General features: G+C 33.1%; 65 protein-coding genes, 2 pseudogenes, 2 riboswitches and 1 other annotated feature (2 of these 70 cut by a window edge). Of the genes and pseudogenes, 49 read left to right on the top strand and 18 right to left on the bottom strand.

The window, feature by feature from the left end; genetic code table 11:
• The 3 genes and pseudogenes from WR164_RS01155 to WR164_RS01165 form a co-directional block, all read left to right on the top strand.
• A protein-coding gene (locus WR164_RS01155) for a S1C family serine protease (RefSeq protein WP_286135712.1) crosses the window boundary here: on the top strand, positions 1 to 502 show its end. Its footprint begins 734 nt before the window's first position; only the last 502 of its 1,236 coding nucleotides appear in the window; its start codon lies off the left edge, out of view; the stop codon is at positions 500 to 502.
• A 165-nt stretch (positions 503 to 667) separates the two neighbouring features.
• Entirely contained in the window at positions 668 to 931 is a 264-nt protein-coding gene (locus tag WR164_RS01160) for a hypothetical protein (RefSeq protein WP_286135713.1), read from the top strand.
• A 142-nt stretch (positions 932 to 1,073) separates the two neighbouring features.
• Positions 1,074 to 2,456 (top strand): annotated as a pseudogene (locus WR164_RS01165) (aldehyde dehydrogenase family protein); the annotation flags it as partial.
• A 73-nt stretch (positions 2,457 to 2,529) separates the two neighbouring features.
• Here WR164_RS01165 and WR164_RS01170 read toward each other — a convergent pair.
• The 5 genes from WR164_RS01170 to WR164_RS01190 all read right to left on the bottom strand — a co-directional run bounded on the left by WR164_RS01170 (position 2,530) and on the right by WR164_RS01190 (position 6,913).
• On the bottom strand, positions 2,530 to 3,873 hold the full coding sequence (locus tag WR164_RS01170; protein ID WP_286135714.1) for a PFL family protein: 1,344 nt from the start codon (positions 3,871 to 3,873) through the stop codon (positions 2,530 to 2,532).
• Between the two features lie 12 nt (positions 3,874 to 3,885).
• Positions 3,886 to 4,155, bottom strand: coding sequence for an ACT domain-containing protein (locus tag WR164_RS01175; protein WP_286135715.1), 270 nt, complete (start codon positions 4,153 to 4,155; stop codon positions 3,886 to 3,888).
• 92 nt (positions 4,156 to 4,247) lie between these two features.
• The gene (locus WR164_RS01180) at positions 4,248 to 4,514 is read right to left on the bottom strand and encodes a hypothetical protein (RefSeq protein ID WP_286135716.1); all 267 of its coding nucleotides are present in this window, start codon (positions 4,512 to 4,514) and stop codon (positions 4,248 to 4,250) included.
• Between the two features lie 168 nt (positions 4,515 to 4,682).
• Positions 4,683 to 6,419, bottom strand: coding sequence for a hypothetical protein (locus tag WR164_RS01185; protein ID WP_286135717.1), 1,737 nt, complete (start codon positions 6,417 to 6,419; stop codon positions 4,683 to 4,685).
• Positions 6,420 to 6,562: 143 nt separating this feature from the next.
• Complete coding sequence (locus WR164_RS01190; RefSeq protein ID WP_286135718.1) at positions 6,563 to 6,913, bottom strand: hypothetical protein; 351 nt, start codon at positions 6,911 to 6,913, stop codon at positions 6,563 to 6,565.
• A 203-nt stretch (positions 6,914 to 7,116) separates the two neighbouring features.
• On the opposite strand from WR164_RS01190, the gene WR164_RS01195 reads away from it, so the two are divergent.
• The 8 genes from WR164_RS01195 (at position 7,117) to rlmH (ending at position 10,958) form a co-directional block, all read left to right on the top strand.
• On the top strand, positions 7,117 to 7,536 hold the full coding sequence (locus tag WR164_RS01195) for a DUF805 domain-containing protein (protein WP_286135719.1): 420 nt from the start codon (positions 7,117 to 7,119) through the stop codon (positions 7,534 to 7,536).
• A gap of 116 nt (positions 7,537 to 7,652) precedes the next feature.
• Entirely contained in the window at positions 7,653 to 7,844 is a 192-nt protein-coding gene (locus tag WR164_RS01200) for a helix-turn-helix transcriptional regulator (RefSeq protein WP_286135721.1), read from the top strand.
• Positions 7,844 to 8,371 carry a DUF3278 domain-containing protein gene (locus tag WR164_RS01205; protein WP_286135722.1) on the top strand — a complete coding sequence of 176 codons (528 nt, stop codon included), beginning with the start codon at positions 7,844 to 7,846 and terminating at the stop codon, positions 8,369 to 8,371. Before WR164_RS01200 ends, WR164_RS01205 begins: the two co-directional genes overlap by 1 nt.
• 28 nt (positions 8,372 to 8,399) lie before the next feature.
• A complete protein-coding gene (locus tag WR164_RS01210; RefSeq protein ID WP_286135723.1) occupies positions 8,400 to 8,750 on the top strand; it encodes a DUF6483 family protein in 351 nt (116 codons plus the stop codon).
• A 23-nt stretch (positions 8,751 to 8,773) separates the two neighbouring features.
• The gene (locus WR164_RS01215; RefSeq protein ID WP_286135724.1) at positions 8,774 to 9,301 is read left to right on the top strand and encodes a DUF3278 domain-containing protein; all 528 of its coding nucleotides are present in this window, start codon (positions 8,774 to 8,776) and stop codon (positions 9,299 to 9,301) included.
• A 12-nt stretch (positions 9,302 to 9,313) separates the two neighbouring features.
• Positions 9,314 to 9,853 carry a DUF3278 domain-containing protein gene (locus tag WR164_RS01220; protein WP_286136872.1) on the top strand — a complete coding sequence of 180 codons (540 nt, stop codon included), beginning with the start codon at positions 9,314 to 9,316 and terminating at the stop codon, positions 9,851 to 9,853.
• 82 nt (positions 9,854 to 9,935) lie between these two features.
• Positions 9,936 to 10,436, top strand: coding sequence for a DUF805 domain-containing protein (locus tag WR164_RS01225; RefSeq protein ID WP_286135725.1), 501 nt, complete (start codon positions 9,936 to 9,938; stop codon positions 10,434 to 10,436).
• A gap of 42 nt (positions 10,437 to 10,478) precedes the next feature.
• Positions 10,479 to 10,958: a 23S rRNA (pseudouridine(1915)-N(3))-methyltransferase RlmH gene (gene rlmH, locus WR164_RS01230; RefSeq protein ID WP_286135726.1), complete on the top strand. Its 480-nt coding sequence runs from the start codon at positions 10,479 to 10,481 to the stop codon at positions 10,956 to 10,958.
• Positions 10,959 to 11,026: 68 nt separating this feature from the next.
• On the opposite strand, the gene WR164_RS01235 is transcribed toward rlmH, so the two are convergent.
• Together WR164_RS01235 and WR164_RS01240 are read right to left on the bottom strand one after the other, a co-directional pair.
• Complete coding sequence (locus WR164_RS01235; protein ID WP_286135727.1) at positions 11,027 to 12,727, bottom strand: alpha-glucosidase; 1,701 nt, start codon at positions 12,725 to 12,727, stop codon at positions 11,027 to 11,029.
• Between the two features lie 167 nt (positions 12,728 to 12,894).
• A complete protein-coding gene (locus WR164_RS01240; RefSeq protein WP_286135728.1) occupies positions 12,895 to 13,056 on the bottom strand; it encodes a hypothetical protein in 162 nt (53 codons plus the stop codon).
• A gap of 307 nt (positions 13,057 to 13,363) precedes the next feature.
• Here WR164_RS01240 and WR164_RS01245 point away from each other — a divergent pair, with 307 nt between their 5' ends.
• The gene (locus WR164_RS01245) at positions 13,364 to 13,927 is read left to right on the top strand and encodes a hypothetical protein (RefSeq protein WP_286135729.1); all 564 of its coding nucleotides are present in this window, start codon (positions 13,364 to 13,366) and stop codon (positions 13,925 to 13,927) included.
• Positions 13,928 to 13,968: 41 nt separating this feature from the next.
• Positions 13,969 to 16,986, top strand: coding sequence for a hypothetical protein (locus tag WR164_RS01250; RefSeq protein WP_373876916.1), 3,018 nt, complete (start codon positions 13,969 to 13,971; stop codon positions 16,984 to 16,986).
• A 67-nt stretch (positions 16,987 to 17,053) separates the two neighbouring features.
• Here the strand turns inward: WR164_RS01250 and WR164_RS01255 are convergent, their stop codons facing one another.
• Entirely contained in the window at positions 17,054 to 17,611 is a 558-nt protein-coding gene (locus WR164_RS01255) for an ECF transporter S component (RefSeq protein ID WP_286135731.1), read from the bottom strand.
• A gap of 57 nt (positions 17,612 to 17,668) precedes the next feature.
• Positions 17,669 to 17,760, bottom strand: a riboswitch (TPP riboswitch).
• A gap of 145 nt (positions 17,761 to 17,905) precedes the next feature.
• On the opposite strand from WR164_RS01255, the gene WR164_RS01260 reads away from it, so the two are divergent.
• The 5 genes and pseudogenes from WR164_RS01260 (at position 17,906) to WR164_RS01275 (ending at position 21,721) form a co-directional block, all read left to right on the top strand.
• On the top strand, positions 17,906 to 19,255 hold the full coding sequence (locus tag WR164_RS01260) for a glutamate--cysteine ligase (RefSeq protein ID WP_286135732.1): 1,350 nt from the start codon (positions 17,906 to 17,908) through the stop codon (positions 19,253 to 19,255).
• Between the two features lie 50 nt (positions 19,256 to 19,305).
• Positions 19,306 to 19,635: a hypothetical protein gene (locus WR164_RS01265; RefSeq protein ID WP_286135733.1), complete on the top strand. Its 330-nt coding sequence runs from the start codon at positions 19,306 to 19,308 to the stop codon at positions 19,633 to 19,635.
• Between the two features lie 176 nt (positions 19,636 to 19,811).
• Positions 19,812 to 20,069, top strand: a pseudogene (locus tag WR164_RS08410) (GNAT family N-acetyltransferase); the annotation flags it as partial.
• A gap of 275 nt (positions 20,070 to 20,344) precedes the next feature.
• A complete protein-coding gene (locus WR164_RS01270) occupies positions 20,345 to 21,247 on the top strand; it encodes an EamA family transporter (protein WP_286135734.1) in 903 nt (300 codons plus the stop codon).
• A gap of 99 nt (positions 21,248 to 21,346) precedes the next feature.
• Positions 21,347 to 21,721 (top strand): DUF3139 domain-containing protein, encoded by a 375-nt coding sequence (locus WR164_RS01275; protein WP_286135735.1) that lies wholly within the window; start codon positions 21,347 to 21,349, stop codon positions 21,719 to 21,721.
• 189 nt (positions 21,722 to 21,910) lie between these two features.
• Here the strand turns inward: WR164_RS01275 and WR164_RS01280 are convergent, their stop codons facing one another.
• A complete protein-coding gene (locus WR164_RS01280; RefSeq protein ID WP_286136874.1) occupies positions 21,911 to 21,994 on the bottom strand; it encodes a putative holin-like toxin in 84 nt (27 codons plus the stop codon).
• A gap of 261 nt (positions 21,995 to 22,255) precedes the next feature.
• On the bottom strand, positions 22,256 to 22,678 hold the full coding sequence (locus WR164_RS01285; RefSeq protein ID WP_286135736.1) for a cytidine deaminase family protein: 423 nt from the start codon (positions 22,676 to 22,678) through the stop codon (positions 22,256 to 22,258).
• Positions 22,679 to 22,888: 210 nt separating this feature from the next.
• Between WR164_RS01285 and WR164_RS01290 the strand changes: the two genes are divergently transcribed.
• A complete protein-coding gene (locus WR164_RS01290; protein ID WP_286135738.1) occupies positions 22,889 to 25,417 on the top strand; it encodes a M1 family metallopeptidase in 2,529 nt (842 codons plus the stop codon).
• Positions 25,418 to 25,483: 66 nt separating this feature from the next.
• Here the strand turns inward: WR164_RS01290 and WR164_RS01295 are convergent, their stop codons facing one another.
• Entirely contained in the window at positions 25,484 to 26,716 is a 1,233-nt protein-coding gene (locus WR164_RS01295) for an MFS transporter (RefSeq protein ID WP_286135739.1), read from the bottom strand.
• 126 nt (positions 26,717 to 26,842) lie between these two features.
• Here WR164_RS01295 and WR164_RS01300 point away from each other — a divergent pair, with 126 nt between their 5' ends.
• On the top strand, positions 26,843 to 27,679 hold the full coding sequence (locus WR164_RS01300; RefSeq protein WP_286135740.1) for a helix-turn-helix domain-containing protein: 837 nt from the start codon (positions 26,843 to 26,845) through the stop codon (positions 27,677 to 27,679).
• Between the two features lie 62 nt (positions 27,680 to 27,741).
• Here WR164_RS01300 and WR164_RS01305 read toward each other — a convergent pair whose 3' ends face one another.
• On the bottom strand, positions 27,742 to 28,680 hold the full coding sequence (locus WR164_RS01305) for an ROK family protein (RefSeq protein WP_286135741.1): 939 nt from the start codon (positions 28,678 to 28,680) through the stop codon (positions 27,742 to 27,744).
• A gap of 192 nt (positions 28,681 to 28,872) precedes the next feature.
• Here WR164_RS01305 and WR164_RS01310 point away from each other — a divergent pair, with 192 nt between their 5' ends.
• A complete protein-coding gene (locus WR164_RS01310) occupies positions 28,873 to 29,766 on the top strand; it encodes an ROK family protein (protein ID WP_286135743.1) in 894 nt (297 codons plus the stop codon).
• Between the two features lie 128 nt (positions 29,767 to 29,894).
• Positions 29,895 to 30,377, top strand: a complete 483-nt coding sequence (locus tag WR164_RS01315; protein WP_286135744.1) for a DUF805 domain-containing protein — start codon at positions 29,895 to 29,897, stop codon at positions 30,375 to 30,377.
• A 45-nt stretch (positions 30,378 to 30,422) separates the two neighbouring features.
• Here WR164_RS01315 and WR164_RS01320 read toward each other — a convergent pair whose 3' ends face one another.
• Positions 30,423 to 31,172 carry a nitroreductase family protein gene (locus WR164_RS01320; RefSeq protein WP_286135745.1) on the bottom strand — a complete coding sequence of 250 codons (750 nt, stop codon included), beginning with the start codon at positions 31,170 to 31,172 and terminating at the stop codon, positions 30,423 to 30,425.
• Between the two features lie 152 nt (positions 31,173 to 31,324).
• Positions 31,325 to 31,568 (top strand) — a binding site (T-box leader).
• Between the two features lie 116 nt (positions 31,569 to 31,684).
• Between WR164_RS01320 and WR164_RS01325 the strand changes: the two genes are divergently transcribed.
• From WR164_RS01325 to WR164_RS01335, 3 genes are read left to right on the top strand one after another with little or no spacing between them, the layout of a single operon-like run.
• The gene (locus WR164_RS01325) at positions 31,685 to 32,503 is read left to right on the top strand and encodes a MetQ/NlpA family ABC transporter substrate-binding protein (RefSeq protein WP_286135746.1); all 819 of its coding nucleotides are present in this window, start codon (positions 31,685 to 31,687) and stop codon (positions 32,501 to 32,503) included.
• Between the two features lie 19 nt (positions 32,504 to 32,522).
• Entirely contained in the window at positions 32,523 to 33,557 is a 1,035-nt protein-coding gene (locus WR164_RS01330) for a methionine ABC transporter ATP-binding protein (RefSeq protein ID WP_286135747.1), read from the top strand.
• Entirely contained in the window at positions 33,558 to 34,235 is a 678-nt protein-coding gene (locus WR164_RS01335; protein WP_286135748.1) for a methionine ABC transporter permease, read from the top strand.
• 47 nt (positions 34,236 to 34,282) lie between these two features.
• Here WR164_RS01335 and WR164_RS01340 read toward each other — a convergent pair whose 3' ends face one another.
• Both WR164_RS01340 and WR164_RS01345 read right to left on the bottom strand, forming a co-directional pair.
• On the bottom strand, positions 34,283 to 34,855 hold the full coding sequence (locus tag WR164_RS01340) for a TetR/AcrR family transcriptional regulator (RefSeq protein WP_286135749.1): 573 nt from the start codon (positions 34,853 to 34,855) through the stop codon (positions 34,283 to 34,285).
• Between the two features lie 24 nt (positions 34,856 to 34,879).
• Entirely contained in the window at positions 34,880 to 36,205 is a 1,326-nt protein-coding gene (locus WR164_RS01345; protein WP_286135750.1) for a YhgE/Pip domain-containing protein, read from the bottom strand.
• Positions 36,206 to 36,344: 139 nt separating this feature from the next.
• Positions 36,345 to 36,406, top strand: a riboswitch (Fluoride riboswitch).
• Between the two features lie 47 nt (positions 36,407 to 36,453).
• Between WR164_RS01345 and WR164_RS01350 the strand changes: the two genes are divergently transcribed.
• The 6 genes from WR164_RS01350 to WR164_RS01375 all read left to right on the top strand — a co-directional run bounded on the left by WR164_RS01350 (position 36,454) and on the right by WR164_RS01375 (position 39,860).
• On the top strand, positions 36,454 to 36,840 hold the full coding sequence (locus WR164_RS01350; protein ID WP_286135751.1) for a fluoride efflux transporter FluC: 387 nt from the start codon (positions 36,454 to 36,456) through the stop codon (positions 36,838 to 36,840).
• Positions 36,837 to 37,175: a fluoride efflux transporter FluC gene (locus WR164_RS01355; protein ID WP_286135752.1), complete on the top strand. Its 339-nt coding sequence runs from the start codon at positions 36,837 to 36,839 to the stop codon at positions 37,173 to 37,175. The genes WR164_RS01350 and WR164_RS01355 overlap by 4 nt, the downstream gene beginning before the upstream one ends.
• Positions 37,154 to 38,107: a phosphotransferase family protein gene (locus tag WR164_RS01360; protein WP_286135753.1), complete on the top strand. Its 954-nt coding sequence runs from the start codon at positions 37,154 to 37,156 to the stop codon at positions 38,105 to 38,107. The genes WR164_RS01355 and WR164_RS01360 overlap by 22 nt, the downstream gene beginning before the upstream one ends.
• On the top strand, positions 38,052 to 38,606 hold the full coding sequence (locus tag WR164_RS01365; protein WP_286135754.1) for a hypothetical protein: 555 nt from the start codon (positions 38,052 to 38,054) through the stop codon (positions 38,604 to 38,606). Before WR164_RS01360 ends, WR164_RS01365 begins: the two co-directional genes overlap by 56 nt.
• Positions 38,607 to 38,740: 134 nt before the next feature.
• Entirely contained in the window at positions 38,741 to 38,932 is a 192-nt protein-coding gene (locus tag WR164_RS01370) for a hypothetical protein (protein WP_286135755.1), read from the top strand.
• Between the two features lie 211 nt (positions 38,933 to 39,143).
• Positions 39,144 to 39,860, top strand: coding sequence for a helix-turn-helix transcriptional regulator (locus WR164_RS01375; RefSeq protein ID WP_286135756.1), 717 nt, complete (start codon positions 39,144 to 39,146; stop codon positions 39,858 to 39,860).
• A 205-nt stretch (positions 39,861 to 40,065) separates the two neighbouring features.
• On the opposite strand, the gene WR164_RS01380 is transcribed toward WR164_RS01375, so the two are convergent.
• Entirely contained in the window at positions 40,066 to 41,058 is a 993-nt protein-coding gene (locus WR164_RS01380) for a ketopantoate reductase family protein (RefSeq protein WP_286135757.1), read from the bottom strand.
• A 194-nt stretch (positions 41,059 to 41,252) separates the two neighbouring features.
• Here WR164_RS01380 and WR164_RS01385 point away from each other — a divergent pair, with 194 nt between their 5' ends.
• The 4 genes from WR164_RS01385 to WR164_RS01400 all read left to right on the top strand — a co-directional run bounded on the left by WR164_RS01385 (position 41,253) and on the right by WR164_RS01400 (position 43,628).
• The gene (locus tag WR164_RS01385) at positions 41,253 to 41,696 is read left to right on the top strand and encodes a LytTR family DNA-binding domain-containing protein (protein ID WP_286135758.1); all 444 of its coding nucleotides are present in this window, start codon (positions 41,253 to 41,255) and stop codon (positions 41,694 to 41,696) included.
• Positions 41,693 to 42,133 carry a DUF3021 domain-containing protein gene (locus WR164_RS01390; protein ID WP_286135759.1) on the top strand — a complete coding sequence of 147 codons (441 nt, stop codon included), beginning with the start codon at positions 41,693 to 41,695 and terminating at the stop codon, positions 42,131 to 42,133. The genes WR164_RS01385 and WR164_RS01390 overlap by 4 nt, the downstream gene beginning before the upstream one ends.
• An 89-nt stretch (positions 42,134 to 42,222) precedes the next feature.
• The gene (locus tag WR164_RS01395) at positions 42,223 to 42,942 is read left to right on the top strand and encodes a hypothetical protein (protein ID WP_286135760.1); all 720 of its coding nucleotides are present in this window, start codon (positions 42,223 to 42,225) and stop codon (positions 42,940 to 42,942) included.
• An 8-nt stretch (positions 42,943 to 42,950) separates the two neighbouring features.
• Entirely contained in the window at positions 42,951 to 43,628 is a 678-nt protein-coding gene (locus WR164_RS01400) for an AAA family ATPase (protein ID WP_286135761.1), read from the top strand.
• Positions 43,629 to 43,673: 45 nt separating this feature from the next.
• Here the strand turns inward: WR164_RS01400 and WR164_RS01405 are convergent, their stop codons facing one another.
• A complete protein-coding gene (locus WR164_RS01405; RefSeq protein WP_286135762.1) occupies positions 43,674 to 44,315 on the bottom strand; it encodes a helix-turn-helix domain-containing protein in 642 nt (213 codons plus the stop codon).
• 421 nt (positions 44,316 to 44,736) lie between these two features.
• On the opposite strand from WR164_RS01405, the gene WR164_RS01410 reads away from it, so the two are divergent.
• From WR164_RS01410 to WR164_RS01435, 6 genes are all read left to right on the top strand, one after another.
• Complete coding sequence (locus tag WR164_RS01410) at positions 44,737 to 45,765, top strand: uroporphyrinogen decarboxylase family protein (RefSeq protein WP_286135764.1); 1,029 nt, start codon at positions 44,737 to 44,739, stop codon at positions 45,763 to 45,765.
• Positions 45,765 to 46,511, top strand: a complete 747-nt coding sequence (locus tag WR164_RS01415) for an amino acid ABC transporter ATP-binding protein (protein WP_286135766.1) — start codon at positions 45,765 to 45,767, stop codon at positions 46,509 to 46,511. Before WR164_RS01410 ends, WR164_RS01415 begins: the two co-directional genes overlap by 1 nt.
• A 14-nt stretch (positions 46,512 to 46,525) precedes the next feature.
• Positions 46,526 to 47,191, top strand: coding sequence for an amino acid ABC transporter permease (locus tag WR164_RS01420; RefSeq protein ID WP_286135767.1), 666 nt, complete (start codon positions 46,526 to 46,528; stop codon positions 47,189 to 47,191).
• Positions 47,192 to 47,209: 18 nt separating this feature from the next.
• Positions 47,210 to 47,902 carry an amino acid ABC transporter permease gene (locus WR164_RS01425; protein ID WP_286135768.1) on the top strand — a complete coding sequence of 231 codons (693 nt, stop codon included), beginning with the start codon at positions 47,210 to 47,212 and terminating at the stop codon, positions 47,900 to 47,902.
• Positions 47,903 to 47,917: 15 nt separating this feature from the next.
• Positions 47,918 to 48,781: a transporter substrate-binding domain-containing protein gene (locus WR164_RS01430; protein ID WP_286135769.1), complete on the top strand. Its 864-nt coding sequence runs from the start codon at positions 47,918 to 47,920 to the stop codon at positions 48,779 to 48,781.
• Between the two features lie 116 nt (positions 48,782 to 48,897).
• Positions 48,898 to 49,875 carry a DMT family transporter gene (locus WR164_RS01435; RefSeq protein ID WP_286135770.1) on the top strand — a complete coding sequence of 326 codons (978 nt, stop codon included), beginning with the start codon at positions 48,898 to 48,900 and terminating at the stop codon, positions 49,873 to 49,875.
• 47 nt (positions 49,876 to 49,922) lie between these two features.
• Here the strand turns inward: WR164_RS01435 and WR164_RS01440 are convergent, their stop codons facing one another.
• A complete protein-coding gene (locus WR164_RS01440) occupies positions 49,923 to 50,084 on the bottom strand; it encodes a hypothetical protein (RefSeq protein ID WP_286135771.1) in 162 nt (53 codons plus the stop codon).
• 79 nt (positions 50,085 to 50,163) lie between these two features.
• On the opposite strand from WR164_RS01440, the gene WR164_RS01445 reads away from it, so the two are divergent.
• The 8 genes from WR164_RS01445 to WR164_RS01480 all read left to right on the top strand — a co-directional run.
• Entirely contained in the window at positions 50,164 to 50,607 is a 444-nt protein-coding gene (locus WR164_RS01445) for a hypothetical protein (protein WP_286135772.1), read from the top strand.
• Positions 50,608 to 50,822: 215 nt separating this feature from the next.
• The gene (locus WR164_RS01450; protein WP_286135773.1) at positions 50,823 to 52,139 is read left to right on the top strand and encodes a glucose-6-phosphate isomerase; all 1,317 of its coding nucleotides are present in this window, start codon (positions 50,823 to 50,825) and stop codon (positions 52,137 to 52,139) included.
• A gap of 334 nt (positions 52,140 to 52,473) precedes the next feature.
• The gene (locus tag WR164_RS01455) at positions 52,474 to 53,166 is read left to right on the top strand and encodes an amino acid ABC transporter permease (RefSeq protein WP_286135774.1); all 693 of its coding nucleotides are present in this window, start codon (positions 52,474 to 52,476) and stop codon (positions 53,164 to 53,166) included.
• An 11-nt stretch (positions 53,167 to 53,177) separates the two neighbouring features.
• The gene (locus tag WR164_RS01460; RefSeq protein WP_286135776.1) at positions 53,178 to 53,927 is read left to right on the top strand and encodes an amino acid ABC transporter ATP-binding protein; all 750 of its coding nucleotides are present in this window, start codon (positions 53,178 to 53,180) and stop codon (positions 53,925 to 53,927) included.
• A 23-nt stretch (positions 53,928 to 53,950) separates the two neighbouring features.
• Positions 53,951 to 54,754 (top strand): transporter substrate-binding domain-containing protein, encoded by an 804-nt coding sequence (locus tag WR164_RS01465; RefSeq protein WP_286135777.1) that lies wholly within the window; start codon positions 53,951 to 53,953, stop codon positions 54,752 to 54,754.
• A 115-nt stretch (positions 54,755 to 54,869) separates the two neighbouring features.
• A complete protein-coding gene (locus WR164_RS01470) occupies positions 54,870 to 55,280 on the top strand; it encodes a hypothetical protein (protein ID WP_286135778.1) in 411 nt (136 codons plus the stop codon).
• Between the two features lie 75 nt (positions 55,281 to 55,355).
• Positions 55,356 to 56,771: a C69 family dipeptidase gene (locus WR164_RS01475; RefSeq protein WP_286135779.1), complete on the top strand. Its 1,416-nt coding sequence runs from the start codon at positions 55,356 to 55,358 to the stop codon at positions 56,769 to 56,771.
• 138 nt (positions 56,772 to 56,909) lie between these two features.
• On the top strand, positions 56,910 to 57,671 hold the start of the coding sequence (locus WR164_RS01480) for a glycosyltransferase (RefSeq protein WP_286135780.1). Its footprint extends 867 nt past the window's final position; only the first 762 of its 1,629 coding nucleotides appear in the window; it begins with the start codon at positions 56,910 to 56,912; its stop codon lies off the right edge, out of view.

The following is a 57,671-nucleotide window of genomic DNA, read 5'->3' on the forward strand; positions in this document are numbered from 1 at the left end:
CGGTAATTCTGGTGGTCCATTAATTAATCTTGCCGGTCAAGTGGTTGGGATTAATTCAATGAAATTAGCTTCTGATAGTGAAGGAACTAGTGTTGAAGGAATGGGATTTGCCATTCCAAGTAATGAAGTTACCAAGATTATTAATCAACTGGTTAAAAACGGGAAAGTCGTTAGACCGGTATTAGGAATTGAATACGTTGATTTAACTAATATTCCTTCTAAGGACCAATCTAAAGTTTTGAAACTACCTAGTAGCGTTCATACGGGTGCCGTTGTCATGAAAGTGGTTCAAGGTTCAGCAGCCGCTAATGCAGGATTAAAACAATACGATGTCATCACCAGCTTGGCTGGCAAGAAAATTACGAGCCAGGCTCAAATTAGGGATGTCTTATTGGCCCAGAAGATTGGTTCAACGATTCCAGTTACCTACTATGAAAATGGACACGTTAAGACCGCTCAAATTAAATTAACTAAGCAATCAAGCAACGTTAATTTTAAATAAGCTTAAATGAAAAAATAAAAAGCAGCATAATTATTAAGATCTAATCATAATTATGCTGCTTTTTTGTGATTAAATTTGATAATCATTTTGTGAATGAATTGTTATATATTATAATTAATAGTGAGATTTGAATATCAAAGATAAAACGAAAGGGATAATTAAATTATGAACGAAGAAAATGCAACTAAAGAAATCAGAACACTATTAGGTAATAATCAATATATTGCCATTGATGAACAAAGCGGCATCGTTGTAACTGGTAAACCGGGCGACAAATTTAATGCCATCAACCCGGTTAAATCAACTGACGATGAAGTTCAAAAGAACGTTGAACGAGCTAATCGTCAAGGATACAAAGCATTTGCTTCTGATCAATTATCAGACCAAGATGTTTCAGATTACCAAAAGATTTTTAACGAAGATAAGTAAATTTGTTTAGGTTCCAAGCGTTCAATTAGTTGCGAATGGTGAAATCTATGTTAGAATTTCAACGGATATTTAATTATATCTATAATATATTAATTTATATTAGTAAAATTGTAAGCATTTCCGATTAATTAAAAATGGAGTGATGATTTTGTCCGACGTTAATACAATGATTAATTCAATGGTTGAAAAGGGTCACACTGCCCTTAGTAATATGTCTGATTTTAGTCAAGAAAAAGTTGACCATATTGTTCATCAAATGGTCCTAGCTGGTTTAGCTTCAAGTAAAGAACTCGGTCAAATGGCTTATGATGAAACCGGGCGTGGGGTTGCCCACGATAAGGCACTCAAAAATATTTTTTCGACCGGTGAAATTTGGCATTCAATTCAACATCATAAGACGGTCGGCGTTGTTAGTGAAGATAAGGGTAAAAAATTAATTAAAATTGCCCGTCCACTAGGTGTCATTGCTGGAATTACACCGGTTACGAATCCAACTTCGACCACAATGTTCAATGCCATTATTGCGATGAAGACCCGCAATCCAATTATCTTTAGTTTTCATCCCCAAGCAATGAAATCATCAACTAAGGCTGGTGAAATCATGCGGGATGCTGCAATTAAAGCGGGTGCTCCTGCCAATAGTATTCAGTGGATTACCCAACCCAGCATTGAAGCAACCAACGAACTAATTAATAATTCTGGGATTGCAACGACCCTAGCAACCGGTGGTCCCGCAATGGTAAAGGCTGCTTATTCAACTGGTAAACCAGCATTAGGTGTTGGCCCGGCTAATGGTCCTTTATATGTTGAACGCACTGCTGATTTAGACCAAGCAGCTTCCGACTTAGCAACTTCTAAAACCTTTGATAATGGCATGATTTGTGCAACTGAAAATAGTGTCATCATTGATCAAGGCATTTACGATGATTTTAAGAAGAAATTACAACAACATGGTTTTTATTTCATTAAACCGGAAGATCAAACTAAACTAGCTAAAACCATGTATAATCCAAAGACCAAGAGTGTGAACGGTCCGATTGCAGGTCAATCTGCTATTAAAATTGCTAAAGATGCTGGAATTAAAGTTCCTGATGATACTAAGGTTTTGGCGGCTGAATTAGATGGAGTCGGTCCCGACTATGTTTTATCAGGTGAAAAGTTATCACCAGTCATTTCAGTTTATAAATCTAAAGATCACCATGAAGCATTTCGCATTGCTGATGAATTGCTTAACTATGGTGGCTTAGGTCATACTGCAGCTATCTGTACTACTAATTCAGACATTGCAAAACAGTTCGGTATTCACATGAAAGCATGCCGTGTCCTTGTTAACATGCCAGCTTCACTTGGTGGTGTTGGTGGTTTGTTCAACGACTTAACGCCTTCATTAACATTAGGAACCGGTTCATGGGGCAAGAATTCAATTGACCATAACGTTACCGATTATGATTTATTGAACTATAGCTATGTCACTGGCAGAGAAGAAAGTACTGCTTGGAAACAATTAGTTCAAAAGTACGCAGAATAAAAATAAGAATAAATAAAAATAAGACTTTGTCATTTTAAATGGCAAAGTCCTTTTTAGTTTTAAATTAAATTTAATTCTTAAATGAATGAATTGGTGCCGGAATATGACCACCACGTTGAATAAAGCGGCTCGGGCTCTTGGTGTTGATGGGCATGACTGGAGCAGATCCAAAGATACCACCAAATTCAATTGTATCGCCAACTTTTTTACCCTTTGCAGGGATGACACGAACGGCAGTGGTCTTATTATTGATCATGCCAATGCCGGCTTCATCGGCAATCATGCCACTGATGCTGTCAGCACTAGTATCACCGGGAACCGCAATCATATCTAAACCAACGGAGCAGACGGCGGTCATGGCTTCTAATTTTTCAATCCGTAAATTACCATTATTGGCTGCTCTAATCATTCCCTCATCCTCAGAAACGGGAATGAAAGCACCTGATAATCCACCGACGTGTTCACACGCCATGATGCCACCCTTTTTAACGGCATCATTTAATAGTGCCAAAGCAGCGGTAGTGCCAGGTGCACCAACACTATCCAAACCAATTTCTTCTAGGATTTCGGCAACGGAATCACCAGGATATGGGGTGGGTGCTAATGATAAATCAACGATGCCGAATGGAACACCAAGCCGCTTTGATGTAATGTTACCAACAAATTGGCCCATCCGGGTAACTTTAAATGCGGTTTTCTTAATCGTTTCTGAAACGACGTCGATTGACTGACCCTTGACCTTTTCCAGTGCGCGTTTTACAACCCCAGGGCCACTAATTCCAACGTTAATGATTTTATCAGCTTCACTGACACCGTGGAATGCACCGGCCATGAATGGGTTATCTTCAACGGCATTACAGAAGACGACTAAGTTCATGCAACTGACGGGGTCAATGTTTTCAATTTTTTTAATGGTACTGCCCATCGTTTTAACGGCATCCAAATTAATACCGGCCTTAGTTGAGCCAATGTTAACGGAACCACAGACTCGGCTGGTTTCAGTTAAAGCCTCCGGAAGTGATTTAATTAAGGTATGGTCGCCCTTTTGAAATCCCTTTTGAACGAGGGATGTGAAACCACCGATTAGGTCGACCCCAACGGCTTTGGCAGCTTGATCCATTGTCTTAGCGTATGCAACATAATCTTTATCATCAGATGCGGCCGCAATCATGGAAATCGGGGTGACTGAAATTCGTTTGTTAACGATCGGAATTCCATATTCACGTTCAATTTGGTTCGCAACTTTGACTAGGTCTTTCGCGCTACTAGTTAACTTATCGTAAATCTTTTGACGGGCTTTTTTGCCATCACTGTCAATACAATCAAAAAGCGAGATTCCCATCGTAATGGTTCTAATATCTAATTTTTGTTCTGAAACCATCTTAATGGTATCCATAATTTCCTTCGATTTCATAAATTCATGCTCCTATAGTTTTTGAATCGCGTCAAAAACTTCTTGACGCTGAACTCTAATGTTAACGTTAATCTCTTTGCCTAATTTTGATAAGCTGTCTTGAACGGTCTTAAAATCGTTCTTCTTGGTATCTAAATGACCTAATAACATCATTGTAAAATCATTTCGCATTAGTGTCTGTGAAATGTCAACGATGTTAACGTTTAATTCTGCTAGTTTTGATGATACTTTAGCAACGATTCCTAATTGATCCTTGCCGACCACCGTAATAATAATTTTCATTTTACAATTCCTTTCCAAAAATAATTAATTCTATTATATCAAAAAAAGGCTCCGAAATAATCGGAACCTTTGATTTTATATCATAAATATTTTTAGGCGTCTTCAGTTGCGTCTAGATAAAATATTTTTTGATAAGTTTTAATATCATCAGCGTTTAAGTGATTACTATCGATAATTTTCATTCCACGATTTTTAATTGATCTTAATTTTTGATCAATTTCAGCGGAAGTAGTTGAAACATGGTTTAAAGTTTTAAATTTAGAATTTTTAGGATCACCGATCATCGCAATTCCACTGGGTTCGCTAACGGAAACGTATCTGCTTTGATCCATAAAGGTTCTGACAATTCCACGGTTCATATTAAAGTCCTTTCATTAAATATCGATATCACAATAATTATATCATATCATGATCATTTTAATGAAACCAAGGTTTCATCATGCCCGTTAAAATTAAAAAATTATATAATATTAAACCGACAAATAAAACAAAAAAACATGCTTTTAAAATATTCATAATGATTTTCTTCATTGACGATGCCACTTTCCTTTTTTAAAGATTAAATCGAGTATGAATCCAATCCATGAAAGGGTAAAGATGATCATTAGTGCCTTCCAAATTAAGCTTGGTTGATAAGACAATTGAACGTGATTTTGGCCCGGTTTTGCTTTAACGACTAACGTTCCAATTGCAGATGTTTTGGCATTAGAAACATACTTTCCATTTAATTTTACACTAGAATGTGCATATTTGGTAATCGGAATCATCTGCCACTTGGATTGATTGAAATTATTATTCCATGTGACATTTAGATTGGTGCCATTAACTGTCTTTTTAGTTTGAATTGATGGTTTAATAATCTGATAGTAGTAATTTCTTCTGAAATGATAATTATAATAATTAGCTGGTGTGATCTTCTCTCTTGCTGGCAAATAATCAGGAATAGTTTTTTGAACTAGTGGGGCTGATTTTTGGAAATTATCTTTCAACAATGCATGCCTTAACTTGTCTGGATTCTTTTCCTGAATGGTTAACGATTGAACGGTCTGATCAGAGCTGACAACCTGTTTAGATGACCAATCAGTTAAGAAAGAATTGATATTATGATGGGTGTCAATGGCAAAATCACCAAAAATGAATAAAACAATTGCAATTTTAATGATTTGCGCCCACTGTGGAATCTTAACTGTTGAAAGGTCCATGCCAATTGCTAACAGTAATAAAATACATGAAATGACCATCAATCTTTTGGGTAGCTGAACCGTTGTATCTAGAATTGGTAGAAAACGGCTAAGTTGATTCCATGGAAATAACCATGATGACATCCATAGAAATATAATCCCGGTGAATACAGTGACGCGATTAACTAAACTAATCTTTCGCCAACGAATGATGGTGAAGATTAGTAGGGCAGCAAACATGAGGGTAACGAGTGGCCCTAATAAATCTAATGACCAATTTGACCACATGATGGTGTCAGTATTGAAATCAGTTTGTGGAAAAATTGGAATGATGTGATTAGTACCGGAAACTTCAAATAGGTTGGCCCACAAATTAAGCGTTAGTAGAATTGTTAATAATGCAGCTTCAACGGTATGTTTGAATAACAGCATTTTTTTGTGCTTATTTGGGGCAGAAATCAAACCAACGATAAAGAATGGCAAAATTGCAACGGCACCAACGGCACTGCTCATAAAATGCGTTTGAAGAAGTAATACCATGCTAATTGCTAATAGAATTAAATTAACATCGTGCTTTTTAATCATTTGGGTTGCTGGAATAAATAAGAGTGGCAAGATTGCTGCTCCCATTCCAGTAAATTGTTGCCCTGTGATCCATGCTAAAACGGGATGGGTGCCCATGTAGATCATTGAAATGAAGAGGGCGTTGAATTTTGAAACATGATTTTTAACTGCCAGGAAGTAAATTAATATCCCAGCGGTAATTAGGACAATCAAGTTACTAACAATCTGATAATTAAAAATGGTTTTACAGATTAAAAGTAATAATCCATTGATGTAAGCAATAACAGGTCCATAGACAGCATTAACAATCCGACCTGATTGATCGAACCCAAAATTAGTTTGAAATGGACTAATGTTTGCGGACTTGATCTGCATTGCCGTGTCATAAAAACGATTCATGTGGAAGGCATAGTCAACGCCAACAATCATCGCATGGTGAGTTATTTCTGGAAAAATAATAAAAATCGCGAATAAACAAATGATTAAAGGTGAGATTAATTTGGTTAAATGATTGCGCAAAAATAGGAGCTCCTTCGGTAATCTTATTAATTCATATTATCACAATCATGATAATAGCGAAAAATTAGGTAAAAAAAATACCTCTAAAAGTATATATGAAATGATACTTTTAGAGGCACTAGAAAATAATGTAGTTGTAATGATTAACCATTAAAATCCTTCTCATTAATTAATTTGATGCATTGATTTTGAAATTTTTCTAAGCATTTTTCGTATTTAAGTTGTTGACGATTAAATTGAGCGCAACCAACGTTACCCTTCAATTTAAACAACTTGTATAGGTGCTTAACGATTCTTCTGGCGGATTTATCCAGATTCTCTGGAAATTCCATGTTGTCAATTTCAACATCAATCGGGTCAAATGAATCCTTCTCAGTCCGATTAACAATGTTTCTGTAGATAATGTTGCAATCACCTACTAATTGGTCAGCATTATTATGCAACTGAGTCCTAATATTATCAGGTACTTGATAACTCTTCATTCTAAATAACATTAGATCACTTCCTAACGAATAATTCATCCTCAATCTCATGTGATAAAGCTATCCTCACGCAAATTGACTTAATTGTCAATAATAAAATCTGATGTAAGCGATTTTATATATTATATTTCATTAAATTTTAATCTTTTGAGAATATGTTAAAATATGATATATAAAATTATCGCTTAGTAAATAGCTATCAAAAGGGGATTTATATGGATAATATTGATTTTAGAAATGCTTATTCGTATTATATACGAAATTTTTCAAATTTTGAAGGGCGAATTAATCGGCGCGTTTTTTGGTTAGTAACTATTTGGAACGTGCTGTTGCTCTTCGTATTTATAATGATTGGTTTTTTAATGAATGATATGAAAGGGGATACAATGCCAATTGTGATGGGATGTTTTTTTGAGCTTTTAACATTTGTCCCTAATTTCAGCCTGGTCACCCGTCGTTATCATGATATTGGACTTTCGGGTGGCTGGTTCTTGCTAACTAACTTCTTACCATTCATATTATTGAACTTACATATGATCATCTTTCGAATCATCGGTTTCGCCTTAGTTATAACCGCTATTTACTTAGCATGCAAGAAAAGTAAAATTAAAAATAATAAATATCGGATTGAATAGTAAAAAGGCCAGAAATGGCTTTTTTATTTAATAAAATTGGTCATATATAGTTGACACATAAATTAATCTTAGTTATGATTTAATTGTCGTATATATATGACATGGAGGAAAACATCTTGAATCGTGTAAAAGAGTATCGTAATCGACAGCATTTAACACAGTTTCAATTATCTAAACGGGTCGGTGTCGCTCGCCAGACCATCAATTTAATTGAAAACAATAAGTATAATCCATCGCTAGATTTATGTATCAAATTGGCCAAGACGCTAGGGACAGATTTGAACAGTTTATTTTGGGAGGATGAATGATGAAAAGGAAAAATTCAATTTATGAAAAAATTGTTAAACACTTTTTTGGCATCAAACAATTAGATGAATATAAATTACATAAAGTTGAACGTATTGGAAATTTAATGTTCATGGCTGATTTCTTTTTATTACTACTTAGTGTGTGTATAGCTGGTATTTTTGCAACTATGAATTCTAATTTTGAGATTATACTGCTTTGCTTAATGGGATTTGATTTTGCATTAGTAATGATTGAGGCTTTGATTACGATTGTCTGTAATATTCGTTATAAACTGGATCAAATTGATGTTGATGTAAATTCAACTAAGCAGACTTATAAAAAATTGATTTTTAAAGGAATTGGAATGGCACTTCGTTTTGGCTTTTTTATGTATATTTGGATGGGCTTTATGAATCATCTTGAGGGAGCAAGTTGGCAATCATCATTTACATCAATATCACTCATTAAATCATCAGTTAAAAGTGGAATTATTTTTGGTTTAATAATGTCAATCTATCAAATTTTTAGAATTAAAAAAATGAAATAATTGAAATTAATAAAAGAAGGTTAATATCATGCAATATGAAGATGATGATTGGCTTATTAGGCAATTGAAACAAAGTGCGAAGGGAATTGCTGAAATTTTTTCAGGTAAAAATGATGGTGATAGCAAAATTATTTTTCATCAAGAAAATAAAATGAAATTGCCACATCAACGGGAAATTAATGATTTAATTAAAAAGCATCAATATTCTAAGGCAGCAAATCGATTATTAGATTTAAAATATGCGATGAGTGAGAATGACTTTCAAAAATTAGGCATTTGGTTCTATTCGAAATTAAACCACAAGGATTTTAATGTGAAAGATTATTCAAGATCGTCTTTGTTAGCGGGACTAGAACAAATTAAAAGAGCAAAACTATGACTATATAAATGAGGTGATTTTTCGTGCATAAATCCCTATATAATTGGTTAATCAAGTTGATCTTCGGTGTTCACCAATTGGATGAGTACCGAAAGCGAAAAATTGAACATCTTGGAACTTACTTGTTTATGATTGATTTCATTTTGCTCATTGTTATGTTTTTAAGCATTATGCTTCTTTCAATTTTAAACATCAATCAGAACCAGATCCTATTTCCATGCTATTTAATTTTAGGTGTAGTTCTTTTAATTAATTGGCTAGTAATTGATTTTTACGTCCAAAAGTTTAAGTTATCATTGGTAGAAATTGATCAGAAAAATATTGATGAAATTAGAAATAAACTGATCAAAAGAAGTATTTATTATTTTGTTTTTGGCTTTACAGTAATGGGATTTGTTTCTAGTCATAAGATTGATGGTTCATTATTTAATGGAATCAAACATTCGTTTACTAATGTGAATGTAATTGCATCTAATTTACTTTTGGCATTTTTCTATTCATTAATGTATTTCGGTCGATTATGGAAAAATGTACGAAAATTTAAGAATTGAGAGGGATTTAATATTAATAACAAAAAATTATCTTTATACGATCTTTTAACTAAAAGAATTTATGGCATTAAGCAGTTAGACGAATACAAAAGGAGTAAAGCTGAACATGCTAGTAATCTGTTTTTAATTTTCTTTTGGTTCATTTTCCCAGAAGAATTATTGATTGCGTTTATATGTGGGCTGATTTGGCCAACAGTCACACTGTATGTTTTTATCAGCGTTAATTTTATATTGTTTTACATCTGGAATCTCTATGTGATCCATTACTTGCATAAATATAAGCTGGATGAAAACGATATTGATGTAAAGGACAGTAAGAAAATTAAGAGGAGGGTCGTGAGAAAAAGTATTTTAGCCGGCGTTTGGTTCTTTATTATTGAATTTGTTGTTTTAAATTTTGTCAATTCATTAATGGACCATATTAGTTTTGTGAATGAAGTTAAACAAAACTTTAACTGGTTTAGTTTAATTTCTTTGATAGTTATTTCAGCTCTGCTTTCAATTACATTTATGTTAATTTCATTTTCAAAAACCAAGAAATTTAAATCATAGCGTAATTTGCACAATGAGTTAAAGTTTGTTACTCTAATTTCTATCATCACTTTTTAATATACATATGAAAGAAGGATTTTTAATGCAAAGACCAAATCATGGTTATGTTGGATTTTTGAAAGCTTATGGGATGTACTGGAAGAACTACTTTAATTTTAGTGGTAATAGCAGTCGTTCTGAATACTGGTGGACATTTTTGTGGAATACAATTATTGGAATTGTAATCTCAATTCCAATGCTAATTTCGTTAATTTCTATGTTTGCACAGTTTGAACATAATAATTATTCTTTGAGTGGTGTTTCAATTTTTAGTTTGATTATGATCCTTATTTACTTTATTTGGGGTCTTGCTAATTTAATTCCGCAAATTTCATTGACAGTCAGACGTTATCATGATGTTAATTTTTCTGGTTGGTGGTATATTTTGACACCATTATTAGCTAGTCGTTTAGCTATTATTAGTACTCATAATTGGACTGCAGTTGTAATTAGGACAATTGGATTTATCCTGCTAGCATTCTTTTTCTACCTGTTAATTAAGAATCCGGTTCGAACCAATAATAAATACATTAAAAATAATTAAACGAGCGATTAGCTGTCTTTTTCTAATGATGGAGTGATTTAAATGAATATTAAATTTGTCGTTGTTGGAAAATTGAAGGAAAAGTATTTTAAAGCGGGCATTGCTGAATATGCCAAACGAATGTCTCGGTTCTGTAAGTTTAAAATTGAAGAAGTTAAGGATGAACCCACTCCGGAAGGTGCTAGTCAAGCTCAAATGGATAAAATTATGGACATTGAGGGGACGAGAATCCTTGATCACATTAAGAATAACGAATATGTGTATGCACTGGCAATCTGGGGTAAAGAATTAACTTCTGAAAAATTTGCCAAGGAAATTAAGGATTTAATGACTTATGGTCATTCGAAGATTACCTTTGTGATTGGCGGTTCATTAGGTTTAGCTCCTAAAGTTTTGAAACGGGCTGATGAACAGATTTCGTTTGGTCGGTTTACAATGCCACACCAGTTAATGCGTTTAGTTTTGAGCGAACAGGTCTACCGGGCATTTATGATTAATGAGGGTAGCCCATATCATAAATAGAATGCACATAAAAAGCAGTAATCTTATCACAGACTACTGCTTCTATTTGTATATTCATATTTAATATTCTATTCCACAACCACTGCCTGGAATGGCATTAGTTGACTTAAATCTTCATTCTTCGGATTAGAATTTAATTCGATTTTACCTTTAATTGGCTGATCCAATTTAATCGTGTGGTTTGAAAAGTTGACGATGACTTTAATGGTTTTACCGTCTAATGTTCTTGTGTAGGCAATGATATCCTTTGATAAGCCTTTGATTTGTTCGATCGAGCCATCAATGAATAACTTTCTTACGCGGTCGTTTTGTCTGTATCTTACTAAACGACGGTAGAAGTTCAAAACGGAATTCGGATCTTTTTCTTCATCCTTAACGTTGATGCCTTCTCGATCATTACCCATTTCTAACCATGGTTTGTGATCTGAGAAACCACCGTATTTAGAACCATCCCATTGCATTGGAACTCTACCGTTATCTCTTGAACGTTCATTTACAAATTGAAGTGCTTGTTCCTTTGTATAACCATTCTTGATTGCCATGTGATAGTTATTGATGGAAGAAAGATCATTAAATTCACTGATACTATGGCGTTTGAAGTTCTTCATCCCAAGTTCCTGACCTTCAAAAATTAATGGAACGCCAGGTAACAAGAAGTAAACGGCAGCTAATGCTTTAGCAGATTCAGGAGTGCGGTCCTTTGGATTCTGAATAAATTTAGAAACGGCCCTCGGTTGATCATGATTTTCAATGATGTTCGTGAAGTAAGCGTGAGCCTTTTGAACGGCATGCTGACTATCAAAAATAGTTTTTGCCCAGTCGGCAGTACTCCATTTATTTTTAATGTACCAGCGGTTAACGTCTGGTATATCAGGATTCATAATGTCAAAATTAAAGATCATTGAGAAGTAACCATCCGGTCCGATGTATCTTGGCATGTCTTTAGCTGGGACTCCGTATGCTTCACCGATGGTTAAAGCATTGTATTTAGCAAATGTTGATTGCTTCAATTCGGATAGGAATTTTTCAATTCCTGGGCGGTTCAAATCTTTCTTTTCACCGTTGACTAAACCATCAACATCATCAGCAGGGAGGCTTGCAAAGTCCTGATCCTTTTTAAGCTGCATGATGGCATCTAAACGAAAACCGGCAATCCCTTTATCCAACCACCAGTTGATGATCTTATAGATGGCTTGACGGAGTTCAGGATTTTCCCAGTTTAAATCGGGTTGCTTTGGTGCAAAATTATGGAAGTAGTAAGTTCCTGGTTCATTGGGAACTTTAGACCATGTCGAACCACCAAATGCGGAACGCCAATTGTTAGGAGCTTTACCATTATCGGTATGTTTAAAAATGTAATAGTTACGGTACTTAGATTTTGGATCTTTCAAAGCTTCTTGGAACCATGGACACTGGTCAGAAGTATGGTTAACGACTAAATCCATGAGAATCTTCATGCCATGCTGCTTGGCTTTAACGATTAAATTATCAAGATCCTTCATTGTCCCAAAGATGGGGTCAATCTTTTGATAATCCGCAATATCGTATCCCATATCAAACATGGGTGACTTGTAGACGGGTGAAAGCCAGATGGTAGTGATACCGAGGCTTTGTAAGTAATCTAGACGGGATGTAATTCCGTTGATATCACCAATGCCATCACCATTTGAATCTTGAAATGATCTTGGATAAACTTGGTAAATGACTTCATTTTTCCACCAGCGCTTATTGGTGTGATGAAGTGGTTTTAAAATGTTTTCATTGCTCATCATGATTCCTCCTTTGATATTGATTGCTGATTGATTAATTTTTAATTTAAATGTAATCGCTTACAATAGTAATTATAACATTGGCATAATCGTTTGAAAATAAAAAAGCAACTCAACGGATGATGAATATCACCAGTTAAGTTGCTTGATTTATTGTTATAGATGCTTTAATCGTCGCAATCAGTTTGCTTCGGCATGATGTCAAACTCGTTTTGAAATTCATCATAGGATTTAACACCGTAATTTTCTGCAATTTTCTGGCCTAATTTTTGGTAGGCCAATTTTTGTGCGTCATTTTGTTGATTCTTTGTTTCATCGTTTTTAGCCATATTTAAAACCTCCTTTAATTTCCTGGGCATTATTATACAACAAAATGATTTTAATGTGTGATTAGATAATTTTAATTTAATATTGCAATAAAAAAAGACGGTGGATCATATCCATCGTCTTTTAGGGAGATACCATTTTTAGTAAATGATTTTTTATAAAAATGATAATTAAAATTAGGAGGTATTTTAATTTTACTGGAAGATTGGTAAACTAACTATACAATTTAATTTATTATAATTCGTTAAAATAATAATGTATTTAAATACTATAATAAATAATATCATATTTATAAAAAGGAGAAATGTAATGGACCGATTTAATCAAATTGAAGAAGGAATACGTATAATGGAAGGAGGACGCTTTCAAAAACTTTGTGATAGATATTTGCACCAGAAATATGGTTGGGAATTAAATACACCAGGATCGATGGATGGATCCAATAAAACTACTGCTGGTACACCAGATTCTTATTTACATGATATATCCGATTCTTACATTTTAATGATGTATGGAACGCGTCAAGATTCTGAGAAAAAATTAATGTCGGATATTGATGATGCAAAAACAAAGGCTAAATTACCTAAAAATAAAATAAAAGGAATAGTTTGTTGTTATGCTGGATCAAATATTTCAGCAGAAGAGAATAATAAACTTGTTGAATACGCTAAACCATATAGATTAAAATTAATTAGTTCAACGACAATAGCAAATGATTTATTAGATGAATATCATTCTTTAGCTTTAGATTTTTTTGATTTACCTAAATGGACTGATCAAATAAATTCATTTGATAAATTTATTAATAAACATGACAAAAGTAAACTAATGCTCCATTATCAACATCCTATATTGATCAAAATGATAGATTAAATGAAATTAAAAATTATATTCAAAACAATAAAATTATTGTTATTGAAGGAAATCCAGGTGTTGGAAAAACTAAACTTGCAATTGAAGCATTAAGAATTTTTGATAAAAATCATAAAGATAATCAATGTTTATTTGTTAAAAATAATCAACAGCCTCTTTATAGTGATTTAAAAAATTTTTTATCAAAAAATAGAATGAATTATGTTTTAATTGATGATGCAAATGAATTTAAAATTGACTATTTATATAGCGCTATTTCTTTATTAGATGAATATGATAATCTTCATTTTATTGTTACGATAAGAAATTATGCAGTGGACAATTTTAGACATAATATAAAAGACTATGAGTATAAATTATTTAATTTGGAAGCTGCTAAAAGAAAAACCGTTGAATCTATAATTAATGAAGATGATTTTATTTCTAAAAATCCTCTAATTAAAGATAAAATTCTTAATCTTTCTCACTCTAACCCTAGACAGGCTATCATTGCAGTTAAATTAGTAAAACTAAAAGGTGAAAATATTTTAAATAATTCTAATGGAATTATGATTAATTATTATAGTCAAATAATTAAAGATGCTAATATTTCCGATTCTTATTTAAAAACATTATTCATTATTGCTGTATTCAACAAAATAAAGTATCGCGATGAATCTAAAATAGATGGATTGATTAAAATGATGGGATTAAATCATAATCAATTTGTTAAAAATATAATTCAGCTGAGTGATAAAGAGATTTGTAATATTTATCAAAAAGAGGTTGCAAGTATATCTGATCAATCTTTAAAAGATTATGTCTTGTATTTATTCTTGTTTGGTTCAAAAAAATTTACATTGAATGATTTATTATCAATTTTATTTAATTGTGGATTTAGTTATTTGCTTAATGCTTTAGAACATGCTAAATCTGTTAAGTTTAGTAATGATGAACGTTATTTATTAAAAAATGCTGTTTACAATTTTTATAGACACTCTGGTGAAAAATTAAGTAAACAACAAAAAATTGAATTTTTGAAAGAATTTGGTAATTTTTTAGAGTCAGATGTTCTTAGATTGGGCATTTATTTAGCTGATAATGTTGAAATTAAGAATCGTAATATTAATTTTAATTTAAATCAATTAAATCAAAAATATAATAATACTCAATGTGATAATTTTTTATCTCTTTTGAAAATTTTATTGAAAAATGATTTTAAAAAATATTATGGAAGTGTTATTGAACTAAGCATTACTTATCTTCAAAGGGATAATTCAACTATTAATATATTTGAAAATTTCTTTGTCGATATGTTTGGAATTGATCCTATTTTAAAAGATCAGCTATTTCATTTAAGATTAGGTCTTCCAATTTTTCATAATTGGATTATTAAATCTATTCCAATTATTAACGAATGCTTATTATTTACTATGAGGGGGATTCTTAAACCTAGAGGCAGTAAAACAGTATATATTAATGATACTTATGGAATTGTGAACTATCATTTAAATGATAGTTTATTTGATGAAAAAATCTTAAAACAAATTTTTGATATATTAAAAGTAATTGCTAATCAAAATAAGTTTCCTAAAAATTCTCTTTTAAAATTTATTCCTAATAATCTTATATATGATAAACATAATTTTAAAATCACAAAAACCTCATTAAGGCATATTCTAAAAATAGCAAGTGATTCTGAATCGATGGATATAAATAAATATGATATTGATTTTATAAAATTAGAAATAGTTCATATAGATTATTTAGCTGGTAAAATATCATTAAATGATGTAATTAAGTCATTTAATCCTTTTCAAAAATGTTTTTGGATTATGAACAATTATTGTGATAAAAATCAATATGGAGTTTTCAATGAAAATTTGCTATTGAATGATTATACGAATAATGTAATCAATAAATTAAATGATTTTGCATTTGATTTATCATTATGTTTAAATAGTAATTTATCTAATTCATCTTCCATTAGATATAATTTTGCAAATATAGTTAAATTGATTTCTTCAAAAGAAAAACATGATTTGTTAAAAGAGCTTCTTAAAATCGGTTTAAAGAATGTAAACTATCTTACATCTTGTGTAATTGTAGAGGAATATGGAATTGTTAATTTTCTTAATGATTTTAAAGATCAATATAAAAATTCAATAATGCTGATGTATTTTGTCTATTCTACTAAATCGGATCCAACAATTAATGATGTTGATATTTTATTTGATTTAATGAGTAGGTTGGATGAACATGATTGGTTAAATGTTTCTTATGAAAATATGAATAGTGGTTATCAAAAAAATACTAAAATTATTGATTTGTTTGTAGATAAAACTATCGAATATAGTTCTTATGATAATTTTCAATTTAATTCTAAAGAAAGTGCAGATAATATTTTTAATAACGTATCTTCAAAGAATAAACTTATTAAATGTTACTTAAGGGGATTTTATTTTACAATTGTTAATTCAATAGATATAGACTTTAAAAACAATTTATTCTTGTTAATTAAAGATGATTCTGATTTTCAAAGGTCAATATTAAATTTATTATTTAATAAAAATAATCAAATTTATTGGAATAATACACCAGAAATTTACTTAAAAATGTCTTTATTGTGGGAATCTTCATTCTTTCGGAATCTTATTAAAGAAAAAATATATAGTAAACAATTTAATCCTTTAAATTCAGCATGGAATTTTATTTTACATCCTAAAAATTATTCATCTGATAACTGGTTATTATCTAATTTAAAAATAACTAGTGAAATTAATGAAGCTCAAAATATAATGCAATTAATTAATCTTTATTTTAGTTATGATAAAGCAATTCCTTTTTTTAAAGTGATTGCTAGTAAACATTTTTCGCTAAATAAATTTAAATTATACAAAATTGAAAATTCATGGTTTGGTTCTGAAATACCAAGTATTAAAGAAAATATATCGTTTATTAAGAAAATAACTCCATTTTTTAGTAGTGCAGAAGATATATTATATTTAAATACAAACGAGGAAATTTTACAAAATCGTATACGTCAAGTAACTATAGATGATTATGTTTATGATATTTAGTTTAATATTTCAATAAAAAAAGACGGTGGATCATATCCATCGTCTTTTAGGGAGATACCATTTTAAATTATTCCTTTACCAAGTGGCTCTTCTTCAAAGCCTTGATAATTAAAACGGGAATGATTCCGCCGAAAACGAAGGCGGAAATTAAGTTTACGATAAAAATCCAGAAGAGCAATCCAGCAGAGTAACTAGCGTAACCATTGGTGAATAGTTGATAAATAAAAGTGACTGTCGTAGTTAAAATCAATGATAATGACAGACTGAAGTAGTTATACATTTTATAACCAGTCAATGCAAAACCTAATTCGGCACCAATCCCTTGGACTAAGCCGGATACAATCGTCATGATGCCCCATTGGCCACCTAAGATCATTTCAACGATGGCGCCGATGACTTCACTTAAAATTGCTGCACCTGGAATCTTGAAAATCATAGCACATAGTGGACTGGCAATGATCCAGAGACCAAATAGGGCAGCACCGGCCATGGGTGCTAGACCAACCGGTGTTAGAGCAGCCGTTAGTGCATTATAGAAAAAGTCAGCCGACCAAAAAATAACTCCACAAAGAATTGAAATCATGGTTAACATGATGATGTTATGCAAGTTCCATCTTTTTAACATATTTTTATTCCTCCTAAATAAAAAAGGATTCCTTTTAAAAAGGGATCCTCACATTTATGATTCATTTAAACGATTCCCTCCGCCAGCATTATCTGGTTCAGGTTCAATGGGTATGATCTCAGCTAATTAAAGCACCCCCCTCAAGAAGTATTTAGTTTATAATTATGATACAAAATGAGAACTCTAAAGTCAATTTTGAACTTTGTTAATTAAATCACCCGCCTTAACTTATATATATTATTCATAACTATTTAGTGTTATGATAATATCAATTTAATCAAGGTGGGTGATTTAATGTTAAGTAAAATTGGTAAAATCATTGCAAAAAATGGCTTGATTCAAAATGATTTTAATTTAAGGATGGGAATTGAACTTGAGATGAATCGGGTTCAGCCTAACGGTCATTTAGTGAATACTGATTCACCGTTGATTGTGGAAAGTAAGAAGACAAAATCCTACTTCACAAAGGATTATTTAGAATCAATGGCTGAACAGGTGACCGATCCAGGCAAAAATATTTTTGCGTCTTCCAATGGTTTGAAACAATTGAACTATGTTTTAAGACGCAATTTAAATCATCATGAATTACTCTGGCCGTTTTCAATGCCGCCAATTTTGCCACAACATCAAGGATCCGAAATGTTATCGAAGGTTAATCCGCAAAAACGAGCTTACTTTGAAAACATTCGCAAGCGGAATGGCATTTCACACGGTGGAACCTGTGGTATTCATCTAAATTTTTGCTTGCATCAATCCTTCATCGAGCAAATTTTAAGACAAACCGATCAATTTGATTCAGCTAATGATTTAAAAAGCCATCTTTATTTAAAAATTGCCCAAGGGATGATCAAATATCGCTGGTTATTGACCTATCTGCTTGGTGCTAGTCCACTAGCAGAGAATAATTATTATAAACCAAGCGAACATCCCAATCATTTGGTTCGTAGTCTGAGGCAGAGCCGTAAATATGGCTTTGTTGACGAATTGAACGGTGACTACACCAATTTACAAAGATACGTTCAAAGAATTCAAGATGGCATCAGCAAAAAGATTATTATTGCACCTTCCGAATTTCATGGGCCAATTCGGTTTAGAAATCCCAATGCAACTTTAGATGAGTTACCTCAAAAGGGGATTGAATACTTAGAGTTCCGCATTTTTGATTTGGATTACACCAGCCCGTTTGGGGTTGATATTAAAACCCTTGAGATAATTCAATTGATGTTGCTTTACTTTTTAGTAAGCAAACCAATTTCACCAAACTTAGTCATGCCACAAATTAATCGTGCTAATCGAATGAATGAAAAGGTTGCATTGGCCAATCCAGAAGAACCATTTCAATATCGAAGGGATGCAATGCGCTTTACCCAATCATTAAAACGGTTCGTGTTTAGCCAAGATTTAGATTCACAATATCTAGATTTAATTATTGATATGCAAAACCAGATTGAACATCCCAAATTAACGAAGTGCGGACGGTTAGTTCCACACATTCGTAGACATTCGCTGGTCAGGTATGGGATGAAACAGGCTCAACAATTCCAGCAACTAGCTTTGAATAGTCGCGAACCATTTTTGAGTGCGGACGAGATTAAGAAATTAAGTCAGCGAGAAGTGATTAAACGTTTCATTTTTAAAAGATAAAAATACTGGTATAATAACCTGAGTATTTAAAAAAGAGAGGTTTTACTCATATGTACCAGTTAAGAATATATACAATTAAAAACAAAAAGTACGCTGAAGAATATATGCAAAAGCATTGGAAGAAACATTTAATTAGTTTACCTAAGTTTAATATTCACGTTCATAACGTTTTTATTGAAAATAATAAAGAAGAAAATACACGTATTTTTGCTTTGGTTTCTTCTAATGATAATTTACATGAATTAAATCAAAAGTACATGCACAGTAAAGAATTTTTAGATGACATGAAAGGCTTTAATATGGATGCAATATTAAATGTTCAAGATATTGATCTTGGTGAATCCAAAGAATTAAATCAGATGATTAAGAATTCAAAATGATTGTTAAATTAAATCAAGTATCAGATCATCAACTAAATCAAATTTTAAAGATTTGGTTAAATGGCAATTTAGATGCGCATGATTTCATTCCTAAAAATTGTTGGATGGATAATTATGATAATGTGAAAAACTTATTACCTAAAGCGTAATTATATGTAGATGACGTTAGCAACAAACTTGTCGCCTTTTTAGGGCTGCAGGGCGATTACATTGCTGGATTATTTGTCGATCAAAAATATCGAAAAATGGGGCTCGGAACTGAACTATTAAATGAAGTGAAGAAAAGTCATAATCATTTACAGTTATCGGTTTATATAAAGAATCGAACCGCTTTTAGGTTCTATCGGAAAAACAACTTTGCTGTTCAAACACGTGATTTGGATCGTGATACCAAAGGATTTGAATATCAAATGACGTGGCATCAGAAAAAATAAAACTCTAAAATTAGACGTTGAGGTCTGATTTTAGAGTTTATTCATTTGGCATTTTTTTAATTAATTGTTGTTTGTTCAAAAGTCACTGTTTCCAAAACAGCTTGCTTGAAGGGAACTTAGAGTGTCAGCTCTAAGGTCCTTTTATTTCATCCTGATTATATAACTGATTTGAATTGAAGCAAATCATCATAAACGAACAAAGTTTAAATCACAACTAAAATTAATTCATTTTTGTTGTATAATGATAATAATTTTATAAAAAGTGGCGATCAAAAATGGGTAAAAAGCAGTTAGGAATCTTTTTAGTTGTGTTAGGCGGCTTATGCTGGGGCGTTTCTGGGACTGTTGCTCAGTTCATGTTTACATCGACCGGTGTTTCACCAGTGTGGGTTGTTGGCATCCGCTTGTTCTTTGGCGGTTTAATTTTATTATCGTTATACATCATGATGAATCATGCTTCGATTTTTACCATTTGGCACGATCATCATTTTCGGATTAGTTTGATTTACTTTAGCTTTTTTGGCATTTTACCGTCACAATTTAGTTATTTCATGGCCGTTAACTATGGAAATGCTGCAACTGCCACCATTCTGCAATTGACCGGTCCCGTCTTCATTATTATGTATTTAGTACTACGCAAAATTAAAGCACCAGGAATTCTTGATTTTATTTCAATTTTCCTGGCTTTATTTGGATCATTTTTACTGGTAACGAGTGGGAGCATCACTTCAATTTCACTATCGCCACTTGGTATCTTCTGGGGCTTGATGGCTGGCGTTGCCGCTGCTAGTTATACTATTATTCCAGTTAAGTTATTGAAGAACTATGATGCCAAACTAGTTTGTGGCTGGGCAATGTTATTAGGCAGTATTCCATTCTTTCCATACTTTATTCTATGCAAACAACCGCAGTTCACTTCCAGTTTATTGACTGAAATGGTCGTTGTAGTTCTAATTGGGACCGTTTGTGCTTATCTATTTTACGTTTCTAGTTTAGAATACATCAGACCGGAAACAACGGGGATGTTAAGTTCAATTGAACCCTTATCTGCTACAATTCTATCCATTATCTTCCTTGGATTAAGAATGGATTTAGTAGAAATCATTGGTGGATTATTAATTTTAATGATGGTATTGATTCAATCAATGTCGGATAAGATTATTAAAGTGTTTAAATAAACTATGTTGTTTTATAAATGTTGGTGTAATGATATCATTATTCTAATATATTTATTTAGAACACCAGATTATTTACATAAGATCGTGAAGTGATTATATATGTTAAAAAAGATTTTAACCTACTTAGCTATCATTATTTGCTTATTTGCAATTGTAATTACCGCTATTTATCAAATGCATAAATCCTATTTTAGAGGGTCTGTTGATTCTTACATGAGTGCCCAACAACTTCATAAAAGTGCTATTAAAAGTAATCATATTAGTTATAACTGGACTGATGATGGGCAGTGGGAAGATGACGTCATGGTTTCTGAAAACCATACGACCTATGAATATGTTTATAACATGGAGTGGAAGACTCCTATTTCACTTGAAATTTATCATGATCGAGATAGTGTTAGTAACACCAGTCATTTGAAATACCCGCCGTTAAAATACGATCAGGATGCCGTTAGGGCGTTTAATAAAAATTAAGCACAATTATCAGTTTACTTAAATTAAAATCGGTTATATAATAATAGTGAAAATAAAAAGGACTTAGGAATGCGATCCTAAATCCTTTCTAAGCAAGCTGTTTAAAGAACAGTGACTTTGTGAAATAGATAATTAATTAAAATAGTCGTCCATAAACTCGGTCAAAGTTTTCAGGAACGGCTTTTTTAATTACTTCTTGTCGATATAAGTCAACAAGGCGATTAAAAAGATGCCAAAAGTCAGCATCAACATAAGTGAATTGAAAACACTCATTAGCTTGAATCCTTTCCAAAAGAATTATGATTCATTGAACCATCTCCTTAGATTGAAAACAAGCCACCGTCCTTAGAACTTCTTGCTGATTTAATTATATCATATTTGTTAAGCATACTATGACAATTAATTAAAAATAGTTGCCCGTCAACTCTGTCAAAGTATTAGGGACGGCTTTTTTAATTACTTCTTGTCAATATAAGTTTACAGGACGATTAAAAAGAAATGCATGAATAGTGCATTTCTTTTTTTGTCTACATATTAATCATTAGCTCTGCTATCTCCCCACCAATCAGGTATTAATGTTGATAGGGCGACTGTCTTTCTAGTTTTATAGTCTGACAAAATTTGGGCATCTCGATTTTTAATGTTTAGTTGTAATAAAAATTCTCGACATGCCCCACAAGGCATTCCACTGCCCTTACCAAACGGTGGTTGATTCCTAAAAGCAATCAATTTTTTAATTACGGTTTGACCACTATTAACATACATATTTAAAGCTGCAACCCTTTCTGCACAAAGGTTACAGACACCGCTACTGCTTTCGACACAAAATCCAGTAAATATATCACCATTTTCCGCTTCAACAGCACAGACAACGTTATGAGCGTAAATAAAATTTGAAACGTTTCCAGGATGATATTCTGCTTTTGCTTTGTTGTATAAAGTTTCCCAAATGTCCATCTTTTTCTCCTAAATATATTCATTAAAATTAGACAATCGTTTTCTAAAATAATAATTGCTTGTCGTTTCTATGTCAAGAACGCAAATTATGATTTACTTAAAATTGGTTAAGTATGCCGATAAGTAGCACTTTCTTACTGTATGGCATATAATGTAATTATTCTAAAAGATGAATTTTTGATTAAAAATAATTGAGGAGGCTTTTTTGATATGGCGATTGCAAGACTTTACAGTCGATTTCAACCGGAACACTATGATATCTATTTAGATATTAATCGTGCTAAGAAATTGATCAGTGGTAAAACCACAATCAAAGGAACTGCTAAAGAATCATCAATTGCAGTTCATGAAAAGGATCTTAAGGTTTCATCTATCAAAGCAGATGGCAAGGATGCTTCATTTACAGTTGATAATGATGCTAATCAAATCAACATTGAATTAGCAAAAGCAGGGGATGTCACTTTAACAATTAACTACACTGCTCCATTAACTGATTCAATGATGGGCATTTATCCATCATACTATGAAGTAAATGGCGAAAAGAAGCAAATTATTGGGACTCAATTTGAAACCAATTTTGCACGCCAAGCATTTCCTTGTGTTGATGAACCAGAAGCTAAAGCAACCTTTAGTTTAGCCATCAAATACGATGAACACCCTGGTGAAACCACCATTAGTAATATGCCTGAAGCAAAGGTTGAAAATGGCGTTCACTATTTTGAAACCACCGTTAGAATGTCTACTTACTTAATTGCATTCGCATTTGGTGACTTACAAAGCAAGATGACCGAAACCAAGAGTGGCGTTAAGATTGGTGTCTTCGCTACCAAGGCTCACAAGCCAAGTGAATTAGAATTTCCACTTAAGATTGCTAAACAAGCAATTGAATTCTATGAAGACTTCTATCAAACTAAGTATCCATTACAACATTCATGGCAATTAGCACTTCCTGATTTCTCAGCTGGTGCAATGGAAAACTGGGGTCTTGTCACATATCGTGAAGCTTACATGTTATTAGATCCAGCCAATGCTTCATTATCTAATAAACAAGCAGTTGCCACCGTTGTTACCCATGAATTAGCTCATCAATGGTTTGGTGATCTAGTTACAATGAAATGGTGGGACGACCTCTGGTTGAATGAAAGTTTTGCCAACATGATGGAATACGTTTCAGTCGATGCTATTCATCCCGAATGGCGTATTTGGGATCGATTCCAGACCGTTGAAGCACCAATGGCACTCCAACGTGATGCCACTGATGGGGTTCAACCCGTTCATGTTCATGTTGAAAAGCCAGCTGAAATTGATGCCATTTTTGATCCGGCCATCGTCTACGCCAAGGGTGCTAGAATGCTAGTTATGGTTCGGGCATTAATTGGTGACGATGCATTAAGAAATGGCTTAAAGAACTACTTTGCCGCTCATAAGTATCATAATGCAACTGGTGATGATTTATGGTCAGCACTTGGGAAGGCTTCCGGCATTGATTTGGGCACCATTATGCATTCATGGTTAGACCAACCTGGTTACCCAGTGGTTTCTGCCTATGTTGAAAATGGTCAGTTGAAGTTATCACAAAAGCAATTCTTCATTGGTGATGGCAAAGATGCTGGTCGCAAATGGCAAATTCCATTGAATGGTAATTACAAAGCCGCTCCTTCATTATTAACTGATAAAGAAACTACCCTTGGTGATTACAAGGATCTCAGACAGAAGGCTGGAAAACCATTTAGATTAAACGTTGGTAATAATTCTCACTTTATCGTGAAATACGATCCAACATTATTGAATGATATCTTAGACCACGCTGATGATATGGATCCGGTTTCAAAGATGCAAGTCTTACAAGACTTAAGATTATTAGCTGATGGTAAACAGACAACGTACGCTGCTGTTATTCCATTCTTAAAGAAATTTGCAGCTAGTCATTCTATGGTTGTTAATTCAGCATTATACAGAATTGTCGCTAACTTGAAGAAGTTTGTTACTCCTGGTTCCGATGATGAAAAACACTTGAAACAATTTGTTAACCAACTGAGTGAAAAACAAGTTCAGCGTTTGGGATGGACTAAGAAAGATGGCGAACCAAATGATGATCAATTAACCAGACCATACGTTTTAAATGCTTCATTGTATGCTAAGAACCAATCAACGATTGAAGCTGCTCATAAATTATTTGAAGAACATGCTGATGATTTATTGAAATTGCCAGCTGACATCCGTGTCTTTGTACTATCTAATGAAGTTAAGAACTATGGTAGTGAAAAGTTATTTGAACAATTATTAACTGATTACACTAAAGCTACTGATCCAAGTTACAAGGCTGATTTAGATGCCGCTTTAACTACAACTCCTGACCAAAAATTAATTCAAAAATTAATTAGTAAGTTTGAAGACAGTAACGTTATCAAACCACAGGATTTGCGTTCCTGGTACCGTGGCGTTCTAGCTAATGACAAGGGTCAACAGGCTGCTTGGGATTGGTTAAGGGACCAATGGCAATGGTTAAATGATACCGTTGGTGGTGATATGGAATTTGCTTCATTCATTACCGTTTCAGCTGCCATCTTCCATACTCAAAAACGCTTAGATGAATTCAAAGCATTCTTCGAACCCAAGATTAATACTCCTGGTTTAACCCGTGAAATTAAAATGGACATTAAGTCCGTCACCAGCCGTGTTAACCTGATTGATTCAGAAAAAGATGCTGTTAATAAAGCAATTCAAAATAACCTTTAATTTAGGTTATTAATATAAAATAAAGTCCATTCCAGATTTCGGGTCTGGGATGGATTTTTTGTTTGCCTAACTTAATCTCTTAATACTTGTGAATATTAATAAAACGAATGAACAACTGATAAAAGCGAGCCAAGCAATACTATTACCAAAGTGGTTTAGCAGTGTCAGAAAAATTGCGTTTCCAATCGGCGTACTTAATAGCATGAGGGTGTTCATGAAGCCAACGACGGTTCCTAGTTGCTTCCGGTTAACGTGATTAACAATTAGTGATGACAATTTCGGGCTGATTTTTCCTGAAAAGTAGCTTGTTATGAGGAGTGTTACGACAATTAAAAATTTTGTGATTGAAGATGCCATTAAAAATAAGCTGCCAAAGATCATCATGAGCACGCTGATTAAAATAATAAACTGTTTCATATTTAGTTTTCTAAACCAATCATTAATTAAAAAGATGCCTAATAACGTGCCAACGGTTGAAACGATGTTTAAAGTTGCAATTGTGGTGCCATAATTATGAAACCACAGGACGGGTGCCTTTAAATATGTAACGTTGACCATCGGCAACATGCTTGATGATAGGAAATTAAAACCGGCAAAAATGAACGTCATTATTAGCAAATTATGTGGAATATTTTTAGCAGATTGCTTAATTTGTTTGATGAAACCATTTTCTTGATTGTGATTTTGTTGATGAACTGTTAACCGTTTCAAATCGTTTCTAACGCTTAAAAGAATGACTAGTGCCATGATAAATGAAATGACGTTGATGAATGCCACCCATTCAAAATGATAATTTAACAGGGCAATTAGAGTAACACCACTAGCCTGACCAACAATTGATGATAGGTTAAGTAGTCCTTGGTTTAGAGCCATTGCATCGTTCATTTCGGTTGGTTGAATAATTAATTTTAGAACGTGAACGTTAATCAATGAATTGTAACTGCCTAAAAAATCTGAAATGATGCCAAGTATCCATACTACTATAAAAATTGTGAAACTAGGTTTGAAACTCATTCCAAAAGTGATGATTAAAAACAGGATTGTTTGCGTGATTCTGATCTGAATCATTGTTTTGAAAAAATTATTAACGTGATCGGCTAAATAACCGCTGATTAAACTGGCAATGTTGGGGATAATGATAGCTAGTGAAGCAAGTGAAACAGCTAGTGAACGGTAATGACTAATTTTTGAGGCGTAAATAATAAACACCATCATGTAAAGGTATGTGCCAAGTTCATCGAACAAATTGGAATTAATCATGGCCCGAAAAATTCGGTTATGAAAGTAATTTTTTTGCATATTAAGTCCTCCATTTTTACTGATTACGATTCATTCTAAGTAAAAAGAAGCAATTAATAAGTTATTTTTCTTAATTTATAATTATTTTCCATATAGAATATTAATTAAGAAAGTTGGATGATTGACATGACTAATTTACCTGAATTATTAAAAGCTAAGAGACAACAGCTAGGTTTAACGCAAGCTCAAATGGCAGCTGGTGTTTTATCGGCATCGTTTTATTCGAAGGTCGAAAATGGCATTAGTGATATTAATACCATGGATTTAATTCAAATTTTGCGGATTCACCGCATTGATGCCGGTGCGTTTATTAACCAAATAAAAACGCCTAATTTAAATTTACCTGAAAGTGATTACTCAAAATTGTTTGAGAAAATCTATGTTGCAATGTATAGCAACCACCCAAGTAAAATTAAAAGAATTAGACGTCAAATGGATCAGATTAAAACGCACGACAAGCATTTAAAAGTGTATAAATTAATGGCTGATTTGGATTTAGCAATGATGAATCATCAATTAAAGCATTTTCCAAATCGAAAAAAAGTAATACTTAGAAAAGCACTATTTTCTGATCCAAATTTATCATTAAAATCACTGCAAATTTTTGCCAATACAATGTGGATCTATGACTTTGAAGAATTGGCATTTTTGGTCAATGCCGTTTTAAGACAGTATCAGAAGCATCAACAAAAGAATATTCACTATCAGATTTCGATTGCGGCAATTATGATTAATTTCGTTGAAATTTGCTATCACCAAAATGAATTTCAAATGGCTAAACGTCCTTTAGAGTGTATTGATAATTTAGAACCAATTCCAGATTTATTTTTAATGAAATTATACGGTTTATATTTTGAACTGAAGATGGGATTTAAAAAGGAAACCAAACTGTTTAATCCTAAAACGGTGATAGAAGTTTTTAATCGGACTGGGTTAAATCTGTTGAATGATAATAAAAAATAAAGCGATCAGGGCAAAGTTAAATTTGCCTTAACCGCTTTTTGTTTTATTAATTACGTTTTACATTAATTATTTTGTTGTGCCGCAATTGAACTTTGGTACATATCAAAGTTAGAGAAGTATGCTTTTTTAGCCAATGAGATGTTACCAATAATGGCTAATTTACTGCTTGAAGAAGATAATAATGTAATATAATTGTTTAGATTATCGTGGTCACCAACTGGAACATAATGATTAAATAGTCGATTGAATTGAATTTTGATTTTTTTAAGTAGAATAGGGTTAATAATGGTCCCACCCAAAATGATTTTCTGTGGTCTGATGAAGAGGGTTGCTTGGATAATTGATTGAGCAATGTAATAGGCAACGTCGTCCCAAATGGGATTAAACATTGAAATTTCGTTGTAACTCTTGTTGAATCGGGCTTGGAATGTCGGTTCAGCAACTAAACCTTCTAGACAGTCACCTTGGTATGGACACGTTCCCTTAAAGCCTTGATCATTTTGTGGTCGTTTAGGATAAATATGGCCAATTTCTGGGCTACCTTGGTAGCCAATCATTTCACCATTGTTGATGATTCCAGCACCGACACCCTTACTGATTGTGATGTAGACCAATGACATAATTGGTTTGTCATTTAAAATCGACTGAATGTATTCACCATAGGCAGTGCTATTGACATCGGTTGTAAATGACATTGGGCAATTTAAGTAGTGTTTTAAAGTTCCCAATAAATTAATGTTTGACCAGTTTTTTCTTGAAGAATCAGTAATGTAACCATACTTAGGTGAATAATTCCTTAATTCTAACGGTCCGAATGATGATACGCCAATCGCACCGATGGGATTAATTCGATTGACGTTCTTAAAGTATTTAACGATGTTATAAAACGTTGTTTTTGGATCATCTAATGGAATTTCAACCTTATCTTTGATATTGATGTGACCATCACTGACAGCACAAGTAACTTCACGGTCGCGAAATTCAATGCTTCCTAATAACATTAGCAATCCCTCCCTTGGAATTGATGATACTTATCTACAAGATAAAAGTAGCATATTATGAAACCGTTTACAATGATTTGAAATTAAAACGATTATTTTGTTGTAAACGCTTACAAATAATGCTATCTTTAAGTCGTAGGAAACTGATATTAAATAGTAATTATGCATCATAAAATCATAGAGGTGATTTTAATGTTATTTGGTAGCATTGAAGCAGGCGGCACTAAATTTGTATGTGCGGTTGGTGATGAAAACTATACGATTAAGGATAGCGTCCACATTCCAACGACGACACCTAAAGAAACTTTAGGCGCATGTGTAAAATATTTTAAAAAATTTAAGAATTTGAATGCAATTGGGATTGCATCATTTGGACCAATTGAAATTAGGGTGGATAATCCTAAATACGGATATATTACTGATACACCTAAGAAATACTGGGCTAACACTAATTTTCTTGGAACGATGAAAAAGTACTTTAAGATTCCAATGTATTGGACAACCGATGTTAATGGATCGGCTTATGGTGAATATATAAATTCAATTAAGAATCATCATCCACTTCATTCATTAGTTTACTATACAATTGGAACTGGCGTTGGTGCTGGAATCGTTAATAACGGCCATTTCTTAGGTTACGTTGGTCATCCTGAAGCCGGTCATGTTCGTTTAAAACGGGCTAAGGGAGACGAAAACTTTAAGGGACTCTGTCCATACCACCATGATTGTTTAGAAGGATTGGCTTCAGGTCCAACATTTAATGCCAGAACTGGTAAGGATGGAAAAGACGTCCCATTGAGTGATCCATCATGGAGTTATGTAGCATATTATGTTGCTCAAGCTGCCATTCAAGCCACCTTGTTTGTTAGACCAGAACGAATTATCTTTGGTGGCGGAGTTGTTAGCGAGCCATTCTTAGACATGGTCAGAAAAGACTTTAAACAATTATTTAATAACTATCTTGATGTTGGTGATCTAAAGGAATACATTCAAATGCCAAGTGTTCCGCATAATGGTTCTGCAACGGTTGGTGATTTTTCATTGGCATTGAAACAGTACTATAAAGAAAATATCGTTAAAATTTAATCATTCATTAAAAGCAATTAAAATTTTCAATATTAAATTCGGAGTTAATATTGAAAATTTTTTATTATCTTTTTAATATATTTTTGATATACTTATTAATATATATCAAAATAAGGAAGATGATATGATTGCAAAATGGGGAAGTTAATTTTATAGCCGCATATAAAATGTATTGGAAACACTACTTTAATTTTAAAAGTCACAGTAGCCGATTGGAGTTTTGGTGGGTTGTCATTTGGGATATCCTAGTTAGTATGGTGATACTTCTTTTCTTTGGAACGATGATTCCAGTTATTCATTTAAGTGGATTAAAATTTGTAATGTCAATTTGGGTATTGATTAATTATATTCCGGGAATGTCGTTAACTGTTAGACGTTATCATGACTTGGGAATATCTGGCTTTTGGTATCTATTAACACCGTTCTTAGGTAATATAATCATGCACTTCTTCTCTAATTTTGCTAGATTATATTATCAAGATGGAATGCAACACATCGCATTTAATGAAATTAATATGACTTTATATTTAATTGGTTTGGTAATCAATTTAATTAGTTTTATCCTGGCAATGAAGAAAACTAAATGGCATCATAATCGTTATTTGAAATAAATAAAAGAACATCATTTCATTGATTTGAAATGATGTTTTTTTACTTTATAATTTTAAAAATCCCTGTTTTTTAAAATTTGGTAAAATGTTTTTTCTGATTGGATTATTCTGCAAGTCACTCATTAAATGGTGGGTAAACGTTTCACTGCGGTTGCCAGACGGTCGTTTTTGATAATAATCGTGGACAATTTGATCATAATGATTTAATTGATCCTGATTAATATCATCGTTGTAAACATTTTGGTAATGAATGATGGATGGGGTAATCCGTGGTTTCACAATTGATTTTTCATCTGGTACACCTAGTGCTAATCCTAAAACGGGGAAGGTCAGTTGTGGTAATTTAAACGCCTTAATAATTTTTGATGTGTCATTATAAATACTTCCCATGACGACGCCACCTAATCCCATACTTTCAGCGGCGGTTAGCATTGCCTGCATCGCAAAATCAACGTCGTGTATACCAGCTAATAATTTATCAGTTGAATGCAGATTAGATGTATCAGCATTTGGATCAATTGATTTTAAAATTTGTTCATTGCGGTGCTGATCGGCAACAAATAGGAAGTATTGGCCAGCACTTTTAACAAAATCAAATCCTGTGACATCTGCAATCACTTGCAATTGTTTTGGGTCAGTGACACTGATGATACTATATTGCTGTTCAAACTGGCTGGTGGATGCTTGTTGAGCTGCTTTTAAAAGAGTTTTAATCTGTTCTTGCGTCAAATTTTGATGTTTAAACTTACGGATTGAACGGTGATTAAATAATGTCTTTAAAGTTTGGTTGTTCAAAATGAATCCTCCTAACAGTTATTAATTAAAACGTTAGCGGATTGATGTTCAATAATCAATCAAAAAACATTTCTTTGAAATTCATTAAATAATTATAATATGATTGACATTTATTCTAATGAGTTTATAATACAAAGTAATTAATAAACAGAAGTTAAGCAATGAAGAGATAAGTATTGATTGAATGAACGCCTAGAGAGCTTGTGTTGGTGAAAGCAAGCAGTTTTGAAGTCATGAAAATGGTCTTGGAGCTTTTATGTAGATGAACGTTTTGTAAATCTACATCGGGTGCGCCTGATATCGCGCTTAGGAATCAAAATGGTTCTGATGAGGTAGACTAAACTAATGGGTTTAATCTATAAAGTTAGGTGGCACAGCGAAGCATTCGCCCTTTCAAAATGAAAGGACGGATGCTTTTTTTGTTGAAAAATTTAAGGATGTGGTCTAGATGATGTGAAACTGGCGAATGAAATTAATTTAAAAATAAATAATTGTAAAAGGGGTTTTATAAAATGAAAAAATTTGTTAAATATTTATGCTTAGCTGTGGCTCTTTTAGCCTTACCAATTACATTAGCTGCCTGTGGAAATTCAGGTAGCAAGGTTGTCAAAGTTGGAATTGTGGGGACCGATGATCAAAGGATTTGGAACCCATTGAAATCACAATTGAAGAAAAAAGGGATTACATTAAAATTAGTTACCTTTTCTGATTATTCTCAACCCAATGGTGCATTACAAAATGGTGAAATTAATTTGAATGCTTTTCAACACAAATTATTCTTAGATAATTGGAATAAAACTAATCATGGCGATCTAGTTTCAATTGGTAAAACATACTTGTCACCAATCGGTGCATATTCTCACAAGATTAAAAACGTTAGCCAAATTAAGAATGGCGATAAAATTGCAATTCCAAATGATGCTGTCAATGGTGGCCGTGCACTTCATCTTTTAGCCAACGAAGGTTTAATTAAATTGGATAATAAACCATTGCCAACCACTAGTGATATTACTAGCAATCCTAAACATTTGAAGATTTCATCATTGGATGGTTCACAAGAACCAAGATCATTAGATGATGTTACCGTTGCAATTATTAATAATACATTTGCATTAGATGCTAAATTAAATCCAAGCAATGCCATCTTTAGAGAAAAAGTTAACAAGCAATCCGAACCTTACATTAATTTAATTGCAGCTAAGAAATCTGATCAAAATAATAAGACATTAAAAGAAGTTGTTAAAGCATACCAGACTTCATCCAATGCCAAACGAATCTACAAACTTTATGACCATGCAGATATTCCAGCTTGGAACATTAAATTAAAGTAAACAAGTGGGGGATGTAAAAATGGCATTAATTGAATTACGTGATGTGAACGTTGATTTTAAGCAAAAGAAACACGTTATCCACGCGGTTAGAAATGTTTCATTGAAGATTGAACGTGGTGATATTTATGGAATCATTGGATATTCTGGTGCTGGTAAAAGTACACTGGCAAGGGTGATCAATCGTTTACAGAAGCCCACTAGTGGGAAAGTATCTGTCAATCATCAAGAAATCACCCATTTATCTGGGAAGAAATTAAGGGATGAACGAAAGAACATTGGAATTGTTTTCCAACAGTTTAATTTGATGCAAACTAAAACGATTGCTCAAAATGTTGCTTATCCGTTAATTTTTAAACCGAATGATCAGAAGAGAAAAGAAGTTGATCGTTTATTAAAGCTAGTTGGTTTGGAAGATAAACGTTCTGTCTATCCCAAACAACTATCAGGTGGCCAAATGCAACGGGTCGCAATTGCTAGGGCATTAGCTAACCATCCCCAAATTTTAATTAGTGATGAAGCCACGAGTGCTCTAGATCCAAAAACAACTCAATCCATTTTAAAATTACTAAAGAAATTGAATCAAACCTTGAATTTAACCATCGTTTTGATTACCCATGAAATGGATGCAATTAAATCAATTTGTAATAAGGTTGCCGTTATGGATGACGGGAAGGTTGTTGAAAATGATAGTCTACTAAACGTTTTCACCCATCCTAAAACGAACTTATCGCGCAGCTTCGTTGATGAATCCATTCATTTGAAATCATCATTTCAAAAGGTTGCTGATTGGCCAGCATTAAAAGATAAAAACATTTTAGAACTTCGTTATGTGGGCGATAAAACATCCAAACCAATCATCATTGATCTTTATCAAAAATACCAAATTGCATCTAGCATTTTATTTGGTAATATTGAATTCATTCAAAATGTTCCAGTCGGTCATTTGGTGATTGAATTGCCTGCTGATCAAGCATCATTATCCAAAATAAAGGACTATTTGAGTCATCGTGGAATTTCATTTAACCAAATTGATTTAGATCAGGAGGCGGTTTAAATGCAATGGTATGAACAATATTTTCCAAACGCATCGCATATGACATCCCAATTTGTCCAAGCAACCCAAGAAACGCTTTTCATGACATTTATCACCGCCGTGATTGCAGGAATTTTAGGAATTATCATTGGTGTCTTATTGGTTGTTACTGGACCAGGTGGAATTGCTAGTAATCGAGCTTTTTATGACATTCTAGATAAAATTGTGAATTTATTTAGATCGATTCCTTTCATCATTTTACTTGCTGTGATTGCACCGTTTACCCGTTTAATTGTCGGAACTAGCATTGGGACGACCGCATCAATTGTTCCTTTGATCATTGGAACGATTCCATTTTATTCTAGACAGGTTCAAGATTCATTGCTAGGTGTTGATCCTGGCATGGTTGAAGCTGCTCAAGCGATGGGATCGACTAAAATTGGCATTGTTTTCAGGGTCTATTTAAAAGAAGGATTGCCAACATTGATCAGACAATCAGTTGTAACGCTAATTAGTTTAATTAGCTTGACGGCTATGGTTGGGACCGTTGGTGGTGGTGGATTAGGTAATTTAGCCATCATGGTCGGTTATAATCGTTTTGAAAATGATGTCACCATCATTTCATTAATTTTAATTCTAATCATCGTCTTTGCAATTCAATTGATTGGTGACTTACTTGCTAGATGGGCAGAACCTTAAAAACAAAAAGCTAGGGCAAAATTATTTTTGCTCTAGCTTTTTATAGCTTACTCTAAATGACGGATGAAAGTTTTAATATTTTGTTCAATGAATTCATCTTGATTAATGCCAATTTTATAAAATCCCTTAAAGATAAAATGACCATAATTAATTAGTAAGAAATTATTAGACTCAGCGTTAATATCAACATCAGAATTGATTTCGCCGGCATTTTGCAAGGCTTTAAAATCATAAATGGCCAATTTCTGTGCTTTCCTGGGTAGCTCAGATAAAATTCCATTTAACTTTGGGGAGCGGTGCAACAATTGTAGCCCTAGAATAAGGAAGGTCTTATTTTTATTGATTTGCTTATAGTATTCCTTTGAAATGTGAATCAAATCTTTTTCAAGATGACCAGTTGGAATAAAAGTGGAGTTTAAATTCTCAATTTGTTTTAGAAAACGGTTGATGATTTCTTTTAAAATATTTTCTTTATTTTTAAAATGTCTAAAGATAGTAACTTCATTTACCTGTGCTTCTTCTGCAACTTTTCTAGTAGTCGTTTCGGCATACCCATTTTGAATTAATAATTTTTTGAAAGCATTGATGATTTTATCATCAGTGCTGATTTTATTTGCCATCATTTTCACCTGATTATATAAATTTTAACCAAGGGAGCTAAAGTCAGTCATTGGTTGATTCTTTCTAAAGATGATAATAATCAAATTTACAACGATTAGACCAATGCATAGAATAATTGCCGGTTCCCATAGGTTAGATAATAACTGTCCACCATACATAATACTAAAATCTGATTGAATTCCATAGTACATCGGTGCAATGTTATGAGCAAATTTAAAGAAACCATTCATGGCTTGGACCGGAACCATTCCAGCACCAGCAACGACTTGGAGCATCGTTAGGAAAATGTTGATACCAGTTCCCATTTGACCAAGTAACAAAATTGCGATGGCGTTAATGTTGTAAGCACCAAATGCTAGGATAGCGTGATTAATGAATAGGTTTACGAATCCAGAGTTTAAATTACCGACTTGGAGGGCAATGACGCCAGATACAATTAATGATCCAATGATTGAAAGTAAGAAAATGGTTAGTTCTAAATCAATGAATGACATAACTCGGCCAATGATTTTAGCATATTTTGCATAAACACTGTATAGCAGTAACATTCCTAACATTGAACCAAGGTAAATTGCTAGGTTAGCAAAGAATGGTGCTAACATCCGGTTCAAACCAGTTTTGATTTTATTTTCGTGGTAAATGTTAGTGCTAATTGAATTTTCAACGGGTGTATAAACCTGATTAACCTTCTGATTAATCTGATTCTTTTTGGATTGGATTTCTTTTTGGGACTGCTTTTGTGCATCATTTACCTTTTGCTGCAACTGTTGAGCTGCAATTTGTTGTTGAGCAACTGGTAAAGCAGCAATTTGAGCTTTTTGCTGTGCAACTTCCTGCTTCATTTCGTTTTGCTTAGTTTGGATGGCAACATTTAATTTCTTCATTTGGGACTGAATTAGAATCGCCTTACTCTTTTGAACGGTAATATTCTTGTCAATATTACTACTAATGCGGCTAGCAGCTTGATTCATACTGCTGGCAACGGTTGATTGAACAGAATCATTGATGTAAAAGTTTAATTTAGCTTTTTGATTATGTTTAACGCGGCTTGAAAAATTGCTGGGGATATTAATGACCATGTATGATTTTTGAGATTTAAAATCACGCTTAGCGTCATTTAAATTAGTTTTGACCTTAACGTCCTTAAACGGAACCGCTGATTTTAATTTTTGGGTTAAATTTTGTGCCTTTTGATCCTGATTAACAATGGTAATCGGGAGGTGGTTAACTTGTTTTGGCATTCCACTGTATCCAGAATTATAAATAAAGAAGATACTGATTCCATAAATAATGATTGCTAGAAAGGCGATTAAAACACCTTTGCTTTTAATAAAATTTTTAAATTGCATGTTGAAACTTCCTTTCTTCCTGATTAATTATTTAAAATTATAATTGATTTTAAAATAGAAAGCAAGTACTTGCTTGCATAAAATAAAAATTGAATCAAATCTTAATTGCAATTTCAAATCATTTTTAATATAATTAAATTAATTTATTGGCGATGACGTTCGCCACGATTTTCTGAAAAGAATGATGACGTCTATGTATCTTTACGGGTGCATAGGCGTTTTTTATTACTAAACTGGAGGAATTTTAAATGAAAAAAACCATTTATGTTATGGTATTGGCATTCATTGCCGGCGGACTACGAGAATTTTTGGTTTTAATGACTGGATCGTACCAAAACATTGCAATTACTTTAATTAATATTCTGGGATCATTCTTACTGGCGTTTTTAATTCCACTACTGCCAACTTTAAAAGCATCGGATGAATTGATTTCCGGTGTTAGTTTAGGCTTTATCGGTAGTTTCACGACCTTTTCAACCTTTGTGATGCAATCGATATTATTATTTAATAATCACAAAGTACTGTCAATCCTATTCTTTTTAGGTAACTTAATCGGTGGATTCATTGCGGACATCATTGGTCGAAAGCTTGCGGATAATCTACTTGCTAAGAATGGTGAGGAGGTTGTGAAATGATTGATAAAATATTAATTGCAGCAGCGATAACATCAATTGCCGCGGTGTGTCGATTGGAAACCGTTCGACTGTTCAATCATTATTCTTTTCCAGTTGCAACCATTATGATTAACGTTTTAGGCGGCTTTTTGTTAGGATTAGTTAACCATTGGATTGTTGATTCAACGTGGTTATTGCTAATTGCATCAGCATTCATTAGTGGCTATACGACTTTTTCAACGTTTATGAATGAAACGGTCCAATTGAATTTAGCTGCCGTTTGGCAATCGATACTGTATTTTGTTTTAACCGTGGGGCTTGGTCTTGGGTTTGCATGGCTAGGAAACTGGATTTAAAAATGAAATTATTACCGATGATTAATCAACGTTTGAACGCTGATATGAAACCAATTCATCATGCATCTTTAAATGAAATGATGGTGGGCTACAGTCAGCAATTTCATCAACGGGTGTTTGTAAAAATTTTTAATGAAGATCATAAATCAAAATTCATGACGGAAACAAAGGTTAATCAACAGCTGAACGACCGGGTTTTACAGACGTTTGTGGTGCAATCCAAACCGAAATGGAATGTCCTAGTGATGAAAGATATCGCACCGCAAAATATTCATTCAGCGATTACACCACGATTGGCTAACCAAATGGGACAGGTTTTAGCACGGTTTCACCAGAACGTTAGACCATTTCATCCAATGGTAGTGGTTAATCATTTGTTTGCAAAAACATCTTTTGATATTAATCATCTTCAAAATGGTTATGTGCAACAAAGGTTACTAAGAATGCTTAAAGTTTTTAAAAGCAACCAAAAAAAGTTGCAAAATGATTTTAAACTTCAATCAAAAGTAGTTCTCCATGGTGACGTTGGGATTAGGAACTACCAAATTGTTGATCATCATTTGGTATTGATTGATTACGAAAGAGCACGGCTGGGCGTTCCTTATCAGGATGTCATTAAATTATTTTATGAAAATTTTCATTTGAACCATCAATTGATTCAAGCCTTCTTGAAAGGATATAATTCAATTCATTATTTTGATAAAGGAACTAAACTTACCAGAAATTTTTTAGTCTTTATGACGGCGGTTGGCATTATTAAGTATGTTGAGAAGATTAGGGATGATTCATTTCGAAAGATTGGCGAACAGATGCTTAATCATGTCCAACTTTTTTACAATCTGATATTAATTAAAAACACAAGGGAAGGCCATATTGATGAAGTTCAAAAAAATCTTGTTTGCAAGTGTTGTTCTATTAATTGCCGATTTTAGTTTTAGCTTTTTAAGTTCTAACCAAGCTTCAGCTAAATCTAAATCCAATCAATTCGTTAGCTATACTTATTTTCCTAAAAAAATGCGTGGTAATTGGTATAACTACATTTCAAAGCATAATCAAAGTTATTACCACATTACTAAGAATAAGATTACCAGTAAATTAACTTTTGGTCGTCATCATTATACTGATTCAAGTTATTTAGTTAATTTAAATCATGGTAGGTATAAGAAATTCTATAAGCATCACCACGCTAATGATAAGAAGGTTTGGATTATGGCTGCATCAATGAACTATCGACATATAAAATGGATTCAAATTCAAAATATATTTGCGGATACAGCCACCGAAGACTACTTTAATATTGCAAAGCGTGGAAAGTATATGGTATTAAGTGAAGCAGTCAGTGCTGGGATTGGGTTTACTCAACACTTCTATCACAATAAGAAAGTTGCTAAACATTTAGCTCATAAACGTTATGCTCACTTTTTATATTGATGAAAAATTAGTTTAAATCTTAAAACAGCATTCAGAATATGAATGCTGTTTTTATTGTCTAAATTGACAATTGTATAGAATTTACTTTATAATTAAAATTAAATTTTGATTAGAAAATTAAAAACAATGGAGAAGTGAGGACAACGCTAATTTCACTAAATAATACTTTCAATGCTGGTGCCACGTTAATTGCATTGGTGTTAAACGGGTGGTTATCAGACCAATATTCAGTTATGGATGCCTGGATTATTATGGCGGTGGTCGGCTTTATTTTAGCGTTAATTGGATATGTTTTAATTGGTTTGAAAATTACTCTAAATCAATAGATAAATAGAAACCAATCCTTTTATTAGGGATTGGTTTTTGTCTTGAAAAAATATTAAATATTATATAAACAAATTTTGCTTATTGCTTTATTAATTGTTGACTTGAACGTAATGATACGGACTGTATCACAATAAAATATTCTGCTGATACTAATAATAGCTAGGAATTATTAATATTATAATTTAATATGGATTTTGGAAAGGGGATAAAATGAAATTTAATGAAAAATTGATTGATTTAAGAAATAAAAGAAATATTACACAAGCTCAACTTTCTAAAAAACTTCATGTTTCTAGAGCAACAATTTCTGGTTGGGAAACTGGTCGAAATGTACCTGATTTAGAAATGGTAGTTTACATTTGTGATTTTTTTAATGTTTCTTTAGATTATATGTTAAGGAGTGATAAAAAAGCTGTGAAGAAAATAAGTATGTCAAAGAAGAAGAAAAACATTTTAATAGTAATAATAGTTATTTTGATTCTTGCTTTACTTTTCTTTATCAAACAATCTTATGAGGCACAATTATCGATGGTGAAGCCTGAATCTCTTCAAATAGTTAAGGTTAGTAAAGAACCTGTTTATGTTAATAATAAAAAAGACTATAAATATAATATGGATGTTAAATTAAATTCTCTATTTACAACCTGGGATATACAAAAAAATAAAATCATTAACTTCCCTAGTGTTCTTTATGGTAAGGGTAAGTACAAAAATAAAATATTTGTGAATTATGATTCAAGAAATTCTTTAAATATTTTTAAAAATATTCATAACAATAACAAAATCCAAAAATTACAAATACCATCTAATTATAAAATGGATCATAATTTGCCCTTAAATAGGGGAAAAACAGTAATTCTATATGATGGAATTTCTAAAGATAATAAAAATAATAGGATTATAATAAATTCAAATGCTAATAAATAATCTTTATCTAATTCAAAATACATAAAAAGTGCCTATTTGTAAAAATAGACACTTTTTAGTTCTAATATAAAATTCGCCAAAATCGTGGAAAAATTCGCCATTTTTTGCACTTTAGAAACATTGATAAATCAACATTCTTAAAAAATTCGCCAAAATCATAGAAAAATTCGCCATTTTTCAAACATTTTTCGCCAAATTCAACTAATTATTTTTCCTGATCTTGAATTGATTTAACGTATTTATCCAAATCAAAGTTACCAGTGAATTCTGCTAAGTGAACCATGTTCCTTAAAAAGTTTTGAGCTGTGGCTTCATAGTGATATTTCACACCTAAATCATATAAATAACCGTTGATATAGTCAACTTCGGTGGGACGACCCCTTGAAAAATCTTGATACATTGATGGATAGTGGAGTGGATTACTGGTCTGGCTGACGTAGTGAATGGTCTGCCACTCTTCTTCACGGCTGCTTAATAATTTAATCCCAGCCCGTTCACAAACATCATAAGCTTCATTAATTAATTGCTTGGATAATTGTTTGGCAGTCGGTGCCTGAATAAATTCACCCATTGGAATTTTCATCATCGTACATAGTGAATTGACGACTGAATTGAAGATGACCTTGGATAGTAAAGTTCCCATAAAATTAGTGGTCAAAGTTGGGTTGAGGTTTGATTTTTGAAAATCAGCAACGATCTGGTGGGTTTCATCATCTGGCTTTTCAGTTTGGTTAGCCATATGCATTGATCCAGCACCTTTTTTACCAATGAAATCAACGTCACCGGGATGGTTTAAAACGGTTCCAATTAATGCGGTGCCACCAATCACGTGTTGTTTTTCGAAATGCTGATCGAACTGTTCGATGTGACCCATCCCATTCATGCCGCTGACCATGTATTGATCCTTCTTAAAGAAGTGGGCGGAGCGCTTTAGCATGTCTGGCAATTGCATCTGTTTCATAAACGCGATGTAGACGTCAGTATCTCCCTTATATTCTTCAGGATAATAAATATTAACTGGAACGAGGTGACGATTTTGTCCATCTCTTGAAACGTAAACACCATTCTGCTTTCTAATGGTTTCGACTTCTGGCTTCCAAGTATCAACAAAGTCAACGTCAAAGCCAGCTTCTTGAAGTAAGATCCCGTACCGAAGCCCCATGGCGCCAGCACCTAAAACTGTATATTTTAATTTCATTATGTATCCATCTCCATTGATTTAAATTAAGCATATTCTAACATAATTTTAATGCTAAATTAATACTAATTTTGATAAATATATTAGTTATTTTAAAATTTAAACCGTTGATAATGAATTTGATACCGTTTGTGGTGAATTCATTTTTAAATCGATTTAATTAGTATAATGTGGTCATAAGTTGTTTGAAGGAAGTGGTAAACATCAAAGTTAATCTATTTATTGATGGAAAGCAATCTGCTGAACATGCTGACCTTTATTTAAAACAAATGACTGATCGTTATCATAAATTGATTGGTGAACTGCAAAATAGTGATGCCAATTTGTGGGGATATCATCAGGATCAAATTGTTCCACTTGATTTGAAATCGGTGTCTAAATTTTATTCATCCGGACAAAACATTTGGGTGAAGATGAATCAGCATGATTATGAAGTTAAGAAACGGTTGTATCAATTAGTTAAAATTTTGCCGGAGAATTTCATTCAAATTTCCAGGAGTGAAATCGTTAATTTTGATTTGGTTGATCATTTGGAATTAACGAATACGGGGATGATTAAATTAATTTTTAAGAATCATGATTTCTCGTACGTTTCAAGACGGTACGTTCCGAAAATTAAGAGGAGGCTAGGAATATGATGAAGTATATTAAGGCATTATTTGCATTTGCATTTTCGGGAATTATAATTGGTTTATTTATCTCATTAGGATTTTCTTTAATATATAGGATTAATTATTTACCATCAGATCCTGGGTTTGTGAATCGATTTGCTAATTCTAGCGTTGCTTTATTAGTTTCAATGTTAATCTGGGCAATGATTGGAATTCTATTTGGTTTATCATCACTTATTTTTAAAATTGATCACTGGAGTTTACTGAAACAAACGATAACCCATGCAGTTGTAACATATATATGTTTTTCCATCTTAGCTATTTTAGCTGGATGGTTTCCATTTAATTTGATTATGTTTATTTACTTTACCATTATTTTTATCATTATTTATATTTTTATATGGATAGCAGAAAGATTAAAATATCATGCTTTAATTAATGATATTAATCGAAAGTTAAAATAGCATTGACATTAAAAACAAATGAGATATGATTAGAATAAATTAATCATAAAGGAATTGTGAAAATAATGATAAATAAAATGAAGGCATTAATGAAATTTGATATTGCAGCAACCCTTGATAACAAAGTTGTCTTTATCTATACGATTATTTTCCCAATCGGGTATTTTTATTTTATGGAATGGAAACAAATTTTTGGACATAATTCGTACAGTAATTATGATTTAATTTCCATGTTGATTCCATTCATCGGATATGTGGTTTTAATAAACGTTTTAAACAATGTGATTGGAGTTACGTATGCTAGAAGAGAATCAGGTTTTCTAAAAATGTATTCATTTATTGTTCAATCTAAATTAATGATAATTTTGTCACCATTAATTCTTTATTATTTAATTACTTTATTTGAAACAATTTGTTTTTCAATTATTGTCATGCTGTCATTACATCTAATTGATTTAGAAACAATTTTGCTAACGTTCTTAATTGTCAGCATTATTTACTTACCAACTTATGGTATTTTAAATATTGTATTAATGATGAGATTTAATCATCAATTGATGTCGATTGTATCTGGAATGACATTATTAATTGCATTATTTGCGTATACATTCACACCCACTAATCGAATCTTTCAGTGGCTCCTTTTGATTGATCCAATTCAACTTTTAGGTAATGTTTGTACGATTTTGACTTCTAAAGTAAATCTAACAATGATTGTACCAGCCTTGGTAGTCATTATTATTGACTGTTTAATTGGTTTATCTGTTAGTAAAATGATGCCGATTAAATCAGCTTCGGTCAGAAATTAGGTGAAGATATGATTAATGTGAATGATTTATCTTTTAGTTATAAAAATAAATTGATTTATCAAAAATTGAATTTTAAAACTGCTAATGGAAAATTAAACTGTATTGTTGGTCCCAATGGTGTTGGTAAATCAACTTTATTAGATTTGATTGCTGGGATTACTAAACCTAGTTTGGGAAAAATTGATCCGTTGATTTCAAAACATGACGTTGTTTATCAAACTCAAGGAGTACCATTTCTGAATGAAGTATCTGGTGATGATGCTATTCAAATGTTTCAAAGTATGGGTGGCAAAAAAATTCAATCCAACTCCAAATTAAGGCAAATATATAATGATGAAATTAAATCTTTCGCTGATGTGAAATTTCGAGATATGTCAGGTGGACAGAGAAGATTAATTCTTGTTTATGGGATGTGTACGTTGAATCGTAAACTATACCTATTTGATGAACCAACCAGTGGTCTTGATCCAATCAATAGTCAATTAGTATTAAGTCTGCTTAATAGCATTTCACGTGATAAACAGGTGATTTTTACCACCCATAATCTTTATGAATTAAAGAACTTAGATGTTAATATTATCTTTATATCTCATCGTGAATGCGTATTTAATGGCTCTTATTCTCAATTATCTAAAAAAGCTAGTGACAATGATATCATTAGTGCTTATTCTAAAATTTTAAAATAAAAATAAATCATGCCAACGTAATAAAGCTAGCATGATTTTATCTTATTATTTTTCGTTGGGTTTACCACGATATCCATATTTGTAATGAAAAGTAGTCGTGGCTAGTTTGATGATGCTTGCTAGGAAAATAAGGTTTAAAATTTCAATATAGTTAGTAAAATTGTTAAAGAAGCTAAGGATATTAGCTAAAACAAACGTTCCGATTGCTAATGGAATAAAAATTTTAAAGTCTTTGATTTGTTTATCACGAATATCTTTATATGGGGTGGGGCTAACCCTAATTTTTAAATCATTAAGTAAATCGATAATCGTGTAATCAACAATTAGAACAATGACGCTGGCAAATATAAAACCGGACCACATTTGATTTCTAATTATCATTCCGACAACGAGTACAATGAATGCAATGATATTAATGTGATTAATTGCGCTAATAATCGATTTGATTTGAAAAATAAGATTGTTTGGGTCTAATGCCTTCTTCATATTTTGATCCTCCTTTAACATACTGTCGATTGAAATCCCATAAAAATTACTGATATTGATCAAACTATCAATATCCGGATAACTCTGTTCATTTTCCCAATGTGAAATTGTTTTTCTAGAAACGTGTAAATGATTAGCAACTTCCGATTGTGTTAAACGCTTTTGCTTGCGAGCTGCGATAATTCGTTTACTAAACTCCAATTTAATCACCTTCTTCACCAATTAATTTAATCGAAGAATGAAAATAAAACAAGCTCAGTATCTGAGCATTACTGTTATATCAAGGTTTATGATGATATATTTATGTAATTGAAAATAATATGATTAATGTTTGATTAATGTTAAATGAGACTATATAATTTATATAATTAATAAAAAGAAAGGAGAGTAACCATCATAATGTCTAACTATTCAATGAATTGTATGTGCATGTGTACTTGTAAGTTGGCACTGGGTGGCAACTCTCTTTCGCATACACTTAATTTATTGAATTGATAATAAAAATATAAAATAAATTAAATGCAAAGAGGTCGTTATTCAGTGAAATGCTGAATGACGACCTCTTTTTTATTGTTTGTGTTAAATATAATTTAATAATTTTTATTTTTAAGGAGTGATTTTGATGGATCGTAATGATGTATTAACAGCTTTTGATAACAAGGATGAAAAAAAGGTTCCATTTTCAGTATGGCATCATTTTAACCCCAATGAATTCTTGACCTTTGTTCAAAATCCTAAAGCTTTTGATACCGATGTAAAAGGCGAAAGTAATTATGTTAAAACCGTTAACTCTGATTTTGTAAAGTTAATGGATGATGGTTATTTTGTTTGTAAATTTAATCACGTCGACAATCCTAGTGATTTGAATTCATTATCTAAAATCCAAGAATTGAACGATGATGATCCATGGTTAACTGGACAGTATCATTTAATTTCTGATCAAATTAAAGCAATTGATAAATCTAAAGTAGTTTTTAGCAATGTTTTTTCAGCCGTCACACTTTTTAAATGGGCATTTTTTAATCCCGAAAAAGATGATGATGTTTCAGTCGCAGATCATCGTTTTGCAGACCTATATCTAAAAGATCCTAAGACTGTAACTAATGCACTAAAAGTAATTACTCAGGATATTAAGAAACAGGTTCGGGTTGCTAAACGTGCTGGAGCAGATGGCGTTTTCTTTAGTACTCAAGAAATTCAAGATAAACGGATTGGCAAAGATTTCTTCAAAAATGTTCAAGAAAAATTAGATGCAGAAATTATTGATGTGATTAATCAAAATTTTGATACTGGCATTCTTCATGTTTGTGGCTTCGCTGGTGCTACTAATCATTTACCATGGTTCACTAATTATAAACTTCCGATTATTAACTGGGCAACCAAAATTGATGGATACACACTTGGCGAAGGAAAGAAACTTTTTGGTAATCGCGTTGTTCTTGGTGGTTTTGGAAATACACAAGACGATGTTTTATACAAAGGTTCAAAAGAACAAATTCAAAATACAGTTGATAAATTAATAGATGAAGCTGGGACGCAGGGAGTAATTTTAGGTGCTGATTGTACCGTTCCACGTGATACTCCAGTTAACCATATTAAATGGGCAGAGGAGGCCGCACATACCTATCTTAAGAGAAAGGGGACCAATTAATGCCACTTTTGCAAATTAAGAATTTAAAAAAGAAATTTGATAAGAAAAATATTTTAAAAGGTGTTGACCTTACAATTAATAAGGGTGAAGTAATTGTTATTATTGGCCCTAGTGGATCAGGAAAAACAACTCTTTTAAAGAATATTAATTTCTTAGAACAACCTACCAGTGGTGAAATGAATTTTAAAGGTCATCTAATTAATTTACAAAAACTAAATAAACAAAATGAATTATTACTTAGAAGACATACCGCTATGGTTTTTCAAAACTATAGTTTATTTAAAAATAAAACGGCTTTAGAAAACATTACCGAAGGATTAATTTATGGTAAAAAAATGGATAAGAATAAAGCAAATCAAATTGCATTAAAAGAACTAAATGCAGTCAATTTAAGCGATAAAAAGGACTCTTATCCAGCTCAATTATCTGGTGGACAACAACAAAGAATTGGAATTGCACGTGCCACCGCATTAGATCCGGATTTGATTTTATTTGATGAACCAACATCTGCATTGGATCCGGAATTAGTTGGGACCGTTATTGATGACATTGATAATCTAGCTAATAAAGGCCAAACCATGATTGTTGTAACTCATTTGATGTCATTTGCTAAACGAATCGGGACCAAAATCTTATTTTTTGAAGATGGTCAAATTAAAGATAGTGGTACACCAGATAAAATTTTTAATCATCCAGATAATAAGCGAGTTGAGGAATTCTTGTCTGCAATTGCACAAGATAAGTAGGGAGGAAGATTGATATGAGTTTTACAGGGACTGTAAAAGCTTTACTAGCTGGACTCCCAAGTACCTTATTTATTTTGATCGTTTCATTTATTCTTTCAAGTATAATTGGATTATTTGTGGCCTGGCTTGCATCCCAAAGTGATAAATTTTCCCGTGGATTAGCCAAAGTATATACCGGTTTATCAAGAGGAACGCCACCATTGCTAATGCTTCTGTTGGCATACTATGAATTGCCTAAAATTCTTCAATTTGTTGGTATCAATGCTAATGATTGGAGTAAATACTTTTTCGCAATTTTTGGTCTATCCGTTGGTTTTGGTGGTTACATGGGTGAAGTATTTCGTTCAGCATTTGAATCAGTTGACCGCAGTCAATTTGAAGCAGCATATTCAGTCGGCATGGAACGGAAGGATGTTTTTAAAGAAATCATTTTACCTCAATTATTCGTGATTGCATTGCCCAACATTCAAAATATGTTTTTAAGTTTTTTAAAAGCAACATCTTTAGTATATGTGATTGGGATTGCTGATATGTATCAAGATGCCACTTCACTAGCTAATGTTCATCAAGGTGTTTTCCAATTACAGATTTTTCTTGTCTTGGGGGTTATCTATTGGTTAATCACCGTCGTATTTGATTATTTGTTTAAACTTTATATTAAGAAACATGATTATATTTAGAAAGGAAGCAATTAAAAAATGAATTGGGGTTTTATGTTTAAATCGTTTCCTAAGTTGCTTTCCGTTCTGCCAATTACATTGTATTTATCCATCATTGGAACGTTAATTGGATTGATTTTGGCTATTTTAATTGCAATTGGACGTGAAAAGAAAATTGTGATTTTAACGCCAATTTTAAATTTATTTGTCTCAGTAATGCGTGGAGTTCCAACAATAGTTCAAATTTATATTGTTTATTACGGATTACCCAGATTAATTTATGCTTTATTTGAGCATGGTGCAAATTCAAAGGCAATTACATTGTCTAGCATGACCATTGGAGTTGTTGCTTTTGCTTTGAATTCATCGGCTAATTTATCAGAAGCAATTCGTGCCGCCTATCATTCCGTTGATCATTCTCAATATGATGCAGCATTATCAGTAGGGATGACTCCATATGAGGCAATCAAAAGAATTGTTCTCCCACAGTTAATTCCTAATTTTATTCCTAATTTTACAAACGTATTTTTAGATATTATTAAGGATACATCGTTGGTTTATAACATTGGAATTGTGGAAATAATGGGGAAAGCAAATATTATTGCATCATTTGCATTTAACTATTTAGAAGCATATCTAGATGCATTGGTTATTTATCTCATTGTTTGCTTTATATTTGCTCGAATTTTAAGTTGGTTGGAAAACATTATCAGAAGAAGAGTATTTGCATAAGGAGTGAAGAGTTATATGTCTAAAAAAGGTTATATTTATACAGGAATAATTGCGGCCATCATTATAATTATTGGTGTGTTTCATTTTACAAGTAGTAAAACTCAAAAGGCAACTAAAAGTCACCCACAAACCGTGAACGTTGCTGTGGATACTTCTAACCGCCCATATTCTTTCGTAGATGGGAATAATGTAAGTGGTTATGATGGAGAATTATTGAAGAAATTAGATCAGGAACTTCCTCAATATAAATTTAAATATTACAATGCCGCTCAAAATTCAGTTTTCGTTGGTTTAGAATCTGGCAAGTATGATTTGGCTTCATCTGGATTTTGGTATTCTAAACAACGAGCTCAACAGTATTTACTTTCTAACCCAAGTGGAATTGCTGACTTAAGATTGGTTTATCGACAAAATGAAGGTAAGGTTAATGGTTTTCAAGATGTTGTTAAAAAACATTTGAATTTAGCTCCAATTTCTAGTGATGATGCAAGGTATAATGTTATTCAACAGTATAATAATTCTCATCCAAAAGAAAAAATTAAGTTAAAGGCCATTGGTGATCAAAGTGCTGGTGATGCTTTAAAACAGCTTCAGCAAAAGCAATTTGATGCAGTCTTCTATCCTTATCAAGCATTTGTTCCCGTTCAACAAGCTGGTGGTGCTAAAGGTTTAACGGTTTCTCCTTCGTTAGGGTTTAAAAATGATTATATTGCTGCTAATAAGAATCCTAAGAACAAGCAATTAATTAGTGATATTAATAAGGAATTAAAGAAATTAAAGGCTAACGGTTACCTAGAAAAATTATCTAAGAAATGGTTAGGCGAAAACGTATTTAATCTACCAGGTGCCGAAAAGAATTTCGAAAATCCTAAGGGTTAAATTAGTTTGAAAGCAGTGACATTTTTGTCACTGCTTTTTTTATTATAAAATTGACGTTAATCTATGAAACATGCTATATTAATAATATTTGAATAATTTAGGAGAATCTTCGAACCTTGAAAAGAACAATTTTATATATTTTAATTTCAACCTTAATGTTTAGCTTGATGGAAATTGCTTTGAAAAGTGCCGGGAATGCTTTTTCACCGATTCAATTGAATTTGATTCGATTCTTTATTGGTGGATTAGTCTTATTGCCAGTAGTTTTAGGTCATTTCCGTCATTCGCACATCCATTTTTATAAGAAGGATTTAGCAATTTTCGCATTAACCGGATTTTTGTGCGTAGTTGTTAGTATGACGCTTTATCAATTAGCAATTGTCTATGATCAAGCATCGACGGTGGCAGTAGTGTTTAGCTGTAATCCAGTTTTCTCACTACTATTTTCGTTCTTAATCTTACATGAAACGATTCATAAATTAGGTTTAATTTCCATGATTTTATCAATTGTCGGCTTATTGGTGATTGTGAATCCAATGAAACTAACCAATCCGGTTGGTTTAGCATTAGCAATTGGGGCAGCGATTACCTTTGGATTATACAGTATTATTTCCCGCTGGTCTTCCGTCATGAGTGGTTTTAATGGCTTGACTACCACCTGTTTTACATTCTTAGCGGGTTCAATTGAATTGCTGATTTTAGCTTTAATTTCACACGTTCCGATGGTCGCCCATGGAATGCAGCATGTTTCCTGGTTAGCTAGTTTTTCAAACACACCGATTCTAAATAATGTGAATATGCATTACTTCTGGCTACTATTTTTTATCAGCGTCTGCGTGACTGCCGGCGGGTTTGCATTTTACTTCCTTGCAATGGATCTAGCGGGGGTATCAATGGCATCATTGGTATTCTTTATCAAACCGGGATTAGCACCAATTTTAGCAATGCTATTGATTCATGAAAACATTTCAATTAATACCATCATCGGGATCGTAATTATTTTAATCAGTTCAGTTGTGACATTCGTTGGTCATCGAATGGCTGCGGCTGCTAAAGATCTTGATGATGATTTGGATAACGATGATTTAGCATAAAAATGCCCCTATCAAAATTGATAGGAGCATCAATGCTTATTTACAAATTAATTGAAACCAATGTGATGTTCTGGCTTCTTATTCTTTTTGTCATTTGCTTTAATTTCTTTTAGGGCCTTTTTGTATAAATCAGCAGCTTCTGCTGGCTTCTTACTTGATAGGTCCTGTTGCTTTAACCATTCTAGGGCAATCATTTTGTTAATATCCATTATGATGCTTCCTTTCTTGAATTTAATCTAAAATCGATTAGAATTATTATATTACCAATAAAAATGAGGTGTTATCACCATGAAACATAAGAAAACATTATTACAAAAATGTTTGAGTTATCTTAAAGATAAGATCAATGCAGCCGAAAAAATTGATGATGTTCCTAGTATCTTGCCAATGGCATTGATCGTTAGGAATCTGAGTGCTTTAAAATCTGATGCATCATCACATCAAATTTTATCACAATTAGGCATTAGTTGTTACACATGGGTTCATTCTGCTAATAAAGTGCAGCAGCAAGTTGCGGATGCCCATCCCGATTTAGTCACACCAAGCGTGAATAAGAATGATATTATTCCATTTGCTCAGGATTTAATTCATCACTTTAATTTTAAACACGTTCTAGTGCTAGAGCAGAAGAATGGTGTTGCAGTTGCAACCCCGCCAGACGAATATAAAAGTGATTATCAACAATTTTTAAAAGATGAAAAAATTGATGGTAAAGTTGTGATGTTTCTTTAATAATAATGATTAGGCGGCCTGAAGAAGGCGGCTTTTTTATTACGTTAATATGTAATCGCTTTCTTAACTAAATTGAAAGGATTTATAAACGATTAAATTAGTTCCAATTATTTAAGAAAGTGGTATGATTGAAATTGAAGAAAGCGCTTTCTAAATAAAAATTAATCATGATAATATTATAAAATTGTTCCTGATTAATATTGGAGGTCATATAAATGGCATACCTTAAATTAGATTCTTCTAAATTAAATCGATTTGTAAACTCGAATGAAGTTCCTGAAATGCAAGCATTAGTAAATGCAGCCAACCGCGAATTGCGTGATGGTACTGGTGCTGGGAATAATTATCGTGAATGGCTCCACTTGCCAACTAATTATGATCATCAAGAATTTGAACGCATTAAAAAGGATGCTCAACAAATTCAAAGCGATTCTGACTTCCTAATTGTAATTGGCATTGGTGGTTCTTATTTAGGTGCAAAGATGGCCGTTGATTTTCTTCATGGTGATTTTGATGATCTAAATTCATCTAACCATCAAACCCGTGTTATTTTTGCCGGAAATTCATTGAGCTCCTCATATCTTCATGACTTATTAGAATTAATTGATGGCCATGATTTTTCAATCAATATGGTTTCAAAGTCAGGAACCACGACTGAACCTTCAGTTGCTTTTAGAATTTTTAGAAAACGCTTGATCAAACAATACGGAGCAAAAGAAGCTGTTAACCGCATTTATGTCACAACTGATGCTAAAAACGGTGCATTAAGACAGGAAGTAAATGAAAAAGGGTATGAAAGCTTCATTATCCCGAATGGGATTGGTGGACGCTATTCTGTTTTAACCCCGGTCGGCCTACTTCCAATTGCCGTTTCTGGTGGTGATATTGATCAATTAATGTTAGGTGCTCACAAAGCTGAAGATGAACTTGATAATCCTGATTTGACTCAAAATAATGCTTACCGTTATGCTGCTTTAAGAAATATCCTTTATCGTAAGGGTTACGGTGTTGAACTATTAGAAAATTACGAACCGAACATGCGGATGTTTGCCGAATGGTGGAAGCAATTAACGGGTGAATCTGAAGGAAAAGATCATAAGGGCATTTTCCCAGCTTCAGCTAATTTAACCACTGATCTACATTCACTTGGTCAATATATTCAGCAGGGACGCCGAATCTTAATGGAAACAGTTGTTAAAGTTAACCATCCAAGACACGATGTTGATATTCCACACAATGATAAAAACACCGATGAATTACAATATCTTGAAGGCCACACCGTTGATTATGTCAATACTAGAGCATACGAAGGGGTCGTTAAAGCTCATACTGATGGTGGTGTTCCGGTGATGACCGTTAATATTCCAGACGAATCCGCCTACACACTAGGCTATCTGATCTACTTCTTCGAGGTTGCGATTGCAATTTCTGGTTACTTGAATGGTGTTAATCCATTTAACCAACCTGGTGTTGAAGAATATAAGACCAATATGTTTATTCTTTTAAATAAACCAGGCTATACTAACAAATAATTTAAACGATTGAGTCCAGCATTTACCGTGTTGGACTTTTTTAGTTGAAGTTAATTTAATTGACTTTCAATCGCTCCAATGATATTATACTTTTAAATTGTAAGTATATGATTAACGAAAGGAAGTTACTAATGAAAAGTTGTCCATGTTCAAAATTTCAATTTGTAGGATATTCAAAACTGATCATGGTGACTTCTTATTTTTAGGATTGTTTTAATTAATTATTCCTTATTCAAATTAATAATATGTCGATCAATGAATTACCATGTTTCAGTGCAAAATTGGAGCATGGTTTTCTTTTTGTTTGCAAAATTAGAAATGGGGGTTACATTGAATGTGGGAAATTATTAAAACTGCAACACCACAATTGATTTCTGCTGGGATTAAGTATTCAATCCCAATTGCTTTAATCTCGTTCTTCTTTGGGATGGTGTTAGCGCTGATGACGGCACTAGTGCGTTTATCCCATAAAAATCGGTTCTTCTTGATTGTGAAGGGCATCTTTAGGTTTTACGTCTGGCTCTTTAGAAGTACACCGTTGCTAGTTCAATTATTTATTGCTTACTTCGGCTTGCCATATTTGACCATTCCGGGAATCTTCCCAAATGGAATTAAAATGTCGCCGTTCTTGGCTGGAATTTTAGTCTTTTCACTTAATACTGGCGCTTATGGTTCTGAAACGATCCGGGCATCGATCCTTTCAATTTCAAAGGGACAATGGGAAGCTGCCTATTCAATTGGAATGAAAAAGATGCAGGTCCTTTGGGATATTATCTTACCCCAGGCGGCCCGGATTTCCTTACCACCGTTATCCAACAGTTTTATTAGTTTGGTCAAGGATACTTCGCTAGCGGCATCCATTACGATTCCCGAAATGTTTGAAGTGTCACAACAAATTGCCGCTCAGAATTATCAACCGCTGACTATGTACTGTTTAGTAGCGTTCTATTACGCCATCGTATGTACCTTACTTTCATTCCTACAGTCATACCTAGAAAAAATTACGTCTAGATATACCATTCAATAAGGAGGAATTACATGATTAGGTTAACGAACGTGAATAAAACCTTTGATAAGAAGCCGGCTTTAAATCAAATTTCGACTGAATTTCCGGAAAATAAAGTGACAGTAATTGTGGGGCCATCTGGATCAGGAAAGTCCACGCTGCTGCGTTCTTTAAATTTATTAGAACGCCCGGAATCCGGCCAATATCAATTCAACCATGATTTCGATATTGATTTTTCAAAACCCATTTCTGATAAAACAATTTTAAAATTGCGGCAAAAGACTGGAATGGTCTTTCAGGGCTACAATTTATTTGCCCATCTGACCATCATTAAAAATATTATGGAGGGACCGGTAAAAGTCCTTCACCAAAATAAGAACGAAGCTAGAAAGAATGCTTTGGCATTATTGGACAAAGTTGGTTTGAAGGATAAAGCCAATGTTTACCCCAGTAATCTATCAGGTGGACAAGCTCAACGGGTGGCGATTGCTAGATCGTTAGCAATGGCACCTGAATATATCTTATTGGATGAACCGACCAGTGCATTGGATCCTGAATTAGAATTAGGGGTGTTAAAAGTACTGTTGCAAATTGCAAAGGAACAACAATCAATGATTATTGTGACCCATAATATGGCCTTTGCCCAACAGGTTGCTGATAAAATGATCTTCTTAGAAGATGGTCAAATTAAATTCGATGGTTCGGCACATGATTTCTTTACGACGAATAACCAACGGATTGCAGATTTTATTTCTGCAATGACGTTGCATGAAATTAAATAATTGATTTGAAAGGATGATTTAGTTTGAAATTTGGGAAAAAATTTAGACGAATTGCTGCTCTCGTTGCAGTTTTAAGTGTTGGTTTAGTTTTAACCGCTTGTGGTTCCAGCAAGAGTTCAAATGCAGAATTACAGCATAAGGGCAAACTAACCGTTGGTTTAGAAGGAACCTATGCTCCTTATTCATACCGCCAAAACGGTAAGTTGACCGGTTTTGAAGTTGAATTAACGCAGGATATTGCTAAGAAGATGCACTTAAAACCCCAATACGTTACTACTAAATGGGACGGTTTGATTGCCGGTTTAGGCAGTAACAAGTATGATACCGTCTTTAATAATATTGGTGAAAACCCACAACGGAAAAAGAGCTTCTTATTCTCCACTCCATACATCTATGACAAATCTATTATCATTACTAAGACTAGTGATAAATCAATTCAAAATTTAAAGAGCATTAAGGGAAAGAAGTTTGTTGAAGGTACTGGAACTAATAATGAAGCCCTTGCTAAACAGTACGGTGCTTCCATCGTTCCATCCGAAGAATTTACGACTTCCCTCGCATTGATTAAAGAAGGCCGTGCTGATGGTGCCGTTAATTCACTTGCAGCATGGAATGCCTATAAGAAGGATCATTCCACTGCTGGTTTGAAAGCCATCGTCATTCCTAAATCAGAACATGCACCGGCTAAAATTGCTGGATTATTTAACAAGCAATCACCAGCACTTCGCAAGAAGGTATCTAAAGCCATTAAACAATTAAGAAAAGATGGTACTTTGAAGAAGCTATCCGAAAAGTACTTCCAGGCTGATGTTACTAAAAACGACTAAGGATTAATTTAAAAACCATTCTCAATCATTTGGGGATGGCTTTTTGTTTGGCATAAAATCCTAAATAAAGTGTTACTATTAAGATATGTAATTTATGATTAAAGGGGAAAATAAAATGTCAAATACACGCTGGCGCGGTCGAATTCACGCTTTGAAAATCAATAGTGAACTATTAATGAAGAATTGTGTTGATAGTTATTTAAAATCAATTCGGACTGACAAAAAAGATTACTACTTTAAAAAATTTAAGGAATCCACCAAAAGTTTAACCGACAGTTATTGGAAAATTGATGCTATTTACAGCACTAACCATGCCGAAAAAGAAAAATTTGATGATGCACCCGGCTGGATGTACGATCTTTTAATTAATAGTAATAATTTATATATTTTATCCAATGTGAAAGACCGGTACGTCTTTGATTGGAATCTATTTGATGTTCACACGGTCGACCGTTTTCTAGACGAACTTAATCGCGTTGATATTTTTGAATTAGATGATGGTAGTTACGTCATGGTAACTGCTTAGAATAAATAATAAACAGTTTAACTGTTTTTTAATCTAACATCGGGTTAGAATAATGGTTAAATAGGGGGATTTAATATGAAAAAAAGTTTATCATGTACTTCAATTTTAATCGGTAAAAATGCCACCGCTGATGGTTCAACCATCGTTGCTAGAAACGAAGATGGCTATGCACCCGTTGGACCCAAGCAGTTCGTTGTCCGGCCTGCTAAGGATCAAAAGAATGCTTATTTCGTATCACATGAAACGGGCGTTAAGATTCCGTTGCCTGACCATGCCTACCGCTACACCGCTGAACCTAGTGTTGCCGATCATCCCGTTTACGAAGAAGCCGGTATCAACGAAAAGAACGTTGCCATGAGTGCGACTGAAACGACATTTACTAACCAACGTTTCTTAGGCTTTGACCCATTAGTCGATGATGGTGTGAACGAAGAATGCATGGTTACCGTTGTTTTACCTTACATTAATAGTGCCCTAGAAGGGGTAAAACGTTTTGGCCATTTGATTGAAAAATACGGAACCGGTCAAAGTAATGGGATTGCCTTTTCTGATCATAATGAAATCTGGTACTTAGAAACGGCTGGTGGCCATCACTGGGCAGCGGTTCGAATTCCTGATGATGCCTACGCCGTGGCACCGAATCAAATTAATATTCAAGAGATTAAATTTGATGACCCTGATCATTATTTAACCGATCCGGATCTTAAAAATTTTGTTGAAAAATATCATTTAAATAATGATCCTAAACACTTTAATTTTAGAAATATCGCTGGTACCCACACCGAAGCCGATGCTCATTACAACACCCCTAGGGCTTGGTATGGTCAAAAGTTATTTACCCCGGATGTTCAGCAGGAACCAACCAGTCAAAACATTCCATTCTTGCAACACGCTAACCGCAAATTAGCCGTTGAAGATGTGGAATACTTCTTATCATCCCACTATCAACAGACCCCTTACGATCCATTTACCCATGCAAATGAATTGAAGAAACAGACGTTTAGATCAATTGCATTAGACCGGAATCAAATTTCACATATTTTACAAATTAGAAATGATGTTGATCCAAAGTATGCTGCATTAGAATGGATGGCCATGGGCTTTCTCGCTTACAGTCCATATGTTCCGTTTTATGCTAATATTAATCAGACTCCATTCAATTATCAAAAGACGGGCAATGATTTTGATATTAATAGTGCTTACTGGATGTATAAGTTAGTGGCTGTTTTAGCAGAACCCCACTACCATGCCTTTATTAACGACATTAATGCTTACCGGGAAGCTTGCCAATCATACGCTTTGAACCGGATTAAAACGGTGGATGCGATTGCCAAGAAATTAGATGGTAAGGAATTAACTGAAAAATTAACGAATGAATCGATTATTACTTCTGATAAAATTACGCGTGACACGAATAAATTAATTGATCGCTTAGTTAAAGGGTCTTTGAACCGCTCTAAGATTACCTTTGAATCTGGCGATAATTTATAACTAAATGAATTTGAAAAGGGCCCTCAATTTAATAAATTGAAGACTCTTTTTAGTTTATAGTTTTTTAGTGATTGATTTTGATTTATAATATATATAATTAACGATTTTAATCTCAAACGGAGAAGGGAATTATATAATATGAATTTTTTTATTAATGAAAATTTTAATGAAAAAAACTCTGGAATTGAACATGCCCAATTAAAACGAGCATTACTTTTCCGTAAAAATAAAGCACCATTTAAATTGGTATTCCAAAGCTGGAATCCACTACTCCACCACTGGTTATCCGAAAACCAGATTCATGATGATGAAATCTTGAACATGTTCGATTACTTCCAACATGCTGAAGAGGTAAAACCAAAGGTGGTTCAAGCCCAAGATATTGATTTTGGGGTTGATAATTTAACCTATAACGAAGAACCCAATCATAACCGCTACATTGTCTTTCACGACAAAGCAATTGTCGGTCGTGTGAATTACTTTGCTAAAAATATTTCTGATCAAAAACAAGTCAGTTCCGTTGAATTATTCGATGGCTTCGGTAATTTATACCGGGTTGATTTCTATGACCTCCGTGGCTTTAAGTCCATGGTTCAGTGGTATACACCTGATAATAAGATTGCGACCGAAGTTTGGTATTCAATTGATGGTAAACCGGTCGTTGAAAGTTATTACCGTAAAAATGCACTCGGTAAGATGCAGAAGTCTGGTTGGAAGACCATTTCTGATGAAGGAACGGTTAGAACCCACTCCGGGATGAACGAATTGGTACTTCAATTCTTGAATGAAGTGAACGACAAGTACTTTAGTAAAAAGCACCCGAACATCTTCATTATGGATCGTTCCGATACCGTTGAAGATATTTTGCCGTTGCTTCGAAAGCCAGCTTATAACGTTTTG

Origin of the sequence: Philodulcilactobacillus myokonensis, assembly GCF_027923585.1 — a bacterium.
GTDB classification, from domain to species: Bacteria; Bacillota; Bacilli; order Lactobacillales; family Lactobacillaceae; genus Philodulcilactobacillus; species Philodulcilactobacillus myokonensis.

Coding starts and splice junctions, on each gene's coding strand:
- WR164_RS01345 (WP_286135750.1), bottom strand. CDS start 36,205: ATGCAATTTAAAAATTTTATTAAAAGCAAAGGTGTTTTAATCGCCTTT.
- WR164_RS01475 (WP_286135779.1), top strand. CDS start 55,356: ATGAAAAAAAGTTTATCATGTACTTCAATTTTAATCGGTAAAAATGCC.
- WR164_RS01245 (WP_286135729.1), top strand. CDS start 13,364: ATGGACCGATTTAATCAAATTGAAGAAGGAATACGTATAATGGAAGGA.
- WR164_RS01450 (WP_286135773.1), top strand. CDS start 50,823: ATGGCATACCTTAAATTAGATTCTTCTAAATTAAATCGATTTGTAAAC.
- WR164_RS01365 (WP_286135754.1), top strand. CDS start 38,052: ATGAAGTTCAAAAAAATCTTGTTTGCAAGTGTTGTTCTATTAATTGCC.
- WR164_RS01240 (WP_286135728.1), bottom strand. CDS start 13,056: ATGGCTAAAAACGATGAAACAAAGAATCAACAAAATGACGCACAAAAA.
- WR164_RS01275 (WP_286135735.1), top strand. CDS start 21,347: ATGTTAAAAAAGATTTTAACCTACTTAGCTATCATTATTTGCTTATTT.
- WR164_RS01340 (WP_286135749.1), bottom strand. CDS start 34,855: ATGGCAAATAAAATCAGCACTGATGATAAAATCATCAATGCTTTCAAA.
- WR164_RS01295 (WP_286135739.1), bottom strand. CDS start 26,716: ATGCAAAAAAATTACTTTCATAACCGAATTTTTCGGGCCATGATTAAT.
- WR164_RS01205 (WP_286135722.1), top strand. CDS start 7,844: ATGAAAAGGAAAAATTCAATTTATGAAAAAATTGTTAAACACTTTTTT.
- WR164_RS01455 (WP_286135774.1), top strand. CDS start 52,474: ATGTGGGAAATTATTAAAACTGCAACACCACAATTGATTTCTGCTGGG.
- WR164_RS01310 (WP_286135743.1), top strand. CDS start 28,873: ATGTTATTTGGTAGCATTGAAGCAGGCGGCACTAAATTTGTATGTGCG.
- WR164_RS01300 (WP_286135740.1), top strand. CDS start 26,843: ATGACTAATTTACCTGAATTATTAAAAGCTAAGAGACAACAGCTAGGT.
- WR164_RS01360 (WP_286135753.1), top strand. CDS start 37,154: ATGGCTAGGAAACTGGATTTAAAAATGAAATTATTACCGATGATTAAT.
- WR164_RS01425 (WP_286135768.1), top strand. CDS start 47,210: ATGAATTGGGGTTTTATGTTTAAATCGTTTCCTAAGTTGCTTTCCGTT.
- WR164_RS01415 (WP_286135766.1), top strand. CDS start 45,765: ATGCCACTTTTGCAAATTAAGAATTTAAAAAAGAAATTTGATAAGAAA.
- WR164_RS01160 (WP_286135713.1), top strand. CDS start 668: ATGAACGAAGAAAATGCAACTAAAGAAATCAGAACACTATTAGGTAAT.
- WR164_RS01470 (WP_286135778.1), top strand. CDS start 54,870: ATGTCAAATACACGCTGGCGCGGTCGAATTCACGCTTTGAAAATCAAT.
- WR164_RS01375 (WP_286135756.1), top strand. CDS start 39,144: ATGAAATTTAATGAAAAATTGATTGATTTAAGAAATAAAAGAAATATT.
- WR164_RS01225 (WP_286135725.1), top strand. CDS start 9,936: ATGCAAAGACCAAATCATGGTTATGTTGGATTTTTGAAAGCTTATGGG.
- WR164_RS01445 (WP_286135772.1), top strand. CDS start 50,164: ATGAAACATAAGAAAACATTATTACAAAAATGTTTGAGTTATCTTAAA.
- WR164_RS01460 (WP_286135776.1), top strand. CDS start 53,178: ATGATTAGGTTAACGAACGTGAATAAAACCTTTGATAAGAAGCCGGCT.
- WR164_RS01265 (WP_286135733.1), top strand. CDS start 19,306: ATGTACCAGTTAAGAATATATACAATTAAAAACAAAAAGTACGCTGAA.
- WR164_RS01195 (WP_286135719.1), top strand. CDS start 7,117: ATGGATAATATTGATTTTAGAAATGCTTATTCGTATTATATACGAAAT.
- WR164_RS01355 (WP_286135752.1), top strand. CDS start 36,837: ATGATTGATAAAATATTAATTGCAGCAGCGATAACATCAATTGCCGCG.
- WR164_RS01400 (WP_286135761.1), top strand. CDS start 42,951: ATGATTAATGTGAATGATTTATCTTTTAGTTATAAAAATAAATTGATT.
- WR164_RS01335 (WP_286135748.1), top strand. CDS start 33,558: ATGCAATGGTATGAACAATATTTTCCAAACGCATCGCATATGACATCC.
- WR164_RS01410 (WP_286135764.1), top strand. CDS start 44,737: ATGGATCGTAATGATGTATTAACAGCTTTTGATAACAAGGATGAAAAA.
- WR164_RS01395 (WP_286135760.1), top strand. CDS start 42,223: ATGAAATTTGATATTGCAGCAACCCTTGATAACAAAGTTGTCTTTATC.
- WR164_RS01430 (WP_286135769.1), top strand. CDS start 47,918: ATGTCTAAAAAAGGTTATATTTATACAGGAATAATTGCGGCCATCATT.
- WR164_RS01280 (WP_286136874.1), bottom strand. CDS start 21,994: ATGAGTGTTTTCAATTCACTTATGTTGATGCTGACTTTTGGCATCTTT.
- WR164_RS01260 (WP_286135732.1), top strand. CDS start 17,906: ATGTTAAGTAAAATTGGTAAAATCATTGCAAAAAATGGCTTGATTCAA.
- WR164_RS01170 (WP_286135714.1), bottom strand. CDS start 3,873: ATGAAATCGAAGGAAATTATGGATACCATTAAGATGGTTTCAGAACAA.
- WR164_RS01420 (WP_286135767.1), top strand. CDS start 46,526: ATGAGTTTTACAGGGACTGTAAAAGCTTTACTAGCTGGACTCCCAAGT.
- WR164_RS01285 (WP_286135736.1), bottom strand. CDS start 22,678: ATGGACATTTGGGAAACTTTATACAACAAAGCAAAAGCAGAATATCAT.
- WR164_RS01210 (WP_286135723.1), top strand. CDS start 8,400: ATGCAATATGAAGATGATGATTGGCTTATTAGGCAATTGAAACAAAGT.
- WR164_RS01380 (WP_286135757.1), bottom strand. CDS start 41,058: ATGAAATTAAAATATACAGTTTTAGGTGCTGGCGCCATGGGGCTTCGG.
- WR164_RS01350 (WP_286135751.1), top strand. CDS start 36,454: ATGAAAAAAACCATTTATGTTATGGTATTGGCATTCATTGCCGGCGGA.
- rlmH (WP_286135726.1), top strand. CDS start 10,479: ATGAATATTAAATTTGTCGTTGTTGGAAAATTGAAGGAAAAGTATTTT.
- WR164_RS01270 (WP_286135734.1), top strand. CDS start 20,345: ATGGGTAAAAAGCAGTTAGGAATCTTTTTAGTTGTGTTAGGCGGCTTA.
- WR164_RS01305 (WP_286135741.1), bottom strand. CDS start 28,680: ATGTTATTAGGAAGCATTGAATTTCGCGACCGTGAAGTTACTTGTGCT.
- WR164_RS01255 (WP_286135731.1), bottom strand. CDS start 17,611: ATGTTAAAAAGATGGAACTTGCATAACATCATCATGTTAACCATGATT.
- WR164_RS01440 (WP_286135771.1), bottom strand. CDS start 50,084: ATGGATATTAACAAAATGATTGCCCTAGAATGGTTAAAGCAACAGGAC.
- WR164_RS01290 (WP_286135738.1), top strand. CDS start 22,889: ATGGCGATTGCAAGACTTTACAGTCGATTTCAACCGGAACACTATGAT.
- WR164_RS01175 (WP_286135715.1), bottom strand. CDS start 4,155: ATGAAAATTATTATTACGGTGGTCGGCAAGGATCAATTAGGAATCGTT.
- WR164_RS01180 (WP_286135716.1), bottom strand. CDS start 4,514: ATGAACCGTGGAATTGTCAGAACCTTTATGGATCAAAGCAGATACGTT.
- WR164_RS01390 (WP_286135759.1), top strand. CDS start 41,693: ATGATGAAGTATATTAAGGCATTATTTGCATTTGCATTTTCGGGAATT.
- WR164_RS01190 (WP_286135718.1), bottom strand. CDS start 6,913: ATGTTATTTAGAATGAAGAGTTATCAAGTACCTGATAATATTAGGACT.
- WR164_RS01330 (WP_286135747.1), top strand. CDS start 32,523: ATGGCATTAATTGAATTACGTGATGTGAACGTTGATTTTAAGCAAAAG.
- WR164_RS01325 (WP_286135746.1), top strand. CDS start 31,685: ATGAAAAAATTTGTTAAATATTTATGCTTAGCTGTGGCTCTTTTAGCC.
- WR164_RS01235 (WP_286135727.1), bottom strand. CDS start 12,727: ATGAGCAATGAAAACATTTTAAAACCACTTCATCACACCAATAAGCGC.